This window comes from Sphingobium sufflavum, from assembly GCF_021403115.1.
GTDB classification, from domain to species: Bacteria; Pseudomonadota; Alphaproteobacteria; order Sphingomonadales; family Sphingomonadaceae; genus Sphingobium; species Sphingobium sufflavum.
Window position 1 is genome coordinate 169,486 of sequence record NZ_JAJSSH010000005.1, and the last position, 56,947, is coordinate 226,432.

Annotated in this window: 51 protein-coding genes and 1 riboswitch (1 of these 52 cut by a window edge); of the genes, 24 read left to right on the forward strand and 27 right to left on the reverse strand. The window is 66.8% G+C overall.

The genetic code is table 11. From position 1 onward, the window contains the following. The first annotated feature begins 25 nt into the window (after positions 1-25). The gene (locus LWE61_RS09895) at positions 26-1,405 is read left to right on the forward strand and encodes an amidohydrolase family protein (RefSeq protein ID WP_234149894.1); all 1,380 of its coding nucleotides are present in this window, start codon (positions 26-28) and stop codon (positions 1,403-1,405) included. On the opposite strand, the gene LWE61_RS09900 is transcribed toward LWE61_RS09895, so the two are convergent. After that, the gene (locus LWE61_RS09900) at positions 1,334-2,350 is read right to left on the reverse strand and encodes an enoyl-CoA hydratase/isomerase family protein (RefSeq protein WP_234149895.1); all 1,017 of its coding nucleotides are present in this window, start codon (positions 2,348-2,350) and stop codon (positions 1,334-1,336) included. The genes LWE61_RS09895 and LWE61_RS09900 overlap by 72 nt on opposite strands. Positions 2,351-2,496: 146 nt before the next feature. Between LWE61_RS09900 and LWE61_RS09905 the strand changes: the two genes are divergently transcribed. The 4 genes from LWE61_RS09905 (at position 2,497) to LWE61_RS09920 (ending at position 4,997) form a co-directional block, all read left to right on the forward strand. Next, a complete protein-coding gene (locus tag LWE61_RS09905) occupies positions 2,497-3,309 on the forward strand; it encodes a helix-turn-helix domain-containing protein (protein ID WP_234149896.1) in 813 nt (270 codons plus the stop codon). A gap of 166 nt (positions 3,310-3,475) precedes the next feature. Then, positions 3,476-4,288: an SDR family NAD(P)-dependent oxidoreductase gene (locus tag LWE61_RS09910; RefSeq protein ID WP_234149897.1), complete on the forward strand. Its 813-nt coding sequence runs from the start codon at positions 3,476-3,478 to the stop codon at positions 4,286-4,288. Positions 4,289-4,582: 294 nt separating this feature from the next. Beyond that, the gene (locus LWE61_RS09915) at positions 4,583-4,765 is read left to right on the forward strand and encodes a hypothetical protein (protein ID WP_234149898.1); all 183 of its coding nucleotides are present in this window, start codon (positions 4,583-4,585) and stop codon (positions 4,763-4,765) included. An 82-nt stretch (positions 4,766-4,847) separates the two neighbouring features. After that, the gene (locus LWE61_RS09920) at positions 4,848-4,997 is read left to right on the forward strand and encodes a hypothetical protein (RefSeq protein WP_234149899.1); all 150 of its coding nucleotides are present in this window, start codon (positions 4,848-4,850) and stop codon (positions 4,995-4,997) included. A gap of 82 nt (positions 4,998-5,079) precedes the next feature. On the opposite strand, the gene LWE61_RS09925 is transcribed toward LWE61_RS09920, so the two are convergent. The 3 genes from LWE61_RS09925 to LWE61_RS09935 form a co-directional block, all read right to left on the reverse strand. Beyond that, positions 5,080-5,553, reverse strand: coding sequence for a VOC family protein (locus LWE61_RS09925; RefSeq protein WP_234149900.1), 474 nt, complete (start codon positions 5,551-5,553; stop codon positions 5,080-5,082). Positions 5,554-5,567: 14 nt separating this feature from the next. Next, entirely contained in the window at positions 5,568-6,716 is a 1,149-nt protein-coding gene (locus LWE61_RS09930; RefSeq protein ID WP_234149901.1) for a sulfotransferase family protein, read from the reverse strand. A 183-nt stretch (positions 6,717-6,899) separates the two neighbouring features. Beyond that, a complete protein-coding gene (locus LWE61_RS09935; protein ID WP_234149902.1) occupies positions 6,900-7,781 on the reverse strand; it encodes a helix-turn-helix domain-containing protein in 882 nt (293 codons plus the stop codon). Between the two features lie 386 nt (positions 7,782-8,167). On the opposite strand from LWE61_RS09935, the gene LWE61_RS09940 reads away from it, so the two are divergent. From LWE61_RS09940 to LWE61_RS09965, 6 genes are read left to right on the forward strand one after another with little or no spacing between them, the layout of a single operon-like run. Then, the gene (locus tag LWE61_RS09940; RefSeq protein WP_234149903.1) at positions 8,168-8,956 is read left to right on the forward strand and encodes an SDR family NAD(P)-dependent oxidoreductase; all 789 of its coding nucleotides are present in this window, start codon (positions 8,168-8,170) and stop codon (positions 8,954-8,956) included. A 32-nt stretch (positions 8,957-8,988) separates the two neighbouring features. Then, positions 8,989-9,996, forward strand: coding sequence for a zinc-dependent alcohol dehydrogenase (locus tag LWE61_RS09945; protein ID WP_234149904.1), 1,008 nt, complete (start codon positions 8,989-8,991; stop codon positions 9,994-9,996). Then, positions 9,993-11,243, forward strand: a complete 1,251-nt coding sequence (locus tag LWE61_RS09950; protein WP_234149905.1) for an MBL fold metallo-hydrolase — start codon at positions 9,993-9,995, stop codon at positions 11,241-11,243. Before LWE61_RS09945 ends, LWE61_RS09950 begins: the two co-directional genes overlap by 4 nt. Before the next feature lie 33 nt (positions 11,244-11,276). Then, complete coding sequence (locus LWE61_RS09955; protein ID WP_234149906.1) at positions 11,277-12,281, forward strand: alpha/beta hydrolase; 1,005 nt, start codon at positions 11,277-11,279, stop codon at positions 12,279-12,281. A 29-nt stretch (positions 12,282-12,310) separates the two neighbouring features. Next, positions 12,311-13,075 (forward strand): SDR family NAD(P)-dependent oxidoreductase, encoded by a 765-nt coding sequence (locus tag LWE61_RS09960; RefSeq protein WP_234149907.1) that lies wholly within the window; start codon positions 12,311-12,313, stop codon positions 13,073-13,075. Position 13,076: 1 nt separating this feature from the next. Beyond that, on the forward strand, positions 13,077-13,844 hold the full coding sequence (locus LWE61_RS09965) for an SDR family NAD(P)-dependent oxidoreductase (RefSeq protein WP_234149908.1): 768 nt from the start codon (positions 13,077-13,079) through the stop codon (positions 13,842-13,844). Positions 13,845-13,986: 142 nt separating this feature from the next. Here LWE61_RS09965 and LWE61_RS09970 read toward each other — a convergent pair whose 3' ends face one another. From LWE61_RS09970 to LWE61_RS09985, 4 genes are all read right to left on the reverse strand, one after another. Beyond that, complete coding sequence (locus LWE61_RS09970; RefSeq protein ID WP_234149909.1) at positions 13,987-15,204, reverse strand: amidohydrolase family protein; 1,218 nt, start codon at positions 15,202-15,204, stop codon at positions 13,987-13,989. A gap of 241 nt (positions 15,205-15,445) precedes the next feature. Then, complete coding sequence (locus LWE61_RS09975; RefSeq protein WP_234149910.1) at positions 15,446-16,195, reverse strand: DUF2889 domain-containing protein; 750 nt, start codon at positions 16,193-16,195, stop codon at positions 15,446-15,448. Between the two features lie 4 nt (positions 16,196-16,199). Beyond that, a complete protein-coding gene (locus LWE61_RS09980) occupies positions 16,200-17,384 on the reverse strand; it encodes a thiolase family protein (protein WP_234149911.1) in 1,185 nt (394 codons plus the stop codon). 3 nt (positions 17,385-17,387) lie between these two features. Then, on the reverse strand, positions 17,388-17,792 hold the full coding sequence (locus LWE61_RS09985) for a Zn-ribbon domain-containing OB-fold protein (protein WP_234149912.1): 405 nt from the start codon (positions 17,790-17,792) through the stop codon (positions 17,388-17,390). 871 nt (positions 17,793-18,663) lie between these two features. Here LWE61_RS09985 and LWE61_RS09990 point away from each other — a divergent pair. The 5 genes from LWE61_RS09990 (at position 18,664) to LWE61_RS10010 (ending at position 25,019) form a co-directional block, all read left to right on the forward strand. Beyond that, entirely contained in the window at positions 18,664-19,494 is an 831-nt protein-coding gene (locus LWE61_RS09990; RefSeq protein WP_234149913.1) for a coniferyl-alcohol dehydrogenase, read from the forward strand. Positions 19,495-19,745: 251 nt separating this feature from the next. Then, positions 19,746-21,956 (forward strand): acyl-CoA dehydrogenase family protein, encoded by a 2,211-nt coding sequence (locus LWE61_RS09995; protein WP_234149914.1) that lies wholly within the window; start codon positions 19,746-19,748, stop codon positions 21,954-21,956. Between the two features lie 15 nt (positions 21,957-21,971). Beyond that, complete coding sequence (locus tag LWE61_RS10000; protein WP_234149915.1) at positions 21,972-22,796, forward strand: enoyl-CoA hydratase/isomerase family protein; 825 nt, start codon at positions 21,972-21,974, stop codon at positions 22,794-22,796. Positions 22,797-22,941: 145 nt separating this feature from the next. Further along, positions 22,942-23,116, forward strand: a riboswitch (yybP-ykoY riboswitch). 34 nt (positions 23,117-23,150) lie between these two features. Continuing rightward, on the forward strand, positions 23,151-23,720 hold the full coding sequence (locus LWE61_RS10005) for a TMEM165/GDT1 family protein (protein WP_234149916.1): 570 nt from the start codon (positions 23,151-23,153) through the stop codon (positions 23,718-23,720). 465 nt (positions 23,721-24,185) lie between these two features. Next, the gene (locus LWE61_RS10010) at positions 24,186-25,019 is read left to right on the forward strand and encodes an IclR family transcriptional regulator (RefSeq protein WP_234149917.1); all 834 of its coding nucleotides are present in this window, start codon (positions 24,186-24,188) and stop codon (positions 25,017-25,019) included. Between the two features lie 81 nt (positions 25,020-25,100). Here the strand turns inward: LWE61_RS10010 and LWE61_RS10015 are convergent, their stop codons facing one another. Then, positions 25,101-26,462, reverse strand: coding sequence for an aromatic ring-hydroxylating oxygenase subunit alpha (locus tag LWE61_RS10015; protein WP_234149918.1), 1,362 nt, complete (start codon positions 26,460-26,462; stop codon positions 25,101-25,103). A 307-nt stretch (positions 26,463-26,769) separates the two neighbouring features. Between LWE61_RS10015 and LWE61_RS10020 the strand changes: the two genes are divergently transcribed. Together LWE61_RS10020 and LWE61_RS10025 are read left to right on the forward strand one after the other, a co-directional pair. Beyond that, complete coding sequence (locus LWE61_RS10020; protein WP_234149919.1) at positions 26,770-27,693, forward strand: SDR family NAD(P)-dependent oxidoreductase; 924 nt, start codon at positions 26,770-26,772, stop codon at positions 27,691-27,693. A gap of 397 nt (positions 27,694-28,090) precedes the next feature. Continuing rightward, the gene (locus tag LWE61_RS10025; protein WP_234149920.1) at positions 28,091-29,956 is read left to right on the forward strand and encodes a PhoX family protein; all 1,866 of its coding nucleotides are present in this window, start codon (positions 28,091-28,093) and stop codon (positions 29,954-29,956) included. 361 nt (positions 29,957-30,317) lie between these two features. On the opposite strand, the gene LWE61_RS10030 is transcribed toward LWE61_RS10025, so the two are convergent. The 6 genes from LWE61_RS10030 to LWE61_RS10055 all read right to left on the reverse strand — a co-directional run bounded on the left by LWE61_RS10030 (position 30,318) and on the right by LWE61_RS10055 (position 36,696). Further along, positions 30,318-31,058: a TetR/AcrR family transcriptional regulator gene (locus LWE61_RS10030; protein WP_234149921.1), complete on the reverse strand. Its 741-nt coding sequence runs from the start codon at positions 31,056-31,058 to the stop codon at positions 30,318-30,320. Positions 31,059-31,141: 83 nt separating this feature from the next. Beyond that, entirely contained in the window at positions 31,142-32,614 is a 1,473-nt protein-coding gene (locus LWE61_RS10035) for an aldehyde dehydrogenase family protein (RefSeq protein WP_234149922.1), read from the reverse strand. Positions 32,615-32,677: 63 nt separating this feature from the next. Beyond that, a complete protein-coding gene (locus LWE61_RS10040; RefSeq protein ID WP_234149923.1) occupies positions 32,678-33,412 on the reverse strand; it encodes an SDR family oxidoreductase in 735 nt (244 codons plus the stop codon). Between the two features lie 138 nt (positions 33,413-33,550). Further along, on the reverse strand, positions 33,551-35,221 hold the full coding sequence (locus tag LWE61_RS10045; RefSeq protein ID WP_234149924.1) for a DHA2 family efflux MFS transporter permease subunit: 1,671 nt from the start codon (positions 35,219-35,221) through the stop codon (positions 33,551-33,553). After that, positions 35,196-36,254, reverse strand: coding sequence for an HlyD family secretion protein (locus LWE61_RS10050; protein WP_234149925.1), 1,059 nt, complete (start codon positions 36,252-36,254; stop codon positions 35,196-35,198). Before LWE61_RS10050 ends, LWE61_RS10045 begins: the two co-directional genes overlap by 26 nt. Further along, positions 36,247-36,696 carry a MarR family winged helix-turn-helix transcriptional regulator gene (locus LWE61_RS10055; protein WP_234149926.1) on the reverse strand — a complete coding sequence of 150 codons (450 nt, stop codon included), beginning with the start codon at positions 36,694-36,696 and terminating at the stop codon, positions 36,247-36,249. The genes LWE61_RS10050 and LWE61_RS10055 overlap by 8 nt, the downstream gene beginning before the upstream one ends. Before the next feature lie 114 nt (positions 36,697-36,810). Here LWE61_RS10055 and LWE61_RS10060 point away from each other — a divergent pair, with 114 nt between their 5' ends. Further along, entirely contained in the window at positions 36,811-37,338 is a 528-nt protein-coding gene (locus LWE61_RS10060; RefSeq protein WP_234149927.1) for a cupin domain-containing protein, read from the forward strand. Between the two features lie 287 nt (positions 37,339-37,625). Here LWE61_RS10060 and LWE61_RS10065 read toward each other — a convergent pair whose 3' ends face one another. From LWE61_RS10065 to LWE61_RS10085, 5 genes are all read right to left on the reverse strand, one after another. Further along, positions 37,626-38,480, reverse strand: coding sequence for an alpha/beta fold hydrolase (locus LWE61_RS10065; protein ID WP_234149928.1), 855 nt, complete (start codon positions 38,478-38,480; stop codon positions 37,626-37,628). Positions 38,481-38,629: 149 nt separating this feature from the next. After that, positions 38,630-40,339, reverse strand: coding sequence for a class I adenylate-forming enzyme family protein (locus LWE61_RS10070; protein WP_234149929.1), 1,710 nt, complete (start codon positions 40,337-40,339; stop codon positions 38,630-38,632). A 103-nt stretch (positions 40,340-40,442) separates the two neighbouring features. Continuing rightward, positions 40,443-41,432 (reverse strand): acrylyl-CoA reductase (NADPH), encoded by a 990-nt coding sequence (acuI, locus tag LWE61_RS10075; RefSeq protein ID WP_234149930.1) that lies wholly within the window; start codon positions 41,430-41,432, stop codon positions 40,443-40,445. 161 nt (positions 41,433-41,593) lie between these two features. Beyond that, positions 41,594-42,286: a TetR/AcrR family transcriptional regulator gene (locus LWE61_RS10080; RefSeq protein WP_234149931.1), complete on the reverse strand. Its 693-nt coding sequence runs from the start codon at positions 42,284-42,286 to the stop codon at positions 41,594-41,596. 85 nt (positions 42,287-42,371) lie between these two features. Then, the gene (locus LWE61_RS10085; RefSeq protein ID WP_234149932.1) at positions 42,372-43,409 is read right to left on the reverse strand and encodes a right-handed parallel beta-helix repeat-containing protein; all 1,038 of its coding nucleotides are present in this window, start codon (positions 43,407-43,409) and stop codon (positions 42,372-42,374) included. A gap of 610 nt (positions 43,410-44,019) precedes the next feature. On the opposite strand from LWE61_RS10085, the gene LWE61_RS10090 reads away from it, so the two are divergent. Further along, positions 44,020-45,006: a TerC family protein gene (locus LWE61_RS10090; RefSeq protein ID WP_234149933.1), complete on the forward strand. Its 987-nt coding sequence runs from the start codon at positions 44,020-44,022 to the stop codon at positions 45,004-45,006. Here LWE61_RS10090 and LWE61_RS10095 read toward each other — a convergent pair. Continuing rightward, positions 44,997-48,152 carry a DUF2339 domain-containing protein gene (locus LWE61_RS10095; RefSeq protein WP_234149934.1) on the reverse strand — a complete coding sequence of 1,052 codons (3,156 nt, stop codon included), beginning with the start codon at positions 48,150-48,152 and terminating at the stop codon, positions 44,997-44,999. The two genes, LWE61_RS10090 and LWE61_RS10095, sit on opposite strands and share 10 nt — an antisense overlap. A 98-nt stretch (positions 48,153-48,250) precedes the next feature. On the opposite strand from LWE61_RS10095, the gene LWE61_RS10100 reads away from it, so the two are divergent. After that, positions 48,251-48,853 (forward strand): TetR/AcrR family transcriptional regulator, encoded by a 603-nt coding sequence (locus LWE61_RS10100; RefSeq protein ID WP_234149935.1) that lies wholly within the window; start codon positions 48,251-48,253, stop codon positions 48,851-48,853. Positions 48,854-48,922: 69 nt separating this feature from the next. On the opposite strand, the gene LWE61_RS10105 is transcribed toward LWE61_RS10100, so the two are convergent. Further along, positions 48,923-50,398, reverse strand: a complete 1,476-nt coding sequence (locus LWE61_RS10105) for a helicase HerA domain-containing protein (protein ID WP_234149936.1) — start codon at positions 50,396-50,398, stop codon at positions 48,923-48,925. A gap of 267 nt (positions 50,399-50,665) precedes the next feature. On the opposite strand from LWE61_RS10105, the gene LWE61_RS10110 reads away from it, so the two are divergent. Next, positions 50,666-51,136, forward strand: coding sequence for a hypothetical protein (locus LWE61_RS10110; protein ID WP_234149937.1), 471 nt, complete (start codon positions 50,666-50,668; stop codon positions 51,134-51,136). A gap of 88 nt (positions 51,137-51,224) precedes the next feature. Here the strand turns inward: LWE61_RS10110 and LWE61_RS10115 are convergent, their stop codons facing one another. The 5 genes from LWE61_RS10115 to LWE61_RS10135 are packed head-to-tail and all read right to left on the reverse strand — an operon-like array spanning position 51,225 to position 55,880. Continuing rightward, positions 51,225-52,196, reverse strand: coding sequence for a DUF4198 domain-containing protein (locus LWE61_RS10115; RefSeq protein ID WP_234149938.1), 972 nt, complete (start codon positions 52,194-52,196; stop codon positions 51,225-51,227). A 57-nt stretch (positions 52,197-52,253) separates the two neighbouring features. Continuing rightward, complete coding sequence (locus tag LWE61_RS10120; RefSeq protein ID WP_234149939.1) at positions 52,254-53,588, reverse strand: NADPH cytochrome P450 oxidoreductase family protein; 1,335 nt, start codon at positions 53,586-53,588, stop codon at positions 52,254-52,256. Then, the gene (locus LWE61_RS10125) at positions 53,578-54,633 is read right to left on the reverse strand and encodes an FAD:protein FMN transferase (RefSeq protein ID WP_234149940.1); all 1,056 of its coding nucleotides are present in this window, start codon (positions 54,631-54,633) and stop codon (positions 53,578-53,580) included. The genes LWE61_RS10120 and LWE61_RS10125 overlap by 11 nt, the downstream gene beginning before the upstream one ends. 34 nt (positions 54,634-54,667) lie before the next feature. After that, entirely contained in the window at positions 54,668-55,204 is a 537-nt protein-coding gene (locus LWE61_RS10130) for a DUF2271 domain-containing protein (RefSeq protein WP_234149941.1), read from the reverse strand. A gap of 13 nt (positions 55,205-55,217) precedes the next feature. Next, entirely contained in the window at positions 55,218-55,880 is a 663-nt protein-coding gene (locus LWE61_RS10135; protein ID WP_234149942.1) for a PepSY-associated TM helix domain-containing protein, read from the reverse strand. Between the two features lie 500 nt (positions 55,881-56,380). Between LWE61_RS10135 and LWE61_RS10140 the strand changes: the two genes are divergently transcribed. Both LWE61_RS10140 and LWE61_RS10145 read left to right on the forward strand, forming a co-directional pair. Continuing rightward, complete coding sequence (locus LWE61_RS10140; RefSeq protein ID WP_234149943.1) at positions 56,381-56,605, forward strand: hypothetical protein; 225 nt, start codon at positions 56,381-56,383, stop codon at positions 56,603-56,605. A 209-nt stretch (positions 56,606-56,814) separates the two neighbouring features. Beyond that, on the forward strand, positions 56,815-56,947 hold the start of the coding sequence (locus LWE61_RS10145) for a hypothetical protein (protein WP_234149944.1). Its footprint extends 326 nt past the window's final position; 133 of the gene's 459 nt are visible here — the first part of the coding sequence; it begins with the start codon at positions 56,815-56,817; its stop codon lies beyond the right edge, outside the window.

The window sequence follows — 56,947 nt, forward strand, 5'->3', positions numbered from 1 at the left end:
CCATCGTCCCCGTCGATCGTGCGCCATGCTGATCCGCAACGCCGACATTCACGGGCGGGGCATCGCCGACCTGCGAATAGCGGGCGACCGCATCGCCGCCATCGGCACGCTGCCCGCCCGTGCCGATGAACCGGTGCTGGAGGCGCGCGGGGGCGCGCTGCTGCCCGGCCTGCACGACCATCATATCCATCTGGCCGCCTTGGCCGCCCGGCGCGACTCGATCCCCTGCGGTCCGCCCGACGTGACGGACGCGGCGATGCTGGCCGACCGTCTCGCTATTCCCGGCACCGGATGGATACGCGGCATCGGCTATCATGAGAGTGTCGCGGGTATGCTGGACCGCGCCCGGCTCGACCGGATGGTCCCCGGCCGCCCGGTGCGTATCCAGCATCGCTCCGGCCGTATGTGGTTCTTCAACTCCGCCGGACTGGAGATCATCCTGTCGGCGGCCGATGCGCCGCCGGGACTCGACCGGGCGACCGGCCGATTGTTCGACGAGGATCGCTGGCTGCGCGCAGCCTTGGGCGGCACCCCGCCGGATTTCGCGGGCGTCAGCGCGGCACTGGCGGCCTTTGGCATCACCGGCATCACCGACATGTCGCCCGCCAACGACCCCGCCATGGCGGCCCATTTCGCCGCGCAACAGGCATCCGGGCATCTGCGCCAGCGCGTCCACCTCGCGGGCACCCTCTCCCTTGTCGAGGCGGCCGCCACCGACCGGCTCACCATCGGCCCGGCCAAGCTGCACCTGCATGAGGCCGACCTGCCCGATTATGACGCGGCGGTCGCCTTCATCGTCGCCGCCCATGCGCAGGGGCGGGGGGTCGCCATCCATTGCGTCTCGGAGACCGAACTGGTGTTCGCGCTGGCCGCGCTGTCGGAGGCCGGTCCCCGCCCCGGCGACCGCATCGAACATGCCTCCATCGCCCCGGACACGGCGATGGCGGAGATGGCGCATATGGGCTTGGCGGTCGTGTCCCAGCCCCATTTCATCGCGGAACGCGGCGATCAGTATCGCGAGATGGTGGAGCCGCAGTCGGTCCCCCACCTCTACCGCCTGCGCGCCTTTCGCGATGCGGGTGTCACGCTGGCCGGGGGGAGCGACGCGCCCTTTGGCGAACCCGATCCATGGACCGCAATGCACGCCGCCGTCAGCCGCCGCACCCGCAACGGCCATGCCATCGGCCCGGACGAGGCGCTCTCCCCCGAACAGGCGCTGGCGCTCTTTCTGGCGGACCCGGCGGACCTGACCCGGCAGCGCGCGGTGGCGGTGGACGCCGCGGCGGACCTCTGCCTGCTCGACCGGCCCTGGGAAGAGGCGCGCACCCGCCTTTCAGCCCGCGATGTCCGCGCCACCATCCTCGGCGGGATCATCCTGAACGATCGCGTCGATCAGGCCCCATGACAGGGCGGTCGCCGCGTCGATCCGCCGGCCGGACAGGATCATCAGCCCGGCCCGCTGCCGCCCGATCCGCCGCGACACCGACACACAGCCGCCCGCGCCGGGCAGCAGGCCCATCGCCAGTTCGGGCAGGTGAAACCAGCTGTTCGCCGTCGCGGTGACGCGCCCGGCAAAGGCCGCCATCTCCAGCCCCGCCCCCACGCACGCCCCCTGCACATGCACGCTCAGCCGCTCGCCACAGGCCGCCAGCAGGGGCGCGGGCAGGGTCGCCATGCGGATGGCATGGGCCACCACCGGATCGCGAGTCGTGCCGAATTCGTCGAGGTCCGCGCCCACGCAGAACGCCTTACCCGCACCGCGCAGCGTCACCGCCCGCACATCGGGGTCGAGCGTCGCGACCAGCAGCGCCTCCCGCAAGGCGTCGCGCAGCGCCCGGTCGATGGCGTTGCGCGACGCCGGACGGTCGATCAGCAGGTCCAGCCGCCCGCCGACCCGCTCCAGCCGCAGCGCGCCCTCTGGCGAAGGCTTCGCCCCTGCCCCTGTCTTTACCCGCGCCCGCGCCGCCAGCCACGCGCCATGCTCCGCCCCGCCCTGAAGCAGGCCATAGGCGATGGATTCCTGCACCAGTGCAGCCTCCACCCCCTGCCCCTCTATCCCGCGCAGCAATTGCACGGTCACTGCCGCCGCGTGCGGATGGGCGGTGATGGACTCGACCAGCGACTCCAGCCGAACCGGCGATTCCAGCACCATGTCCAGCCGATGCGCCAGCGGATGACGCGCATCGCCCACGCCGATCAGGGGGCAAGGCGGCAGGGGAACAGGCGGGGGGGGAAAGGGCGGCAGGGACTCCACCGATCCTGAGAGGTCGAGCAGCCGCAAAGGCGGCGCGCCATCCCACAATCCGGCGGCCAGCGCGTGCCCATGGATGAAATATCGGTCGCTCGTCACCGCACCAGCCTTAACGCGCCGGGCCACCGCCGCAACCCGATGTCCGCAAAGCCCTGTCCCGGCGCAGGAAACGAGATGCCCTCATTTTCTGTTGACAAGGCCGGGCGCAATAGTGTCTTTTACACACAAAGATAGGGAGAGTCTGAATGGCTGGTACCGCAGCGATGAATAAGGCCAAGATCGCCAAGCGCGTGATCGAGGTACTCGAATTCTTTGACGAGGAACATCGTGAAGCGACGGTGATGGACATCGTGCGCCGTTATAAACGGCCGCAATCCAGCACTTCGGAACTGCTGACCAGTCTGGTCGACCTGGGCCTGTTGTACAAAGACCCGCTGTCCCGCTCCTATACGCTCACCCCGCGCGCCGCGATGCTGGGGTCGCACTTCCAGCCCGCGATCGTGCGCGACGGGCGACTCGCGACGTTGATCGACCGCCTCCACGCCCAGACCGGCCTCGGCCTTGCGCTGTTCGGCATGGTGGGCCTGAATTGCCAGATCTTCACCTGGCGTTCCGGCGCGCGCCGCATCGCCAGCAGCCGCCCCGAAGGCATCACCGGCGGGATGCAGGAACGGCTGACGGACAGCGCGGTCGGCTGGCTCCTCCTCTCCTCCGTGGCCCAGCCGCGCCGCGACGGCATGGTCCGCCGCCTCAACGCGGAAGGCAGCGAGGATCGCAAGTTCGCCTTTGCCGACATGTCCGCCCGCCTCCAATCCTGCGCGGAGCGCGGCTATGCGGTCGGCCCGCTCGGCTATGACAGCACGGCGGACATGTGCGCCGTGCTGTTGCCCGACCAGCCGGACAACCGGCCCATGGCGCTGGCCTTCACCTATGACGCCGCCGACCGGGTCGATACGTCGGCGCTGGTCCAGTGCCTGCAATATGGCGTGCAGCGGTGCGCGGAGACGTCCGGCATCAACAATGCGATGGTCCAGCCCTTTCCCAGCGCCGCCGCCTGATCCTGTCCGCCGCCGCCGGACCCTCCCCATGGGAGAGCGTCCGGGCGGGGCGAATATGGCCTGATCCGCACAATCCGGCGCGTCTTCGGCGCTGCCGTCCATCCCCCGCCGCCCGCTTTTGGCCTAGCCAGAACATAGGACAGGGCATGACCCGTGGGAGAGAGACATGGATACCGGACTGGCTGGCAAGACCGTCATCATCACCGGCGCGACCGCGAATATCGGCCGCGCCATCGCACTGGATTTCGCGGCGGAGGGCGCCCGGCTGCTGCTGGTCGGCCGTGATGCGGAGGCCGGCGCGCGGGTCGTCGCCCTCGCCACGGAACGCGGCGCACAGGCCGCCCTGTTCCTCGCGGCGGACATGACCGATCCCGCCGCCCCCGCCCGCATAGTGGAAGCGGCCGAAACGCTCGGCCCGGTGGAGGTGCTGGTCAACAATGTCGGCGGCAATGTGGGCATGGGCGTGTTCGCCGACTCCGACCCCGCGACCTGGGCCGGCGACATCGACATCAACCTGGGCACCGTGCTGCGCATGACCCATGCGGTCCTGCCCGGCATGATCGCCCGCAAATCCGGCTCCATCGTCAACATGGGGTCGACCGCCGGGATCGTCGGCGATTATATGCTGCCCGTCTATTCCGCCGCCAAGAGCGCGGTGCATGGCTTCACCGTCATCCTCGCCAAGGAACTGGGCCAGCATGGCATCCGCGTGAACTGCGTCGCGCCCTATGGCACCATGTCGGCCGATCCCGACGCCTATAGCAAGGGCAGCCGTTTCAACCGCGAGACCGGCTTCATGATGACCGCCTTTGCGGACGTGCCCGCCGAGGAGAAGAGCAAGCGCGCCCGCAAGCCCGTGCTCGCCCGGCAGGTCGCCATGGCGGAGGAAGTCTCGTCCGCCGTGGTCTATCTCGCCTCGACCGGCGCCAGCTACATGACCGGCCAGATCGTGCAGGTGGATGGCGGTTCGCTCCTCTAGGGCGTGAGGACTTTTCCTTGAATCGTCCTTGCCGGCGCAGCGAGCCGAAGGCGGGCATAGCCCCCATCCATGGGCGCCGCAGTGGATTGCGTCGCTGCGCTCGCACGGACGAGGCGGGTGGATTTAGCGTCATCCCGCTCTGACTGCGCGCCATCGCGGGCGGCGAATGTAGCCGACCGCGACAGGCGCACAATTTGCGACACTTTCGGACAGATGTGACGTGCCCCGGCATCGCCCCGCGACAGGCGGGGCCTAGACCGGCTTCATCGAAATTCAATCGAAGGGGTTATCGACATGACACGGATGCTGATCGCGCTGGCTGCTGCCGCCACCACCATGCTCTCCTTTGCGGCGGTCAACGCCATGACGCCGCGCGCACCGCACGCGCCCCAACCGCGCATCGTCTCCGCCACCGCCGAGGGTCAGCCCATCATTCTGGCCCGCATGGTCGTGCGCGACGGGCCGCAGACGAACTGAGCATCCTTCATGCCGGGGACGTAAAGGCCGTTAACCGCGCCACGCTAAGATCGGCCGCGGGGACCAATGGAAAGGCGCGGATATGAAGATCCTGATTCTGTTGGCGTCGACCGCCACGACCATGGCCTCCTTCGCCACGTTGGGCGCAGCACCGCCGCCCGCGCCCCGGATCATCTCGACCACGGCGGACGGCCAGCCGATCATTTTGGCGCGCATGGTCGTGCGCGACTGACGCGAAGGGCCGAATGGCGCACCGGATCGAATGACGCGGCGGGCCGAAAAAAGGGCGGACATCCCTGCCCGCCCTTTTGCGATTACTTCATGCCGCCGGTCATCCCGGCCCAGCGTTCCGGCGTGCACCAGACATATTCCAGATAATGGCCCAGCGTGTCGCGCGCATCGAGGTACAGGAATTTGAGCTGGTCGCCGCTCTTGCCCTCGATGGCGATCTTCCAGCCTTCCCGGTCCACCTTGGCGCGGAAGCTGTCCCAGTCGTCCACGCGCATGTTGATATGGTGGAACTTCATGCTGTCGTCGTCCGGCAGGTCGTCGGCATAGACGTCGACAAAGCCCTCCACCGGCTCGATCAGCTCATATTGCAGGTCGCCGACCCAGACGAAGGCCAGTTTCTGCTTTGCCTTGCCGGTGCCGCGCGGCGTCCAGATTTCCTGCTCGATCTCGAAGCTGCGGACATCCGCGCCCGCGCCCAGTTTCGTGCGGAACGTCTCCAGCGCCTTCTCGATGTTGCGCGTGATATAGGCGTTCTGGAAATGATAGCCTTCCAACATGATCGTCTCTCCCCTCAGCCTTCGCGGGCCACGTCGTAGCGTGACAGATAGCGGTCGAAGCCCTTCTCCAACTGCCCCAGCGTCAGGCCATATTGTTCCAGCTTATATTCGTGGCGGCCGAACTTGCCCTGCGGGTTCGCGGCCAGCCAGTCGCGCATCGCCTGCTCCGCTTCCGGCGTGAACGCGTCGCCCAGCGCCATGTACAGCGACCGCATCGTCCCGATGGGATCAGTCAGCAGTTCGGCATAATGCACGTCGGCAATGCTGTCCTCGCCATGCCTGTCGCGGAAATCCATGATGCGGTCGGCGTGCAGATAGGCCTGATACTGGCAATTCTCGCCCAGCCATTCATGGTCGATATGGCCCATGAACCCCATGTGGGAGAGGGAGATGATGGAGCAGAAGCTGCCCATGGCGGTAAACGGGTCGCGGTGCGTCCACACCAGCCGCGCATCGGGATAGGCTGCCTTCAGATACTCCAGATACAGCGCATGGCTCGGCATCTTGAGGTTCCAGACGCCGGGGGCGTCCGCCTGTAGCAACTGGAGGAACCGCTTGTGATAATCATAGGCGGAGGTCATGTCCGTGGAGAACAGCCAGTCGCGATAATTGCGCAGCTTGCCCCGCGATTCCAGTTGCAGAGCCTTGAAATCATGGCTCATGAAAAAGATGCACTCATTGGGATAGATCGCGGAATTGCGGTAATATTTGCCCATGTGCGGGTTCGCCGCCAGCATCGCCTTTTCCTGCTCCAGCCGGGCGATGGCGCGCGGGTCGGTCTTGAGCGTCGCGCTGGTCGCGGGCGGCACCGGATCGTCGATTTCCCACGTCAGCGCAGACCGGCGCGCAGGGTCGCAGGCGAGCAGGTTGCTGAGCAGCGTGGTGCCCGTGCGCGGGATGCCGAACACGAACACGGGACGCTCGACCGGGCGATCCAGCACGTCGGGGCGGCTGTCGATATAGGCGGTGGTCTTGAGCCGGCCTTCCAGATTCTGGAGCATCAGCCCCTTGAAACGCTCGACGAAATTATCGGCGGTGCCCAGGCTGTTATAGTCGGCGACGATGACCTCCAGCCCCTCCCGGAAGCTGTCGCTGTCGAACCTGTCCAGACCCGTATTCTTCTGCGCTTCCTCGATCAGCTGATCCACGACCAGTTCGGCCATCCGACATTCCTCCCAAGACGTTGACGGGGTTTACGCCGCGCGTCCCCGGTTTCCTACGGTCTTCTGGGTCCGCAGGCGGGGCGACCGCAATGGCCTTGCCCCTATGCGGACAGCCCAAATGTGGACGTCAGGCCATCAAGCGTGCCCGCATGACTGGCAGCCATGACGGGCCGGCAGGGCGCCTCAGTGCCGCATCCGTTGCAGCACGCGCTGGCGGAACTGACGCGGGGTCAGGCCGGTGGCGCGGCGAAAGGCGTAGGAGAAGCTGGAGGTGGAGGAAAAGCCGATGCTGTAGGCGATCGACTTTACGCTCTCGTCCCGGTCCAGCAGCCGCTTGGCGCTCTCGATCCGGCTTTGCACCACATATTCGCCGATGGAGCAGCCCCGGCTGGCGCGGAAGCCACGGGTCAGTTGCCGCACCGAGATATTGCACAGCGCCGCCAGTTCGGTCAGCGTCGGCGGCTCGCGCACTTCGCGCAACCGCTCGTCGATCAGGCGCAGCCGCCATGCGGCCAGCCCGCCGCTGCACGGCGCATCGACTACCGCCTCGCAATAACGACCCAGTTCGATGGCGAGCTGCCCCGCGATACATTCCACCAGCATGGCGCTGCCCAGCCCCGGATTGCGCGCTTCCTCCGCCAGGCGGCGCAACAGGTGGCGCACGGTGTTGCTGGAAATATCGAGGCTGGCCTCCAGCCGCCGGTCGTTCCAGTCGATGTCGCTGCCCAGCCACTGGTTGATCGCATCACCCCGCAATTCGCAGATGATGGAGCTTTGCACGCCCGCGCCATCCCCCTTCACATGAAAGGCCTCGCCCGGTGGCACCAGGAACATGTCCCCCACCCGTTCGAACCGATGCGGTCCCCAATGGTCGCGATAGCAGGCGCGGGTGTTGATCGGGCGGGGCGTCAGGCACAGATCCAGCCAATAGCCCGACCGCTTCTGCATGATGCAGTTGGACGGGTCGGCCATGGTGAACTGGACCACCTGCGCCGTTGCGATCGGCACGGTGAGTTCGGCCTGCACCGTCATCTCCACGGGCCTTAGAGTATCCATCACCGGCATCGCGTCTCTCCCGCTCCCGTCATCGCTTGCCGTGGGTAGGCTTGCCGTGGATGGGCCTGCCATGGGCCGGCGGGCCGTGGACGGACTGCGATGCACGCTTCATCCCATACAATAGCGCAATCCACCACCGCACCCAACACACTCTGTCCCGCAGTCTATTTTATGGCCTGCCATCTACATTCTGGCGCATTGCGATCCTGCCCGCCGATGACAGTATCGGGCGGCATCGGCGGCGGAACGGCGACCCGATTTCGGCACGGGATGGCCCCGCCCCGTTTTTAGGCCCGCTTTCGATATATGACGGCCCGACGGATATAGAGGATGCTGGCGCAAACCCGGCCGTTCGATAGGAGCCGTACCAAGCCACGAGTTTTTAGGAGGAATAGATGTCCCAGGGACTGTTCGACTGTACCGGTAAAGTCACGCTCGTCACTGGCGGCAATGGCGGGATCGGCCTCGGCTTTGCCAAGGGCGTCGCCAGAATGGGTGGCGACATCGCCATCTGGGCGCGCAACGCGGAGAAGAATGTGGCCGCCAAGGCGGAACTGCTGGAAGCGGGCGCGGGCCGCGTCGAAACCTATCAGGTGGACGTCGGGTCCGAGGATGCCATTCTGGCGGGCTATGACCGCTTCATGAAGGATTTCGGCCGCATCGACTGCGTCTTCGCCAATTCGGGCGGCGCGCCGGGCTATAACTCGGTCTTCGACATTCCCACGGCGGAATGGCACAAATTCCTCGACGTCGCGCTGCATGGTGCCTTCTTCACCCTGCGCGAGGCGGCGCGCCACATGGTCGCGCGCGCCGAAGCCGGGGAGCCGGGCGGCTCGCTGGTCGCCTGCGGCAGCCTGTCGCTGTTCCAGGGCATGGCGGGCAAGCAGAATTACGCCGGGTCGAAGGCCGCCGTCGCCGCCATCATCCGCGGCATGGCCGTGGAGTTCGGCGGGCATGGCATCCGCGCCAATGTCGTCGCCCCCGGCCTCATCATGACCCCGATGATGGGCGGCGAGAAGAATGAGCAGGCGATGGCCCAAATGTTTGGGCCGCAGGTTCCGCTCAAGCGCGTCGGCTATCCGTCCGACTTCGAAGGGATCGGCGCCTATCTGGCCAGCGATGCCTCCTCCTTCCTGACCGGCCAGACGATCATCATCGACGGCGGCGTCATGGTCCGTCCCTGACCGGACCCGACACTCTTCACAAGGAAATCGCCATGCGCATCCTCAACATCCATGACGTCAACGACGTCCGCCTCGACGAGCGCACCGCGCCGGTCGCGGGGGACAGGGACGTGGTCGTGCAGGTCAAGGCCTGCGGCGTCTGCGGCAGCGACCTGACCTACATCAAATATGGCGGCATCATGCGCAAGCCGGGCGGCGTCACGCCGATCGGGCATGAAGCCGCCGGAGAGGTGATCGCGGTCGGCAAGGATGTCGAGGGTATCACCATCGGCCAGCGCGTCGCGATCAACCCGATGAACACGCCCAGCAACATCGGCAGCGGCGGCCCGGAAGGCGCCTTTACCGAGCAGATGCTGGTGCAGGACGCGCGGCTGGGCGACAATCTCCTGCCGCTGCCCGACGATCTTCCCTATGAGATCGCCGCGCTGACCGAGCCGCTGTCCGTCGCCCTGCACGGCGTCAATCGTGGACAGGTGAAGGCGGGGGACAAGGTCGCGGTGTTCGGCTGCGGTCCCATCGGCCTGGGCATGGTCATCTGGCTGGTGGATCGCGGCGCGCATGTCGTCGCGCTCGACCTCGCGCCGGAGCGGCTGGAACGGGCGAAGGCGCTGGGCGCCAACGCAGTCATCAACCCCACGACCGAAAATGTGCGCGAGAAGCTGATCGACTATCATGGCGCGGGCCGCGTGCTGAACCGGGATGCCGTGGGCACCGACGTCTATATCGACGCGGCGGGCGCGCCCAACCTGTTGAGCGATGTGGTGGACATGGCCAAGTTCCAGTCGCGCCTCGTCATCACCGCCGCCCATATGAAGCCGGTGGAGATTAATCTTGGCCGGATGCTGACCACGGAAATGACGATCACCACCGCGGTCGGATACCCCGACGAAATGCCGGTCGTGGTCGCCGCCCTGCCCCGGCTGAAGGACAAGCTGGAGCAGCTCATCAGCCACCGCCTGCCGCTGGGTGATGTGCTGGAGGGCCTGAAGATCGCCGCCACGCCGCAATCCGCCAAGGTCATGATCGAGTGCGACGCATGAGCGCCGACGCCAAGGCTCCACCGCTCGCTTCTCTCGTCCAGGCGGGTGAGGGCCAGACGGACGCCACGCCGATCAACGACCATATCTTCATGGTCAAGGATATATCCAACGCCTATCTGATCACGACGAGCGACGGCGATGTGCTGGTCAACACGGGCATGAATCATAGCGCGGAGAAGAACAAGGCCGTACTGGACAAGGTCCGCACCGGTCCGCTGCGCTATATCTTCCTGACGCAGGCGCATCTGGACCATTTCGGCGGCGTCGCCACGTTGAAGGAAGCGGGCACGCAGACCGTCGCGCAGGCGCGCTTCCCGGAGACATGGCAGTTCTTCGATGACCTGCACGCCTATCTGACCAAGCGGTCGGGCAAGCTGTGGGCGTTCAACCGCAAGGGACCGAACCCGCCACCCTCGCCCGCCGTCGATCTGGACAGAGTGGTGGAGGACCATGAGGCCTTCACCGTCGGCAACCGCAGCTTCGAACTCATCTCGACGCCGGGCGGCGAGTCGCTGTGCGCCTCCGTCGTGTGGATGCCGGGGGAGAAGACGGTGTTCACCGGCAATCTGTTCGGCCCGGTCTGGCTGGCCATGCCCAACCTGACCACGACGCGCGGCGACAAGCCCCGCCTCGTCGTCAACTATCTCGCCTCGCTGGAGCGGGTCCGCGCGCTGGAGCCGGAACTGCTCATCACCGGCCATGGCGAGCCGGTGCGCGGCAAGGAGCAGATCCGAAAGGATCTCGACACGCTCCATGGCGCGGTCAGCTATATCCGCGACCGCACCATCGAGGGGATGAACGCCGGCAAGTCCGTGCATGAGCTGATGCGCGAGATCATCCTGCCCGATCATCTCAAGATCGGTGAGTTCCATGGCACCGTCCGCTGGGCCGTGCGCGCGATCTGGGACGAGCATAGCGGCTGGTTCCACTATGCGGACGGCACCACCGGCCTGTATGGGGTGCCCCGGTCCAGCGTCCACGCCGACATCGTCGCACTGGCCGGAGCGTCCGCCCTTGCGGCAAAAGCCCGCGATCATCTGGTCGCGGGCCGTCCGCTGGAGGCGCTGCACCTCCTCGACATCGCGCTGGACGGGGAACCGGGCAACCGGGACGCGCTGACCGTCAAGAAGGGCGCGCTGGAGAAGTTGCTGGCGGATTCCGGTTCCAGCAACCTGAGCGAGACGATGTGGCTGCGCGCCGAAATCAGTCTGGCGGAAACGGCGCTGAACGGCGATACAGCGGCCTGACATCAGAACAACAGACCGGGAGTGGAGACGAACATGGCCGATTCAGTGGATAAGGACGTACCCCCCTCCCGGTCCCGTCACCTCGTCGCCCCGGAACTGGTCACCGCCATCGACGCCTTCCCCGCGTTCGACCTCAGCGATGCGTTCATCGCGGCGCTGCGGCAGGGGGGACCGATGACGAGCGGCTTCGTGCTGCCGCCCCTGCCCCCCGAACTGGAGCGGGTCGAGCGGCGCGACATCCTGATTCCCGGCTGGGAGGGCGCACCCGATGTGCGCCTGCTGCTGTTCGTACCCCCTGCCGCAACGGCCGCACCGCGCCCGGCCTTCCTCCACATCCATGGCGGCGGCTTCGTGCTGGGCAGCGCGGAGATGAGCGACCAGTCGGGCCGCGCCACCGCGCTGGAGCAGGATTGCATCGTCGCGTCGGTCGACTATCGCCTCGCCCCCGAAACCCGCTGGCCCGGCCCCGTGGACGATTGCTATGCGGCGCTGCGCTGGCTGCACGAGCAGGCGGAAGCGCTGGGCATCGACCCGTCCCGCATCGCCGTGGGCGGCGAGAGCGCGGGCGGTGGCCATGCCGCCGCGCTGGCCATCCTGGCCCGCGACCGGGGCGACTATCCCATCTGCCTCCAGCTTCTCGACCAGCCGATGCTGGACGACCGGACCGGCAGCGGCAGCGATCCCCATCCCTATACCGGCGAGTTCATCTGGACGGCGGAGCGCAACCGCTATGGCTGGGGCGCGCTGCTGGGCATGGAGCCGGGCGGCGACGATGTGCCCGCCGCCGCCGTGCCCGCGCGCACCGCCGACCTCAGCGGTCTGCCGCCCGCCTGCATCACCGTCGGCGCGCTCGACCTCTTCGTCGAGGAAGACATCGACTATGCGCGCCGCCTCCTCCGCGCGGGCGTGCCCACCGAACTGCACATCATGCCCGGCGGCTATCATGGCTTTGGCGCGGCAGGACCGGACGCGCCGCAGGTGGCGGAGGTGATGCGGCAACGCAGCGCCGCCCTCGCCCGCGCCTTTGCCCGACCCTAATTTCAGAATTTATATTTGGAGCAGGATCAATGACCGCACGTTTCGCAGGCAAAATCGCCGTCGTCACCGGGGGCGCCGCCGGGCTGGGCCGCGCCATCGCCCTCGCCTTTGCCCGTGAAGGCGCCGACCTGATCCTGGTGGACATCAACGAGCAGGGCCTGTCCGACACCGCCGCCGAGATCCGGGCGCTGGGCGTCAACGCCGAGACATATCGCGTCGACCTGAGCGTCGAGGCGGAGATCAAGGCGCTGGGCGCGGACATCCTCTCGAAGCATGACAGCGTGGACGTCCTCGTCAACAATGCGGGCCTCGCCTATAACGACATCGCGCGCGGCTTTGCCGACCTCAGCATGGAACGCTGGCTTTATTTCTTCGCGATCAACAGCGTCTCGCCGGTGATCCTCGCCCTCGCCCTGCGCCCCGCGCTGGCCAAGGCGAAGGGCGTCATCATCAACCAGTCGTCCATGGCCGCCAACCAGCCCGCCACCGCCTATGGCATCACCAAGGCGACGCTGAACAGCATGACCTATGCGCTGGCCAACCAGCTGGGCGGCGACGGCATCCGCGCCAATTCGGTGGAGCCGGGCATCATGGAAACCACGGCCAGCCATGACGCGCTGGGCGAGGACAAGATGGTGGCGCTGCGCTCCACACAGCTCATGGCCAATGAAGGCGGCACCGCGGACGACATCGCCAACCTGCATGTCTTCCTCGCCTCGCCGGAGGGGCGCTTCATCAACAATGAGGTCATCAGCTGCGATGGCGGCAACAGGATGCGCGGGTGGCGCTACTGACATGGCGTTCGCAGTAGACCTGACCGGCCGGGTCGCCGTCGTCACCGGCGGCAGCCGGGGCATCGGCCGCGCCATCGTGCGCGGACTGGCGCAGGCGGGCGCAACGGTCGCCATCGCCAGCCGCAAGCTCCCCTCGTGCGAGGAACTGGCGGCGGAGGTCGTGGCGGCGGGCGGACAGGCGTCCGCCCATGCGTTCGACGCGGGCAGCTGGGACGATTGCGATCGCCTGTTCGCGCAGGTGACGGAGCGGTGGGGCGGCGCGAGCATCCTCGTCAACAATGCGGGCAAGTCGCCCGTCTCGCCCTCCTCCGTCGAGACGGATCAGGCCGCCTTTGACCAGATCATCGCGGTCAACCTGCGTTCCGCCTTTCGCCTGTCCGCCCTGTTCGGCGCGCAGATGGTGGAGCAGGACGGCGGCGCGATCATCAACATCAGCTCGACCGGATCGCTGCGCCCCGAACCCTATTTCGCCCCCTATGCGGCGGCCAAGGCGGGCCTCAACATATTGACGCAGAGCTTTGCCAAGGAGTTCGGGCCGAAGGTGCGGGTCAACACCGTCATGCCTGGCCCCTTCCACACCGACGGCACCAAAAGCTGGTCGCGCTCCGACGGTTTCGCGGACCATGCGAAAAAGGCCCAGCCGCTGGGCCGCGGCGGCGAGCCGGAGGAGATTGTCGGCGCGATCCTCTATCTGGTCAGCGACCTGTCCTCCTATGTCACCGGCGCGCAACTGGCCGTCGATGGAGGCCATGCGATTTCGCGGGGGTGATGGTTCTTGCGGGAGGGGAGGGAGCCTAAGGTTCCTCCCTCCCCCTCAACAGTCGCCATTGCGAGCGCAGCGGAGCCATGACGAGGGGGCGATTCTGTAACGCGGGAGGCCGCATCGTATCGGTCTCCCCTGACAACAGCCCTCACCCCAGTCCAAAGAATTTCTCCGCGCATCCCGCGATGATCCAGTCGCGTTCGGCCCTCGGCACGCCCCGGAAATTCTCCTCGATCACCCTGTGGCTGTGCGGGAATGTCGTCTCCGAATGGGGATAGTCGGATGACCACATGATATTCCTGCCCCCCGGATGCCCGCGCAGTTCGACGCCGATGGGGTCGCTGATGAACGACGCATAGACATTCTGGTCGAAGTAGAAGCTGGGCGGGTTGAGGATCTTGCACTCGGTCCAGTACCGCTGCATCTCCCACGTCCGGTCCATGTAATGGGCTGCCCAGGGTATCCAGCCCACCCCGGATTCGATCAGGCCGATCCGCAGCTTGGGGAAACGGTCGAAGACGCCGCCATAGAGCATGATCCCCACCATTTCGAGCATCGCGGGCTTGCCCATCGCGATGTCGGGCAGGAAATTCACCTTGTCCTGAAAGCGGGACACCCGCGCGCCGAGGTGAAAGGTGATCGCCATGTCGAGGTCCACCGCCGCCGCCCAAAAGGGATCGAACTCCGCATCGCGATACTGGCGATTACCCTCCGCATCGCCGGTCAGCGCCTGAAACTGCGAGTCCTTTTTCGTGAACTTGTTGGGCGATTGCGGAAAGGCCGGGATATTGACCGCGACCGCGCCCCGTTCCTTGGCCGCCTTCAGCATCGTCACCGCCTGCGGCACCTCCACCATCGGGATGAAGGCGGCGGCATAGAGCCGCTTCGGGTCCGCCGAGCAGAAATCGGCGCACCAGCGATTATAGGCGTCATAGCTGTCGAGATAGAGTTCGTAATGGGACGTGGCGAGCGGCCCACCGCCAAAGATGATCGCCTTGTCCATCCCGTCCCGGTCCATGTCGAGCAGTCGCTGCGGCGCCATCCATCCGCCCTGCCGCTGGTCGGACAGGCGGCCCTGATTCTTATACTCCTTGCCGGATCGCCCGGCCTGCGACGCCATCAGGTTGATCTTGCGGCGGTTACCCTCGAACACGACATAGTCGAACTCGCCGTCGCTCTCCACGGTCGGCGCGAACGGGCGGAATTCGGGCGAGAGATAGTCCGCCCACATCGTCGGCGGCGGGGTGACATGCACATCCGCATCCACGACATAATCGGCGACGCGCGGCGCCGCCACAATCTCCCGGTTCACGTCCACATCGGCCATCCGGCATCCCTCCATCAGGTGCGCCTTGGGACAGCGCACGGCTTATCTCAGCAGCCTATGGAGCAAGACCCCGGCCAGCAACGCAATGCGTATCAGGGCAGACGGGCGGGCTGTCGGATCGGACGCAAGAGCGCCGACGGGGCGCGAAACGCGGGGCAATGGGGGAGGACAAGGCCGAAGTCGCCCTCTTGCCGTCATGGCGCAGGGCATGGGTGAACCGCGAACCCTGGCCATCAGGACGCGGGGCAGGCGACCGCGCGCGCCGCCCCGCCCCCCCCTGTCAGGGTGCGACGAACTGCCGCCCGTCGAAATGGTCGAGCGGTTCGCGCCCCTCGTCCAGGCTGAAGTCGATGATGAGGCCGACGCGCTTGGCCACCGCCGCCTTCTCCGGCTGGAACGTGTAGCAGCTCGGCGGCATCTTGCTGGCGTCGGACTGCTGGTCGATGGGTCGCGTGCGGCCATGGGCGACGATGCTGCCCCATTGCAGCAGCTTCGCGGCTTCCTTCTCGGCGGGTGCCAGAGTCTCGATCCAGCCGCGCAGCTTCATGATATTCTGGCCCGCCACCGCATCCGGCACGCGCATGGTGAAGCCGCCATCCATCTCCCAACGGTGGACAAGCTGGCCATTGCGCCGAATCTCGGAGGCGTTGCGGCCGTCATGATGATCGCTGACCAGAATGTCGTACCGGGTCGGTCCGGCATCACCCGCGTGCGCCGCCGCCAGCGTGGCGAGGTCGTGGAGGTGGGTGCAGTTCACCGACTTCTCCCCCCGCGCCGCCACATCGGCCAGCGCCACGCCGGTGAAGGTCTCCACCAGCGTGAGCGGCGCGCCGGGACAGGTGGTCCAGGGCGCGCGCTCCATGACCGGCTCCACGGCGGTAACGGTCGTGCCGTCATGCACCAGCGTCACCGCCATGCTGTGATAGTCATCCTCCAGCGCCGCCGTCACCCAGCCCGCGCCGGGCGTGACGAGGAAACGCCGACGATAGCCCGACAGGTCATCCAGCCGTTCGCCCGCGCCTCCCGTCATGGCCTCAGTCCCGCGCCAGCAGCAGCGCAGCGGCCAGCGGACCGCCGCCCGACGTCGCCACCGCGACCTTCGGATCGCCCGGTATCTGCCGCTCGCCCGCTTCCTTGCGCAACTGCGCCACCGCTTCATAGGCAAAGCCGAAGCCATGGAGGCGGCCCGCCCCCAACTGCCCGCCCGCCGTGTTCAACGGCAATTCGCCATCGCGCGCGATCCGGGTGCCGCCCTCGATGAACTCATGCCCCTCGCCCACCTTGCAAAAGCCAAGGCCCTCCAGCCAGGTGATCGGGAAAAAGGCGAACCCGTCGTAGAATTGCACGGTGTCGACGTCCTTGGGCGTATAGTCGGTCTTGGCCCACAGGTCCGGCCCGGTGGCATAGGCCGCGACCCATTCGGCCTGATCCCAGCTATAGCGATCCACCTTGCCCGCCGTCGCCGCGATGCGGATCGGCGTCGCCTTGACCTCGTCCAGCGTGTCGCCCGCCGACACGATCACCGCCGTCGCAGCGTCGGAGAAACGATCGCAGTCATAGAGGCAGAAGGGCGTCGAGATCAGCCGCGCCTCCATATACTCGTCCAGCGTCAGCGGCTTTTTCGTGATGTTGCGCGCATTGGGATTGAGCAGCGCATTGCGGTTGGCGTTCAGCGCGATCTGGGCAAGCTGCTCGCGCGTCATGCCGTACCGCTTCATGTGCCGCGACGCATATTGCGCCACCCATGTCGCCGCCGAAATGGCGTAGAAGGGCGCCGTCCATTGCGAGGCGCCATCCACCGTCTCGCGGCGCAGGGCGGGAAATTCGTCGGGGCGCGACAGGGCCGCCGCCTCATACACGGTGCGGAACACGATGACATGGCGCGCCTGCCCGGTCTTTACGGCCATGGCCGCTTCCGCGATGGCGGAAAGCTGGGCCGGCAGTTCGCCGCCGCCCATGTGCCAGCGCGCCTTGATCCCGCACACCTCGATCACCTCGTCCGCGCCGATGGGCGAGAAGCCGAGGAAACCCGCCATGCGACCCGGATAGGTGGCGACGCCGTCGATCTGGTCGAAGGTCAGGCCCGCATCGGCCACCGCCTGCTTGATCGCGTCCATGGTCAGGCCGAGGGCGGACCGCTCGACGCGCACGCCGACCTCCGATTGGCCGATACCGGTGATATAGGCTTCGGACGCCGAACCCTTGCTATTATGGGCCATGGTTCAGGCGACCTTTTCGAACAGGGGAAACCAGATGCCGTCCTGTTCCTCGAACACGACCTTGACCTTGTCGTCGATCTCGACCGCCTCGACCGGCGAGCCGACGATGTTGGTGGTGAGATAGACGCCCGGTGCATCGTCCAGCTTTACGCGGGCGATGACGAAGGGCACTTCCAGGCCCGGCAGCCAGGGCTGGTGATTGACCGTCATCGTGTCGATGACGCCGGTGCCCGCGACAGCAAAGGGCGCGGCATTTTCCGACTGGCAATGGCGGCAGAATTGGCGCGGCGGGTGGGTAAACTGGCCGCAGTCGTCACATTTGACGATGTTCAGCCGACCCTCCGATCCCCCCGTCCAGAACGGGCGGTTCGCGGCGTCGAGGCGGGGTCTGGGTCGTTTGGCACTCATCGGGCGGGGCTCCACATCAAGATTGGGGCATCAGTTGAACGACAGAAGTCGGGCGATTGGGATCTGGCGACTGGGGTGGTGGACAGGCCGGTCCGGCGGCTCGTCCCCTGTCGGAATCGGGCGGGGCATATGGCGAGCGGGAGCTGGACAGGCCGCGAGGCGAAACGCGCGCCATTGGCCTTGAAGACATTTTCCTCTCTCCCCTCCGCCATGTCGCCGCACGACCCTGTCCGCCCGCCGGTCGCTCCGTCAGGCGGGATATTCTACCCACCCGGTCCCGCAGCGCCAGCCCGACTTTGCGCCGGGCCGCTTTCCTGTCCCCCTCACCCGCTGCAAATGCAACGCGGGCCGGGGATGCGCCGGTTCGAAATCGCTCCTGCGATCACGCCTCTCCCCCGAAAGGCAATGCATCGCCATGGCGATCAGGCGCGGACAGGAAACCATGCAGGTGCAAGGACCGACAAGTTTCCTTTATGGACCATTATCGCGACACATGGGACAAGAGAGGCCCGCTCGCCCGGACGATGCCGGCAGGTCTATAAGGCCCGCCACCATGGACGGGTCGGCCATGGCCATGGAGAGAGAAGCCGTAAGGACGACATGCACGGGAGGATCGCAGGAACGGGCAGGCCGGAGCCATTGGCGCGACAGTCCTGACGGCGGTATCCCGGCAGACCAATGACACCATGCCCGATGGCGGGGAGAGGGATGGCAGGGATAGGATCGCGCCGTGCGGCAACCGTTTCCACCCCACCGGACCCTCCGCGCCGGGCATGACGACAACCGATTGCACGGGCCGCCCCCAAAGCGGCCCGACCACCGAAACCCCGGCTGCCCCGGCAGCCTGTCAAACCCTGTCAGGGAGTATGAAATGAGCGATTATCTGGGCTACAAGGGCAAGCGCGTCGTCGTCACCGGCGTCTTTTCCGGCATGGGCGAGGCCACCGCACGGATATTGACGGAGCTTGGCGCGGAAGTGCATGGCTTCGACTATAAGGACAGCAACCTGTCGCTCGCCTCCTTCACCAAGGTCGACCTGCGCGATCCCGCGTCGATCGAGGCCGGCGTCGCCGGTCTGGGCAATGGCCGCATCGACGGCCTGTTCAACTGCGCCGGCCTGCCCCAGTCCTTTCCCGCGCTGGACGTGATGAAGGTCAACTTCCTCGGCACCCGCCACCTGACCGAGACGATCCTGCCCCTGATGGGCGAGGGCAGCGCCATCGCCAGCATCGCCTCCACCGGCGGCCTGGGCTGGAGCCGCCGCATCCCCACCAACATGGAATTCATCACCACCAAGGGTTTTCAGGCCGGTCTGGACTGGTGCGAGGCCAACCCGGAGACGATCGACAGCGGCTATGCCTTCTCCAAGGAGAATGTGATCGTCTGGACGCAGTTCCTGGGCGCGCACCTCATCAAGAAGGGCATCCGCATCAACTGCACCCTGCCGTCGCCCACCCAGACGCCGATGATGGCCGAATTCCACGCCGCGTCGGGCAAGGATGTGGTGGACGCCGCCGCCGAGCCGATGGGCCGCTACTCCACCCCGGAAGAGCAGGCGGGCGGCCTCGTCCTCCTCAACAGCGCGCTGGCCAGCATCATCAACGGCGTCGTCCTGCCCGTGGACGGCGGCTTCATGGGCGGCGTTGCGACCGGCCAGGTCGACCTCAGCAAGATGATGAAGCGCGCCGCGCCGACCGCATGATGTCCCCGGCGGGGCCGACACCCCGCCCGCACGGCGCGCCGACGATCGTCGGTGCGCCGGACAACGCTGACCTTATATAGGATCGGGGCGGTCACCAGGGTGCGGCCGCCCCTTTTCCATGGCCGAAACGGGCCTGCAACCGCTTTCAAAATATCGCGCCAGCGGTTGACGCCGACGCAGAATCATGGTGCGGCAGATCACCCAAGGGATATATCCCACGCCAAACCGACCACCCGACCGAGGATGCCAGGATGAACTTCGACCTCACCGACGATCAGGAAATGATGCGCGATATGTTCGCGCGCTTTCTGGACGAGCATAGCAGCACCATCCGCGTTCGCGCCGCCGAACCTTCGGGTTTCGACGCGGAACTGTGGAAGGGTCTGGGCGAACTGGGCGCCTTCTCGATCCGCGTGCCGGAGGCGTCCGGTGGTCTCGGCATGGGCCTGTTCGACGCCGTGCTGCTGATGGAAGAGGCGGGCCGCACGCTGGCCTCCGGTCCGCTCGCCGAAACGCTCGTCACCGCGCGCCTGCTCGCCATCCTTGGCGGCGCGGAGGCGGAGGCGCTGCTGGAACGGGTCGGCACCGGTGAAGCCGTGGCGACCATCGCCCTGCACGACAGCGCCGCACAGCCGCGCCAGTGGGTCGGCGGCGGTTCCGTTGCGGAGGCCATCGTGGCGCGCGACGGCGACAGCATCGTCCTCGTTTCCATCCCGGAGAGTGCCCGCAGCAGCGAGCCGAATCTCGCATCCACCCCCATCGCGGAGATCGACCTGTCCGCCCATCCCCGCATCGTGCTGGGGTCCGGCGCGGACGCGGTCAAAGCGTTCGAGCAGGCGGTCGAGGAATGGAAGCTGCTCATCTCCGCCGCGCTTGCCGGTCTGGGGCGCCAGGCCCTGCAACTCGCCGCCGCCTATTCCGGCGAACGCAAGCAGTTCGGCCAGTTCATCGGCCAGTTCCAGGGCGTGTCCCACCCGCTTGCGGACCAGCTTTGCCACGTCGACGGCGGCAGGCTGATGGTGTGGAAGGCCATCCGCTCCATCGCCGATGGTGACGAGGATGCAGGCACGATCATCTCCCTCGCCGCATGGTGGAGTGCGGAGGCCGCGGGCACCAGCGTGGCGCGCGCGCTCCACACCTTCGGCGGCTATGGCCTCAGCACCGAATATGACATTCACCTGTTCAACCTGCGCGCCAAGGCATGGCCGCTGGTCTATGGCGATCCCAAGCGCCATCTGGAGGATGCGGGCAGCCGCCGCTATGCGGGCGCCGCCGTATCCCTGCCCGATGTGGGCGAGACGCCGATCGAATTCGACCTGGGCGACGAAGCGCGGATGATCCAGAAGGAGATCGCCGACTTCTTCGAAACGCAGGTGACGGACGAGGAAAAGGCCAAGTTCCACTTCAGCTGGGAAGGCTATAACCCGCGCATCAACAAGGCCTTGGCCGACGCGGGCCTGCTCTTCCTCGGCTGGCCCAAGGAGATGGGCGGCCGCGGCATCACCCCCTATGCCAAGCTGGCCGCCATGGAGGCGTTCGAGCATACCGGCTACAACAACCCCGCGCATAATGTGACCGCGATGGTCGGCGCGATCCTCTATCGCTTCGGCAGCGACGAGGTGAAGGAAAATATCCTCGCCAAGATGCTGAGCGGCGAGGTCATCACCAGCCTGGGTTATTCGGAGCCGGGTTCGGGGTCCGACGTGTTCGCCGCCCAGTGCCGCTCCTCGCAGGAGCCGGACGGATCGTGGCGCATCAATGGCACCAAGATGTGGACGTCGGGCGCGAACATCACCGATTATGTCTTCATGCTGACCCGCTCCGACCCGGAAGCGACGAAGCACAAGGGCCTGACCATGTTCATCGTGCCGCTGAAGACGGAGGGGGTGACGGTGCAGGCCGTTCACACCTTCATGGACGAGCGGACCAACATCACCTTTTACGACAATGTGCCGATCCCCGACAGCTATCGTCTGGGCGGCATCCATGACGGCGCGCGCACCATGACGGCGGGCCTTGAGCTGGAGCATGGCGGCGGTTTCGGCAAGGTGCAGCGCGCCATGCAGAAGGCCGCGGAGGAACTGGCGCGCGAGATCCGCGTGGGCGACCATAGCCTGATCGAGGAACCGCAGGCGCAGCAGCGTCTGGCCAAGACCTATGCCAGCCTCGTCGTTGCCGACCTGCTCACCTTCCGCTCCATCTGGGGCAGCGTGAACAAGAAGAATCTGCAAGGCGTCGGTCCGATGGCCAAGATGTTCTCGTCAGAATGTTTCCAGGCGGATTCGCGCGACCTGCTCGACCTCACCGCCCCCTATTCGCTGTCGAAGCGGGAGGGGCCTGCGGGCTTCCTCAACCAATGCTATCGCCATGCGCAGGGCACGACCATCTATGGTGGCAGCAGCGAAGTGCACCGCTCCATGGTCGCCGAAAAGGCGCTCGGCATGCCGCGCACGCGCGGCTGAGAGGGGAAGCAGCAGATGACGACGGACACCACGACCGAAGCCCCGCACCTCCTGACCGAGGAGCGGGACGGCATCCTGATCGTAACCCTCAACCGCCCGGAAAAGCTCAACGCCCTGTCATGGCAGTTGATGGAGCTGTTCGACGAGGCGGTCTATCATTTCCGCGACACGCCGGAACTGAAGGTCATGCTGATCCGCGCGACGGGCCGCTATTTCAGCGCGGGCGCGGACCTCAAGAGCGGCACAGGGCGCAAATATATCGAGCAGGGCCGCAGCGCGCGCGGCATCCGGGAAAATCACCGCATCAACCTGAACGGCATGCACCGCATCTATGACGAGATGGAGCATATCGAGAAGCCGATCGTGGTGGCGCATCAGGCGAAATGCGTGGGCGGCGGCCTCGAAATGTCGCTGTCCTGCGACTTCCGCCTTGCCGCCAAGAGCGCATCCTACGCCTTCCCGGAGGGTCTTTTCGGCACCCTGCCCGCTTCCAACGGTGTCAGCCGCCTGACGCGGCTGTGCGGCGCGCACTGGGCGCGCTGGCTCATCATGGCGAACAAGCCCGCGGACGCGGACATGGCCCTCACCATGGGCCTCGTGCATCAGGTGATTGCCGACGAGACGTTCGAGGACGAAGTGATGGATTTCTGCCGTCACCTCGCCAAGCAGAATGGCGAACAGATGGGCGCGGCGAAGGTCGCGATCGAGCTGGCCGCCGAACTCGGCCCCGAAATGGGCCGCCATGTCGAGCGGATGGCGAACAGCGCGCTGATGCTGAACCCGGAATATCTGGAACGCATGGAAGCCTATGTGAAGAATGTGGGCGGCAAGAAGGGCTGATCCACCACGCGATGCCGCAGTTCCCGACACAGGGGCTGCGGGATCGCGGGTCGGCGGCGTCCCGTCGATGCCGGGCCAATGCAGGGCCGGTGACGATGCCGGCCTTTGACGGCCCCTTGCACGTCCGGCCATCATGCCGTATCGCGATCCGGTCATCTGGGGAGTAGCCAGCCTTCTTTCGGGAAGGGCTTCCGCGTCAACATACTCGGTCGAGAGGCCGTGGTGCGGGAGGAACGACGGCGGGACATGTCCCGCCTGTTCGGGCGAGACCAATGGCGTCGCATCTCCGTCCATGCCGGGCGGGGAGGTGCGATGTCGTTGGAATCATCGAATTGCCCGGCCCGGAGACCTGCCTTGGAAGCCCTGTTAACCTCCACCGCCGTCGTCGCGCTCGCCGAAATCGGTGACAAGACGCAATTGCTCGCCATCCTGCTGGCCACCCGGTTCCGGCGGCCCTGGCCGATCATCGGCGGCATTTTGGTCGCGACCCTCGCCAATCATTTCCTCGCCGCGCTGGTCGGGCAACAGGTGGCGTCGATCCTCGACGGCCTATGGTTCCGCTACCTGATTGCGCTGTCCTTCATTGCCATGGCGATCTGGACGCTGGTGCCGGACAAGATCGACGATCTGGAGGACAAGCCCGCACGGTTCGGGGCGTTCGTGACCACGACCATCGCCTTTTTCCTCGTGGAGATGGGCGACAAGACGCAGATCGCCACCATCGCGCTGGGCGCGCGCTTCAACGAGGTGGTGCCGGTGATGATCGGCACGACGCTGGGCATGATGATCGCCAATGTGCCCGCCGTCTTTCTGGGCCATGAACTTATCAAGCGGGTGCCGCTCAACGTCGTGCGGATGGTGGCGGCGTCGCTGTTCCTGCTGATCGGCCTGTGGTTGCTGGTGCAGACGGCGGGGTGGATCTGATTTTTCCGTACGGGTGGAGGATTTCCCTCCACCCGCCGTTAGAGCGCGATGACTTTTCCGTGAGTCGTTCTTGCGAGCGCAGCGAACCGCAGGTGGACGCAGCCCAACCCATCCCCTGCGGCGTGCTTCGCTGCGCTCGCAAGGGCGAGGGTGGGGCAATCCGACGTCATTACGCGCTGGAGGCGGGGTGACGGGAAAAGCGATGGATCAAAAGGCCAGGGCGTCGGGCCGATGCTATCGGGTCAAAACTTGCTCCAGCTTGCCGCCGATCGACTCCGCCACCCACCCAGCCGTGCGCCGCCTGCGCGCCTCGCCATCCGCCTCTCGCCTTCCTTCCCGCATCGCTCGCCTGGGCACGCCCCCTATTTGCGCAGCGGGCATCCACACTCCCTCCCCAGCCCACCGCCACGCCCCTTGGTTGACAGCCTGCACCCCCACGGGCATCGGATGGAGTTGCGATAATGCATGCCATTCCCCGGCCCAGTGGAGCCTGTCCGCGCGATGACCGCCGATGACCGCCGTTTGAATTCCCCCCAGTCCGTCACCCGCGTCATCCGCATATTGGAGGCGCTGTGCGCCGCCGACGGCCCTGTCGGCCTCGCCGACCTGTCCCGCCTGCTGGACACGCCCAAGAGCAGCCTCGCCGCCCTGCTGCGCGGCCTGACCGACAGCGACGTGCTGCTGTTCGCGGATGGGAGCTATCGGCTCGGCCCCGGCGCCTTCGGCCTCGGCAGCGCGTTGATGGAGGCGCGGCGGCGCATCCAGTCGTCGGATCTGGTGCGGGAGGGGATGCGCCGTCTGGCCGACCGTTCCGGCGAGACTGTGCTGTTCGGCGTCCGGGACGAGGATGGCCAGACCATGACCTATGTCGATGCGGTCGAAAGCCGCAACGTGATCCGCTTTGCCGTGTCGGCGGGCGACCGCCGCCCACTCTATTGCACGGCGGGGGGCCGCCTGCTGCTCGCCGTCGCCGGCGCGGCGGACGCTGCCCGCTATATCGACCATTACCAGCCCCGGCAGGTCAGTTCCCGCCCGGCCGTCACGCCGCGCCGTCTGGCCGCCATCGTGGAGGAGGTGCGCGCCGCCGACCTCGCCCAGACCGTGGATGAGATGGAGGATGGCGTCACCGGCACCGCCGCCCCGATCCGCGACGCAGGCGGCGCGGTGATCGGCGCGCTCATCATCGCCGCGCCCAGTTCCCGCTCGCAGGACCGGCTGATGGAACTGGCGACGCTGGCCCGGGAGGAGGCGCGCGCCATCTCCCGGACACTCGGCCATCGGGCAGCGCAGGGCGGCTGACGATCCGGGCGGCTCCGCCCCGCACGCCCCATAACCCTTGGCCGTCATCCCCGGACAGCCAGCCGTCCCCGGCCGTCCCGCTCAGTCGAGCTTGCGCGGCGTGCCGGTGCCCATGAACTGCGCCAGATTATAGTGCAGGCTGGCGATCGCCCGCTCCCGATAGGGGTTAGGCTGGGTGCCGCGAAAACCGCCATTCTTCATGCCCTGCTGCACCGCCGCCATATTGGCGAAATCCTGTTGCAGCACCGGCGGCCAGTCGGCGGGTTCGGTATATTCCCACTCCGTCTCCGGCGCCTCGTCCTCCGGGTAGAGTTCGTACACCGCCCCTTCGAAGATACACTTGTCCGGGTCCGCCTTGTATGGCCGCATCTGGTAGGTCAGCATGTTGTTGACCGCATGGCCGATCTGGAAATTGGGGAAGACCTGCCAGCTCGTGCCCGCCTTCGCATTATGGGCGGGGTCGACGTCGGGCCAGATCACGCCGCGCTTCTCGTCATCCGCGCGCGCGGACTTGAGCCAGTGCATAAGCACTTCGTTATTGGGCGTGCCCTCCGGCAGTTCGTCCTTCAGGCGCATCGCGGCGTTGTAGAGCGTCATGGTGGTGTTGGTGTTGGCCGCTTCCCAGGTATATTTCTGAAGCTCCGCGGTGGAGATGCGCGCGTCGCCATGGCCGATGCGCAGCTTCGCCTGCTGGTTGGCGTCCATCGCCTTAGGCGCGTCATAGCCGATATTGCTGTGCAGCCCCTGATTGCGCGCCCAGCCGTTGAACTCGGCAAAGGCCATGAATTCCGGGTGGGTGCCGGAGACATGGTAGATTTCGTTGAACGCCTCGACCGCGACCTTCCAGTTGCAGTCGAACACCACCCATTTGCGCCAGCGGCAGCGCATGTTCTGGAGCTGGAACGGGTCCAGATGGCTCGCCGCCGGTTCCAGATAGTCGCGCAGCGGCGCGGCATCCGGGTTCATGGTGATCCAGATCCAGCCGCCCCATGTGTCGACCCGCACCTCGCCCAGCCGGGTGCGCTCGTCGGTCAGCTTGCCCTGCCACAATTCCTTGTCCGCGATATGCGTGCACTTGCCCGCATGGTCGAAGGTCCAGCTATGGAAGCCGCACACGAAGCGCATCTTCTTGCCCACCGCATTGCGCTTGCCCGGCGGTGTGTCGACCAGACGGCGGCCGCGATGGGTGCAGACATTATAATAGGCCTTGATCGCATCGGGCGCGGTCCGCACGATCAGGATCGAATCCTCCAATATGTCATAGGTGATATAATTGCCGACTTCGGGAATATCCTCCACCCGTCCGGCCTGAAGCCATGCCTTGCGCCACAGCCGGTCCTGCTCGGCCCGCGCATAGTCGGGGGAGACATAGGCCTCGACACCGATGGTGACGGGCTGCTCCAGTTCCTCTGCACCTTCCACGATCTTGCCGATGTCCGCCATATCATCCTCTTTTATATCGCATCTTTGGCCCCGCCGTCCGGGGTCGGCGGGTCATCCCGGCGCCGCAATCCCTGACGACCTGCCTGTGCGGGACGGACCGGATGACGCTGTCGCACCGGCCTGTGCCCAAGGGTGATAAATGCCACAGCCATGACCCGTCCGACTTGACAGTTCCTGACAATTGGCCGCCGCGCAGCCATCGCTCCCACGCGCCGGCCCCATCTGGCCGAACGCCGACAACCCGCCTATAACCCGACCGCATATTGGATGAATGGGCCAATATCGACACAAGTGCAGGAGAGCGGCCATGGCCGAAATGAGATTCGACAATCGCGTCGCCGTCATCACCGGCGCCGGACGCGGGCTTGGCCGCGCCTATGCCGAACTGCTCGCATCGCTGGGCGCCAGAGTGGTCGTCAACGATCCGGGCGGCAGCATGAAGGGCGACGCCATCGTCGACGATCCCGCCGCCGAAGTGGTCGCGGCGATCCGCGCCGCAGGGGGTCAGGCCATCGCCAACCATGACAGCGTGGCCACGCCGGAGGGCGGCAAGGCCATCGTCGACGCCGCCATCGCCGAATGGGGCCGCATCGACATCCTCATCCACAATGCGGGCAATGTCCGCTACGGCTCGCTCAAGGAACTGAGCTATGAGGATTTCGAGGCGGTGCTCGACGTTCATCTGCGCGGCGCCTTCCATGTCGTGCGTCCCGCCTTCCCGCTGATGTGCGCGGCGGGCTATGGCCGCATCGTCCTCACTTCCTCCATCGGCGGCCTCTATGGCAACAAGCGCGTCACAAACTATGGCGTGGCGAAGGCCGGGCTGATCGGCCTGTCCAACGTCGTCGCGCTGGAGGGCGAGGAGGAAGGCGTGAAGTGCAACCTGATCGTTCCGTCCGCCGTCACCCGCATGGCGGAGGGGATCGACACCTCCCAATATCCGCCGCTGGGACCGGAACTGGTCGCGCCCACGGTCGGCTGGCTGGCGCATGAGGATTGCTCGATCAATGGCGAGATGCTGGTGTCCATCGGCGGCCGCATCGCCCGCGCCTACATCGGGGAGACGCAAGGCGTGTACCAGCCCGGCTGGACGATAGACGCGGTGGACGCCCGCATCGACGCGATCCGCGACACCACCGACGCCTGGCTGCTGCCCGTCGTGCCCGACGCCCACAAGGAGCATATCGTCCGCAGCTTCGCCATGGCGGCGGCGGGCAGCAAGCAGGACTGAAGCCGGCGGGCACCCGGATCGCCCCTGCCCCGCGCCGGACGATCGGTTCATCCGGTCCGGCGCGGCCTATGCCCGTCCCGCCCGTGTCGCGCCGCCCCATGCAGGCCCGACCCATGCAGAACAGGCGATGCGCGTGGCCTTCCCCATCTCTGGAACCTGATCCGATCATTCTGCATCGGATCAGGCTCTATGGGCCTTTTGCGTCCCGCATTTTCCGTGCCAGCGGAGGATGCCATCGGCTTCGAAAATGCTCTGGTCGCAAAATCGCAACATTCAGGTCATGATCCCGACATGATACCGCAATGGAGCCGTCACGCCGCTCTGCGATTGGCCCCCAGCCAACAGCGGTGTTCTGCCGCACGCCAAGCTTACTGGCGATAACAACTGGGGAAAGACCATGTCTCATCTGACTGACGAGGCGCGCGCGCCATTCCGCGACGCCCAGCCGACCATAGCGTGCGAAGACAGCCTGGAAGCGATTGTCTCCGCCAATCCGTCGCGCCGCACGATCCTGCGCAACAGCCTGTTCGGCCTGTCCATGCTACCCGTCTTCGGCGCGCTCGCCGCGTGTGAGAATGAGGACGTGGCGACGCCCGCCCCGACGCCCACCCCCACGCCCACCCCGGCCCCCAGCTATGCGATCAACTTCGCATCGGTCGCCGTCGGCACCGCCGACACGGTCGCCGTGCCGGCTGGCTACACCGTCGACGTGATCTTCAAGGCTGGCGACAGCGTCGCGCCCGGCACCGCCTATGCCGGCAGCTTCCCCTCCACCCCCGCGCAGGCCGAAACCTGGGCTGGCGGCAACCATGACGGCATGGAATTTTTCGCGATCAGCGGCGTCGACGCCAACACCGGCGGCCTGCTGGCCATCAACCACGAACTGCCCGACTATAACATCCTGTTCGCGGGCAGCAGCTACAACGCCGCCACCGCCACCGCCGACCAGAAGGCGATCGCCCTCTCCGCCGTCGGCGTGTCGGTCATCGAAGTCGCCAAGGGCACGGACGGCAAGTTCGCGGTTAAGGCCGGCTCCAAATATAACAAGCGGTACACCGGCAACACCAATTACCGCGTCGGTGGCCCCGCCGCCGGTTCGCTGCCCTCGACGATCAAGGGCACGCTCAACAACTGCTCCAGCGGCCGCACGCCCTGGGACACGTACCTGACGTGCGAGGAAACCTCGAACAACTATCTCGACCCGACGCAGCCCAACACCAGCTATGGCTGGGTGGTCGAGATCGATCCGCTGGGCGAACTGGCCCCCGCGACGAAGCGCACCGCACTCGGCCGCTTCAGCCATGAGAATGTCGCCTATCTGAACGACGCCAACAACCGCGTCGCCTTCTACATGGGTGACGACTCCACACCGGGCTGCATCTACAAGTTCATCCCCGACCGTGCGTACAGCAGCACCAACCGCGCCGCGAACACCGACCTGCTCGACTATGGCACCCTCTATGTCGCGCGCTTCAACGCGAACGGCACGGGCGAATGGCGCGCGCTGGTGCAGGGCCAGAACGGCCTTGTCGCCGGTGCCAGCGATCCGGGCAACACCAGCCAGAGCACGACGCCGGCGGCACCCACCACGGTCAATTTCAACACCCAGGCCGACGTGCTGCTCAACACCCAGTCGGCGGCGCGCGTCGCCGGCGGCACCGTGATGGACCGCCCGGAATGGCTGACCGTCGCCCCCGACAAAAAGTCGATCTTCGTGACGCTGACCAACAATGGCGGCCGCCGCGTGACGGACAATCCCAACCCGCGCGTCAGCAACCTGCACGGTCACATCATCAAGTTCAGCGAGACGGGCGACTCCCCGCTGGCCACCAGCTTCAACTGGAGCATCTTCCTGCTGGCGGGCAATCCGAACCTTGCCGAGGACAACCTGAAGGGCAACATCAACGGCGACATCTTCTCCAGCCCGGACGGCCTGCGCATCGACCCGCAGGGCCGCCTGTGGGTGCAGACCGACCATAACCTGACCGGCAATGCGGGCACGCTGGCCGGTGCGGCGGTCAACATGACGCAGGCGTTCGGCAACAACAGCATGTATCATGTCGACCAGACGTCGAAGCTGTCGAAGCGGTTCCTCGTCGGCCCCGAAGGCTGCGAGATCACCGGCATCGCCTACACGCCGGACCTCAAGAGCTTCTTCATCAACATCCAGCACCCGACCAAGGCGTGGCCGGTGAGCGGCGAACAGCCCCGCTCCTCGACCATCGTGGTGCGCCGCACGGACGGCCAGCCCGTCGGCAACTGATCTTTTCCAGACAGGATCGAGGAAGGACCGGGAGCGATCCCGGTCCTTTTCCGTTGGGAGAGGTTGGGTTTTTCGCCAGAAGCGCCTCCCACTCCGTTTGTCCTGAGCTTGTCGAAGGACTGTATTTTCCTTCTTCGCTGTGGCTTACGAAGAAGGGCGGTCCTTCGACAAACTCAGGACGAACGGGGATGGGATGTCCGCTCCCCTCAAGGGCATATATGCCCGTCACCCCGGACCTGATCCGGGATGACAGAAGGGGACAGGAGGAAACCACCCGAATATCGCTGTCATCCAGCCACAGTGTTGGCGATCACAACATGAGTGAACCCACCACCGCCCGCACATCCGTCAGGCCACGCGCTCACCGCACCGGGCGATGATCCCTTATCCCCAGTTCCAGCAACCGGGCCGCCGCCCGCAACCGGTCCCTGGCGTTTTCCGCGCCACGCCCGCCGCTGATGAGGTTCTGCACGTCCATGTTGGTGGCCATGGTCACGACGCGCTCGATGCCGCTCATCAACACCGTCGCCATGTCATAGGGTGCCGATCCGGCATCGTCCGGGCTGGCGTCCATCTGCTCCACGACCAGCCCGATCAGCGTCGTGGCGCTCGCGACGCGATGCGCCAGCATCCGCACGTCATGCTGGTCCGCCATCGCGTTGCGCAGATGCAGGACGCGCGTGTGGCGCAGCCAGAAGGCGTGGTAGGACAGCAGGAAAACCTGGCAATGCTCGCCCAGCGTCTCGTCGGGCCAGCGGTCGCGGATCGCCTGGAGATAGGCCTCCTCCGCCGTCGCCATCACCGGCTCCAGCACGGCCAGCAGCAATTCGGTCAGGTCGGTGAAATAGAGGTAGAGGGTCGTCATGCCCAGCGACGCCTCGCGCGCCACCGCGCTCAGCGTCATCGGGGTCGGCTCCGGCCGGGCCAGCAGCGCATTCGCCGCGGCGATGATGCGGTCGCGGGTATCGCGCCCCTTCCGCCCCAGTCGCTGGCCGTAGAGATTGTGGCTGATATTGTCGTCGGACGCAGGGGCTTTTCCGGATGACGGGCCGCGCTTCACAGGCTTGACCGCTGCCGTCTGCGTCTCACTCTCCGATATCATCACCATGCCTTATAGAGGAACGGTACCTTACAAAGGAACCGGCGGGCATGATAGCCAAGCCCGCCGGCACATTAAAGCCCCTTTTAGGCGGTGACGCGGATCGCGATCACCTTGCTCTCCAGGAACTCCTCGATGCCCTCGACACCCCATTCGCGGCCGATGCCACTGGCCTTGTAGCCACCGAAGGGCAGGTCGCCCGCGATGCACATGCCGCCGTTGACGCTGATCGAGCCGGAGCGGACCTTCTTCGCGACGTTCAGGGCGCGTTCCTCGCTGGCCGAAACCACGCCGCCGGACAGACCATAGTCGCTGTCGTTGGCGATGCGGATGGCGTCCGCATCATCCTCGAACGGGATCACGACCAACACGGGGCCAAAGATTTCCTCGCGCGCGATCCGCATGTCGTTGGTCACGTCGCCGAACGCGGTCGGCTCGATGAAGAAGCCTCCGCCCTTGTCCGGGCGCAGCTTGCCACCGGCGAGCAGGGTCGCGCCCTCCTCGATGCCGAGGTCGATATAGGACTTCACCCTGTCCTGCTGGCGCTTGGAGATGACCGGACCCATCATGTGGCCGGGGTTGTCGAACTCGCCCCAATTGTCGCCGAAACCGGCATAGGCGGCGGACAGGATGGCCTTAGCCTCCTCATAGCGGCTGCGTGGCACCAGCAGGCGCGACTGCACGGCGCAGCCCTGACCAGCGTGGAACACCAGCATCGACTGGGCGATTTCCTGCTGGAAGTTGGGCGCATCGTCGAGGACGATCTTGGCCGACTTGCCGCCCAGTTCCAGGAAGACGCGCTTCAGCGTCTTGGCGCCCTGCTCCATGATGCGGCGGCCGACGGCGCTGGAGCCGGTGAAGCTGATGAGGTCGACGCGCGGGTCATTGACCATCGTCTCGCCCGCCATCGCCGGGTCTTCGCCGGTGATGACGTTCAGCACACCCTTGGGGAAACCGGCCTTCTCGGCCCATTCGCCAAAGATCGACCCCATGCCGGGCGTGTTCGGCGCGGGCTTCAGGATGACGGTGCAACCGGCGAGCAGCGCGGAGACGACCTTGCCGACATTGACGTACAGCGGCACGTTCCAGGGCGTGATCGCCGCGACGACGCCGATCGCCTCATAGACGACCTTGCGGTCGCTCTTGTAGCCTTCCGGCCCCTTGATGCCATAATCCTTCTCCCACTTCACCTGCGGGAAAAGGTCGAGCAGATCCTTGTAGCAGGCGACGGCCATGTCGACATGCGCACGGCTGACGGCGCCGATGGCGGCGCCCGCCTCGACACGCGCGAGGGTCGAGATCCGCTCGCGGTCCGCGACCAGCAGTTCGAACATCTTCGACACCAGCTCGAACCGCTTCTGGTGGTTGTCAGCCCAGTCGGTGGTGTCGAAGGCGGTGCGCGCCGCGACGATGGCGGCGTCCACGTCGGCGGGCGACGCATCGGCGGCCTTGCCCACCACGTCGCCGGTCCAGGGACCGATGATGTCGAATGTCTTGCCGCCTTCCGCATCGCGGATGGCGCCGTCGATATACAGCTTGGCGTCGGGGAGAATGGACATGGTGGGATTCCTCAAAATGGCGTTGTGCGCGAAAGCGGTCGAAGGTGGGCGGGGATCACCGCCTCAGCGGTGGCGCGCTTCCATCTGGATGATCGGCAGGGACACATCGGCGGGCAGGTTAATGAGCGTCGGGAAAAATTCCGCGACGGAACCAAAGCTGCTGATCGGCCGTGCGCGCAAGTCCAGACCGGCGCGCAGATTGCCCTCGTGAAAGCGGCGGCCGATTTCCGGCGGCCAGTTGTTGCTGCTGTCCTCGTCCATCATCTGCCCGGCGCGGAACATGGTGACGGCGATGCCTTCGGGCTTCAGTTCCTGACACAGCGTCTCGGTGAAGCGTTCCAGCCCGGCCTTGCTGCTCTGGTAGAGGGAGAACATCACGAACGGCAGGTTGATGGATTCGCTGCTGATGTTGATGATGTGGCTGCCCTTGCGCATCAGCGGGATCGCCTCGCGCGAGCAATAGATCGGCCCGGCATAGTTGGTCTGCACCGCCGCCTCGATCTGCGCGTCGGTCGCCTCGGCCACCGTGAACGGTTCATAGACGCCGGCATTGTTGATGAGGACGTCGATGACCGGGGTCTTCTCCGCAACCGTCGCAAAGGCGGCGCGGACGGACGCGGGCGAGCCGACATCACATTCCACCGCATAGGAACCATGGCCCAGTTCGCTGGCGACGGCCTCCACCTTGGACAGGGTGCGGCCCAGCAGGATCAGGGTATTGCCCTCCGCAGCGAGCCTGCGGGCGATGGCCTTGCCCAGTCCCTTGCCGGCTCCGGTAACGACGATGCTCTTGCCCACTCAGACCTCCTGATATTTTGTGCGTGACGATTTAGCGACTGCGCCCCACTTCGGCCATGCCCGATTTGCACGGCCCACATCGCGGCGGCGATCCTTGGGACCGATGTTCTCAAATAAGTTTCATGGGCCCTGCGCCCCTCACTCCATCGCCATGTGCGGCGCATCGGGCGCATCGCCCAGTCGGGGCGGGCGCTTGGCGATCAGCGGCAACGGCGCGAGCGCGAGGAGCAACCAGAACATCAGGGTGAAATTGTCGAGATAAGCGATCATCATCGCCTGCCGGTTCACCAGCCCGTCGACCATGCCCAGGATCGCGCCGCCGGTCGTGCCCAGCCGCTCCGCCATCGCGCTGATGTCCACGCCGGGCAGGCTGAACGGGGTGATGCCCCCGACCAGATCGGCATGGCTGACCTGGATGTTGCGCGCCAGCATGGTGACGATGACGGAAATGCCGAAGGACGCGCCCAGATTGCGGGCCAGCGCCATGATCGCCGATCCCTCCATGCGGTTCTCCACCGACAGGCGCGAAAAGCCAATCATGTTCATCGGCACGAACACAAAGCCCAGCCCCAGCCCCTGAATGAAGCCGGACACGATAATCTCCCGCGAGGACTGGTCCAGCGACCATCGGGTCATCGTCCACATGGAGAAGGCGGTGACGCAAAAGCCGAACACGGCGATATAGCGATAGTCCAGCCGCTTCATCAGATGGTTGGTCAGGATCATGGTGACGACCACGCCGACCCCGCGCGGCGCCATCAACATGCCGGTGTCCATCACGCCATAGCCATAAACCGTCTGGTACATGGTCGGCAGCATGGCGGAGAGGCCGACGTTGGACAGGCCCAGCGCCGCCATCAGCACCAGCGAGGCGATGAAATTGCTGTCGTGGAACAGCGATCCCTTGAACAAAGGCTTGGCCGTCTGGCGGCTGTGGATCAGGAATATCCAGAAGCAGGAGATGGCGACGCACATCTCCACCATGATCTCCCGGCTCTCCAGCCAATCCCGCCCATGACCCCGGTCGAGCAGCAGTTGCAGCGCGCCCAGCGCCACCGCCAGCATACCGAACCCGAACAGGTCCAGCCGCCGCCGCTCTATGGGGCGGGACGGCAGCAGCCACCAGATCAGGGCCAGCGCGGGGATGCCGATCGGCAGGTTGACGAAGAACACCCAGCGCCAGTTGAGCTGGTCGGTCAGCAGCCCGCCCAGGAACGGCCCGCTGATCGGCGCGATCATCACCACCACGCCCCAGATGGCGACCGCGCGTGGCTGTCGGCTCGGCCGGTTGATGTCATACATGATCGTCTGCGACATCGGGCCCATGAAGGCCGCGCAAACCCCCTGAAAGATGCGGAACACCACCATCGCGGGCAGGCTGGTCGCCAGACCGCACAGGCCGGACGTCAGCAGGAAACCGCCGCACGACAGCAGGAACAGGATGCGCGACCCGATCCGGTCGGACAGCCAGCCGGTGATCGGCGTCGCGATGGCGCTGGCGATGATGAAGCTGGTCAGCACCCAGCTGACATTCTCGATCGAGGCGTCGAGGCTGGTCTGCATATGCGGCAGGGCGACATTCGCGATGGTCGCGTCGATGAACTGGCAGATGGAAATCGCCATCACCGCCCATGTCAGCAATTCGGGGTGGCGCGACGGCAGGACGGCACGGTCGCCCGCCTCGCTGCCCATCGCCGGCGTCAGGCTGTCGGACGCATCCCGCCCACCGCCCGCACCCCCGCTGCGGGATTCGCCGTCGCCCCGCCCGGCGCGGGCGGCGGCGCTATCGGCTGGTGTCGATGCGGACATGGGTGGACAGGCCCGCGATAAGGGAGCGGTCGGGCCGCCCGTCGATGGCGATGCGCACCGGCACGCGCTGCGTCACCTTGACCCAGTTGCCGTTGGCGTTCTGCGCGGGCAGCACCGCAAATTCCGATCCGGTCCCTGCCCCGATGCTGGCGACATGACCGGTCAGAGGCATACCGGGATAGGCATCCACCTTGATCTCCACCGGCTGGCCGACATGCATCGCCTTCAGGTCGGTTTCCTTGAAATTCGCCTCGATCCAGCTTCGGCCATCCATCACGATGCTCAGCGCGGGCAGGCTCTGCGGCAGCATCTGGCCGATCTGGAGCCGGTCCGCCTGGCTGACGATGCCGCCAACCGGCGCGCGCACCTCCGTCCGGCGTAGGTTCAGCAGGGCCTGATGCCGCTGCGCCTCGCCCGCCAGCACGGCGGGGTTGACGCCCGGCGCGGCGGCTCCGGTGGCGAGGTCGGCGCGCCGCTTCGCCTGCGTCGCCAGCCCGTCCGCCAACCGCCCGCGCGCCTGCGCCAGGTCATTCTGCGCCTTCTCCAGCGCCGCGCGGGTGGTAAAGCCCGTCGCCATCAGGTCCGACTGGCGACGACTAGCCAGCTCGTAAAAACGCACCGCATCGCGCGCCGCGTCGATCTCCGCCTGCGCGCCATTCAGATCGGCCTGCATCGCACCCACCTCCACCTGTGCGGCGGCGATGGCGGCGGTCGCCTGCTCCTCGGCGATGCGGAACGGTTCCGGGTCGATGCGGAACAGCAGGTCTCCCGCCTTCACAGGCTGGTTCTCGCGCGCCCGCACCTCGACGATGCGCCCGCCCACCTCCGCACTGACCGACACCTTGTCCTGATGGACATAGGCGTTGTCGGTGGAGACATAATGATCGTTGGCGACATACCAATAGGCCGCACCGCCGATGACCAGCACCGGCACCGACAGCATCAGCGCCAGTCCCCGCGCCCGGCTCTTGCGGGGCGCCGGGTCGGCGGCCATCAGGCTTTCGGCCGACAGATGCGGATCGCTCTCAGCCATGGGAGGCCACCGCGGGCGCTTCCCACGCCAGGATATTGCTGCGAATCCGGTGCAGCGCATTGTCCAGCGCCGCCCGCTCCTCGTCCGTCACGCCGTCCATCGCCATGGCCAACAGTTCCTCCGACAGGGGCCGCAGATCCTCCAGACGGTCGCGCCCCTTGTCCGACAGATACAGGTTCCACGCCCGCCGGTCAGCTGGGTCGCGCCGCCGTTCGATCAGCTCCGCATCCTGCAACCGGTCGACCATGCGGCACAGGGTGATCGGCTCGACCTCCAGCAGGTCCGCCAGTCCGCCCTGATTGATTCCTTCGTTCAGGCTCAGGATCGACAACACGCCCCATTGCGGCCGCGTGACGCCGATGCTCCGCGCCCGCGCGTCGAACGACCGCCGCATCAGCCGCGCCACGTCCGCGACCATCATCCCGATATTACGCCTGTCCATGGCGCAATAATTGCTGACCTAGCTTATTATCGTCAAGTCAATTATTGCTCTGGGCTGGTTTCCACCCCATATTCCGCCTGTACCACCCGGTCCGTCATCGCCAAAGGACGCCCCATGCCCAAGCATCCCGCCCCCCGCTTTGCCCTCTTCCGCGCCGCCGACGCCCCCAGTCTGGAGGAAAGCGGCGTGATGGAAAGCGTGCCGCCGTCGGAGGCGGTGCTGGCGGGGATGCAGCTGATGGCGGGAACGGGCGTGGGCAACGGCCATTTCACCCGCGTCCTCTATGCACAGGGCGGCATGAGCCTGGCCTATGCCTGGTTCAAGAGCGGCTTTCCCCTCCCCCGCCACAGCCATGACAGCGACTGCCTCTATTATATCGTCGGCGGTTCGCTGCGCATCGGGACGGAGGAGTTGAAGACCGGCGACGGCTTCTTTGTCGGAGCGGAGGTGCCCTATACCTATACGCCGGGCGAGAATGGCGTGGAGGTGCTGGAGTTCCGCACCGCCGACCAGTTCGACATCAAGAATCTGGCCGCCAACCCCGCCTTCTGGGCCAAGGCCGCGCAGACCGCACTGGCCAAGCAGGAAGCATGGCAGGGCGAAAGCGTGTCGCCGTCGGGACTGACGAAGACGGAGGTTTGAGATCCACCTCGTCCTTGCGAGCACAGCGAGCCACAGGCGGACGAAGCCCAACCCATTCCCTGCGGCGCTCATGGATGGCTTCGCTGCGCTCGTAAGGGCGATTCAATACCACTAAGGGGCGATCTGACCCCTGCCGCGTCAATCCGTCCGTCTCCAATCCCTTGGTCTTAAACCTGTCGAAGCTTGTTCTTCCGCTCCGACCAGTACACGGGCGGCCGTTCCCCATTCGAGTGGACGAATCCCCCCGCCCTAACGGAACGAACGGGCAGGATAGTCCTTCCCACGCCCTAACCGGCAAACGCCAGAATCTGCGGCGCCAGCATCGGCCAGTGCCCGAACAGCGCGCCTTCGCCCTTCATGCTGCGGGTCAGTTGCGTCAGCCATTCCGTATCGCCCCATGGCGGTTCGGCCAGATGCGCGCCGGGGATCAGCCGCGCCATCGCCTCGCTGGTGGCGCGGCTATGATGGGGGTCGGACTCGCCGCTGCGCAGGATCGCCACCGGCACCCGGATCGCCGCCAGTTGCGCCGCCGTCATGCAGGACACCGGCACGCCGGGATGCGGCATGAACGCCTCCGACCACAGCCGCATCCGGGCGATGAAACCGTCCACGTCCATCGCCAGAAGCCGTGCGCGATTGGCGGGGTTGCGGGTCAGCGGTTCCTGCCATCCGGGCAGCGCCGCGACCGCCGCCATGCCGCCGTCGAACGCCGCCATGATCGCATCGGCGCAATAGAATATCGGCAGCGTCGCGATGCCGATGGCCCCGCCGCTGAGCCACAGCACGAACACACGCTCGACCACATCGGGATGGCGCACCGCCGTCAGCAGCATCTCGCGCCCGCCGCCCGATCCGCCGATCAGCATCGTCGGCCCGAAATCCAGCGCGCGCAGCAGGCCGCCCAGCGTATCGGCGTTCTGGAAGCTCTCACCCTCGCCGGTGAAGGCGATGTCGGACTCGCCCGTATTGGGCCGGTCCCAGATCAGCACGCGAAAACCGCCCTGCGCCACCGCCTCGGCCAGTTCGCGGATACCGCCCGCATCCTTGGAAAAACGGCCGCCCGGCGTGATCGCGGCGGTGCGCGGCCCATCCCCTATGATCTCATAGACGATGCCGATCCCGTTGACGTCGATGCGTGCCATCCATCCTCTCCCCTTGGGGCCATCTCCCGTTAGGCGGGGATGATACCAACCCACGCATCACCCGGCCGGGATGATCCCTGTCAAATCCGGCATGGCCAGGACGTCACGGCCCCGGCTCTTGCTCTGACGGTCCCCCGACGCTCCGGCCTTCAGGCGGTTTCCGCCTCCAGCCGCTCCGTCGCCAGCTTGCGCAGGTCCGCCGTCTTGATCTTCGCCGTGCCGGTCAGCGCCACGTCGCCCTCATTGAAGAACAGCACCCGGCGCGGCAGCTTGTAGCTGGCCAGCTTCTCCTTGGCGAAGGCGCGGATCGCCTCCTCGGTCAACGCCGCGCCCTCGTGCGGGACGATGCAGGTGACGACCAGTTCGCCCAGCAGTTCGTCGGGCACGCCGACCGTCTGGCTGACCTTCACGCCGGAACAGCCCCGGATGACCTCGTCGATCTCCAGCGGGGAGACATTCGCGCCGCCCGTCTTGATGATGTCGTTCAGACGCCCTTCCCAGAACAGCCGCCCTTCCGCATCGACATAGCCGCCGTCGTTGGTCCGCAGGAAACCCTCGTCATCCATCGACTCATCGACCGGGATGCCGACATAGCCCATCATGACCGTCGGCCCCTTGACCGCGATCTCGCCCCGCTCGCCCACCGGCACGATATGGCCGGTCAGCGGATCGACGATCTTGATGCTCGCGCCCGCCGTCGGCTCGCCATGGCTCTTGAGCGACACTTCCGGCGGCGTGCCCGACCCGAAGACGCTGATGAGCGTGAACGTCTCGGTATTGCCATAGGCCTGCGCCGGTTCGCGCCATGCGCTGGTGACGGTCGGATGCTGCGCCAGCGGCGTCAGCGCATCGACATAGATGAGGGACGACAGGTCGGTGGTCGCAAAGCTTGGCTCGGCGGTGAGCTGCGCCCACTGGTGCGGCCAGGCGATCGGCATGGTCGCCCGCTCCTTCTCCATCAGCCACAGCGCCTCCTTCGCATCGAACCAGCGTTGCAGGACCAGCGTGCCGCCGGCGGACAGGGTCGCGCCCATGGCGGACGCGAAATTGCCCGACCAGAAGAAACCATTGGCCGACCATGTGCGCGGCGGATGGGCCGGGTCGGTGTTATACCATTGCGCCCAGCGCCACATCTGGAGGCACACGCCGCGATTGGCAGACAGAATCCCCTTGGACTTGCCCGTGGAGCCGGAGGAGAAGAGCAGCACGCCCGGATCGCTGGGCGCGACGGACGCGGCGGTCGCATCGACCAGCGCGCGCGGGATGGCCGCGCCTCGCGCGCGCCATGCGCTCCATCCCTCGACCGCGCCGACCGTCTCTTCGCTGTTGATCGTCGCGACATGGCGCAGGAAGGGGAATTTGAGGGAGATGATCTCGCCCGGCTTCGCGGTCGCCACGGCAGGCTCGATCTCCGCCAGCATGACGGCAAAGTCCTTCTTGAGGACGCCGCGCTCCAGCAGGATCACGGTCGGCGCCGCCATCTTGAGCACCGTCTCCAGTTCGGTGGCGGTGTTGAAGGTGCTGATCGGGCTGGCCACGCCACCCGCAAGGCCGGTGCCGAACACGCAGGACAGAAATTCGAGGCGGTTCGTCGCGACGATGCCGACCCGCGCGCCCTTGCCGACGCCCGACGCGATCAGCGCCTGCGCGACCTCGACCGACCGTTCGTACAGTTCGTCATAGGTCCAGCTCTCGACCGTATCGCCGATGCGGAACACCGCCGCCTGACGCGGGCCATAGCGTTCCTTGATCTCGCGGACATAGCCGCCGAGCGTCAGCGCGCCGACGCCCTGTTCATCGGCCAGCGGAATGCCCCGCACCAGCGAAAGCCCGTCCACCACCTGCACCTTGCTCGTCATGCCGACTTCCTCATCCTGTCCGCGTCCGGCCTTTCGGCCTGTCCGAAGGCCGACGATCCTGCGTCGGCCTCCGGTCCCTGTTCTCAGATCAAGCCGATATGGCTCAGCGGTTGACGTCCACCACGATGCGACCGCGCACGGTGCCCGCGAGAATGTCCGCACCCGCCTGGATGGCGTCGCTCAGGCCGATTTCGGTCGCCGCGATCAGTTCCAGCGCGCTGGCGTCCAGATCCTTGGCAAGGCGATCCCATGCGGCAAGGCGCGGCGCCTTGGGCGCGTTCACGCTGTCGATGCCGAGCAGGCTGACGCCGCGCAGGATGAAGGGCATGACGGTCGCCGGGAAATCGGCGCCCTGTGCCAGACCGCAGGCCGCAACCGCACCGCGATACTTGGTCTGCGCGACCGCGTTGGCGAGCGTGAAGCTGCCGACGCTGTCGACCACACCGGCCCAACGCTCCTTCTGGAGCGGCTTGCCCTTCTCGGACAGTTCGGCGCGGTCGATGATCGTGGTCGCGCCCAGCTTGGTCAGATACTCATGCTCCGACGCCTTGCCCGACGAAGCGGCGACGGTGAAGCCGGCCTTCTTGAGCAGCGCGATCGCCACCGAACCAACGCCGCCGGTCGCGCCGGTGACGAGGATCTCGCCCTGATCCGGCGTCACGCCGAAGTTGACCAGCGCGTCGACGCACAGCGCCGCCGTGTAACCTGCGGTGCCGATGGAGACGGCCTGCTTGGGCGAGAAAGCGGCGGGCAGCGGGATCAGCCATTCGCCCTTCAGGCGCGCGACCTGCGACAGGCCACCCCAATGGCCTTCACCGACGCCCCAGCCGTTCAGCACGACCTTGTCGCCAGCCTTATACTCGCCATTGCTGCTCTCGCGCACGGTGCCGACCAGGTCGATGCCGGGAACCATCGGGAACTTGCGCACGACGGGCGAACTGCCGGTGATGGCGAGGCCGTCCTTATAGTTCAGCGTCGAATATTCGACGTCGATGGTGACATCGCCTTCGGGAAGCTGCGCTTCATCGACCTGCTGGATAGCGACGGTCTGGCCTGCATCGCCCTTGTCGATCACGATTGCGGAAAACGACATGCTGTTTGCCTCTCTTCAATGGGTTGAACGGCCGAAAGCCTATGCAGCCGAACGCGCTCCGGTCTGTGCAGAAGGACAATTTGAGGCGCAAGACAAATTCGCCCATCGGGTCGATTGACCGCGTGGGCGAAGCGCGCCGGGACGGTCGGCTGGCGGCTGGCTCAGCCTTCGCCGGATTCGGCGTTCAACCGGGCGATATGCACCCGCGTCCTGTCCACCCGCTCCGCCACCGCCGGAAACTTCTCCGCCCGCAACGTGCCATGCAGCGACAGGCGCAAGGTTTCGTAGGCATAGCGTTTGGCCAGCGTCTCGCGCTCGCCCTCGTCGCGTGAATGGGCGCGCGCCCAGATCGGCCACAGGAAAGCGCCGGCCAATATGGTGACGGACAGCACTTCCGAATCGATGCCCGGCTCGGCCAGGTCGGTCTTGGTGAAGCGTTGCAGCGACCCATGATATTCGCGCCAGAACGGGTCGTTCTCCGGCTCCGGCGAGGACAGGAGCTGGAGCAGCCAGATGCGGCACAATTCCGGGTTCTGCCGTCCGAATTCCGCCATGCGGTCGGTCAGGTCGGCGTTGTCGACCTCCTCGATCCGCCGTTCCTCCAGCGTTTCCGGGTCACCGAACACCGCGCGGAACAGCTTGTCCGCGACCCAGTCCGCCGTCGCCTGGATCAGCTTCTCACGCGTTTCGAAATGCTGGTAGGCGGTGCCGCGGTTGACCCCGGCCAGATGGGCGACCTCCGACAGGCTCAGCGCCTCCGGGCCATGTTTGGCCAGCAGCGTGCGCGCCGCCTCCAATATGATCGCGCGCGTCGCTTCGGGGTCGCGCGCCCGTCTTTTCCGTGGTTCCGCCATTGTCAGCCACCCTTGGGGCAAAATGTCGCACGCCGCAACGCACGAATGGTCCCGCCGAACGTCGAAACGCGCCCCCCGCCGGGGTTCAGCGTTGCACCCGCACCGCTATGCCAGGCGACAGGTCGTTGCCGCCGACGACGATCCGCTCATGCGTCCAGTCGGCCAGCAGGTTGCTGCTGCGCTCCAGCCCCGGCACGAAATGCGCGCCATTGCCGGTGATGGAAAGGCCCGTGGACGGCTGCTTCGCCCCCTCCGCCGCCAGCGCGATGAAGGTGCTGTAATTATCCTTGTTCCGGCCCTGCACCATCTCGTTGGCGCTGATCTCTCCCGTCGCGCCATTGGGCAGGTCGATCATATAATTGGTTTCATGGCCCCGGCTGTCGTCGAAACTGTTGTCGACGATCCGCACCCGGCGCGCGCGGCTCTTCACATAATGGCCGCCACGCCCCGAATCGAACCGGCTGCGCGTGATCGTCAGGCTGCCATAGGCACCGATATAGACGCTGTGCGCGCAGTCCAGATCCTGGTCGCACCGGCCCAGCCCGCTGAAGGTCGACCGGTTGATGACGACCGATCCGGCGGGGAATGTCGCGGTGAGCACGCCCTGCTGGCTGTCGCGAAAGATGCTGTTGTCGATCACCAGATCGCCCGTCTGGAGGCGGATGCCCGCGCCATTGCCGTCCGGCACCGCCATCCGTTCGAAGATCAGCCCCTCGACCCGCGCCGACCGCCCGTTCAGCACCAGCGCCGCCTTGCCCTCGCAAATGCCGCCGCTGAACACCGCCGTGCCCGGCGTGACCGCGACATAGCGGATGGCCCCGCCCTGCTGCACGGCGCAATCGCCATAGGTGCCGGGCGCGACCTCCACCGTGCCCGTGCCCCCGCCGATGGCGTCCACCGCCTCCTGCAACCGGCCATAGCCCGCGCCCGTCTCCGCGACGGTGAAGGGCGCGGCGCGGCCCTGTGCATGGGCGCCCCCCTGAGCGAGGGTGGAGGAGGCGATAAGGAGGGTCGCGAGCGACAGGATGGGAAAGCGCATACCCCGCCATAGCAGCAAGCGCCCCGTCACCCGATGCCGTTCACCATCAATTGCGCCGCGATCATCTCCCCAATCATCCGGCAAGCCCCCATCCCCTAGACAGCACCCCCTCGACAGCCCCCCTCGACAGTCCCCTGCGGCCCGGCTTGCCATTTTTATTTGCCGCCCCTTGAAACCCGGCGGCCGGTGTATAGTTTCTCTCTTGCGGGCCGGGCCCCTCTGGCGAGACTGTCTCAATATGGACAACTCGTGATGTCGGACCGCATCGGGAAACCGGTGCATGGGTCTGGCGTGTTTTTCTCTCGGCTCATCGTTCACCGGCACCCGATTAGGTATCTCATGCCTGTTGGAGTGGCTCATGTACGACCGTATTTTCCGCCTTCTCAGCCGTCGCCAGTGGCTCGACACGGAAGTCCGCACGGAATTATCCCGTAGAAATCCGAATGTTATCCGGCTATTGCGACTCAAACGCATGGCGTTGGTGACACGAAACAGGCTGAACGCCCTGTTCCACGTCGACCCGATCCCACAGCTCGCGACATAAGATTGGCGGCATGGCCGTGCCCCCCCGCGCCGGCCGTCAGAGGCCGGCGGACAGACCCCCACCCCTGTCCGTCGGCCGACCCTCTTCGCCTCCAGCGCCCCGCCATGGGGCCGGGGCGTCCTCGCGAACCGTTTATGAAAGGATCGGGCCATGGACTGGCTCATGATGGACTGGCTGGGCACGCCCGCCTGGTTCTGGCTGGCGTTTCTCGCCCTCGTCGGCGTGCTCACCGCCTTCGACCTCGGCGTCCTCAACCGCCGCGACCATGAAATCAGCATCAAGGAGAGCCTGCTGCTCTCCCTCTTTTACATTTCCATCGCCCTGGCCTTTGGCGCATGGGTGTGGGCGGAGAAGGGCGCCGACCTCGGCCTCAAATATTACACCGGCTTCGTGATCGAAAAGGCGCTGTCGATCGACAATGTCTTCGTGATCTCCCTGATCTTCAGCTATTTCGCCATCCCCCGCCTGTACCAGTATCGCGCGCTGGTGTGGGGCATCGTCGCGGTCATCGTGCTGCGCGGGATCATGATCGGCGTCGGCGCGGCCATCGTGGAGCAGTTCCACTGGGTTCTCTACATCTTCGGCGCCTTCCTGATCCTGACCGGCATCAAGATGCTGCTGGGCGGCGCGGACGAGAAGGCGGACATCGGCGCGAATCCGGTGGTCCGCTGGCTGTCCGGGCACCTGCGCGTGACGAAGGAGCTGCACGGCCATCACTTTCTGGTAAAAACCCCGGACACGAAAACCGGCAGGATGGCGTGGGCGATGACCCCGCTTCTCCTCGCCCTGATCGTCATCAACCTCGCCGACCTCGTCTTCGCGGTGGACAGCGTGCCCGCCATCTTTGCGATCACGACCGATACCTTCATCGTCTATACGTCCAACATCATGGCGATCCTCGGCCTGCGCGCCCTCTATTTCGCGCTGTCCGCGATGATCCATCGCTTTCACCTGCTCAGCTATGCGCTGGCGGCGGTGCTGGTGTTCATCGGCGCGAAGATCTTCGTCGCCGACTTCCTGATGGGCGGCGCGAAGTTCCCGCCGACACTCAGCCTCGGCATCACCCTCGCCCTCATCATCGGGGGCGTGGTGGCCTCGCTCTGGACGACGCGCAAGCCGGTGCCGGATCAGCCCTGATCGCTGCGCAGGAATCGGCTGTACAACCAGCCGATTCCGATCAGGCTGAATCCCAGCGCCAGGAAGGATGCGATACGCAGCAATCCCTCCAGCCCCGCCGCGTCCATCAGGAACACCTTGGCCACGGCGGCCAGCATCAGGATCAGCGACCCGATCCGCCAGTCATGCCGCCCGCTACGGATACCCCAGAGCAGGAACCCGACCGCGATCCCAATGGCCAGCACCGACACGCCGATGCTCTCCACCCCGCCGACCGGCGTCCCGACCAGCAGGCTGCCACAGAAAAGCTGGCGCAGGCTGGCATAGGCGAACAGCGGGATCAGGATCATCCGCGCCACGCCGTTGATCCGCGCGCCGGCCGCCTGCCACTGGGGCAGCGTGCGCTCGATCACCCACAGCCCGGCAAACAGCACTGCAAAGGCGGGCAGCAGCAGGTTCGCGACCGGCCACGGTCCCACCGCCACGTCCCGCGTCAACGGGTTGAACAGGATCAGGCCGTACCAGACGCCGTGCGCCACCGCCGCGCCCGCGCCGGCCAGCGCGACCAGAGGCAATCCGCGCCAACGCCACACCGCCACGCCGATCCCCAGCAGAACCGCCTCCCACACTATCCGCTCCGCCAGTCCCAGCCGCACGACATCCGCCATGTCGCCCAGCGCGAAGAGATGCTTGTAGAGGCCGTGCGCCGCCGCGACGCCGACCAGCCCGACAGCGACCACCCCGACCCGGCCCATGCGCCGGTCCGCGCGCCGGTCCACACGGGCAAATCCGCGCCACAGCAGGAACAGCACCACGCCCGCCGGAACCCCCAGCCGCGTGACCACGCCCACCACCGACGGCAACCCCGTCACCAGCATCGGCTCGCCGACCAGCGACACCAGCGCAAACCCGGCCCATTGGGCAAAGGGCCATATCGCCCACAGCAGCGCAATCCCGCCAAAGCCTCCCAGCGCGAACCGCCACGGCGCGTCGGCCAGCCGCCGACCGGCCAGCGCCACGCCCAGCGCACCAAGGCTCGCGACCAGCGGCAGGCTCCAGACAGGCACGACCTGCGCCACCGTGCCATAGGCCATCACCGCCGCGACCAGCGCCACCGCCCCGCGGCTGCGCACCGTCAGGCGCAGCGCCGCCAGCCCCGCCGCCAGCGCCACCACGCCCCAGCGCAGCACCGCGCGAAGGACCGGCGCGTTCCCGGCCTCTCCGCCCAGCCTGCCCCATTCGTCGGGACTGGGCGCGGTTATCAGCAGCGCCAGCACGGCGGCGGCCAGAAAGGCCGCCACCCCCTGCTCGACCCGCCGATCTCCCGCCGCACGGGCGAGCAGCACCAGCCCTCCGGCCAGCACCGCCAGACCCACCGGCACCAGCCAGTGCGGCAGGCCGATCAACGCCGCGACCGCCAGCAGCAACGCCGACGCCAGCACCAGCCCGGCAAAGCGCGCATCGCTCCCCCGCTCCCGCGTCCAGCCCAACCCTGCCCCCAACGCAGGCAGGGCGGCGGCGGCGATCGCCAGCAGCGCCAGCGCTCCGTCGCGCGCGCCACCCGGCGCATGATAATGGAACAGCGTGATGGCATGGCCCGCCAGCGCGAACCCCATCACCTGCCCCGCCTCGATCATCGACCCGCCCGCGCGCCACAGCCGCCACAGCGCCGGTCCCGCATGGATCGCGCCCAGCGCCAGCAGCACGGCGGCAAACTGCCCCATCGGCGGCTGCGGCCATAGGGCGGCCAGCAGCAGGCCGATGGTCAACCCGACCGGCGGCAACGGGCGAAACCGCTCCTCCCGCCACGCCAGCCACACCATCGCGCCCGCCAGCAACAGGTAAAAGGCCCAGACCAGCGGCTCGAACCCGCCCTTGGCGACCAGCGCCGCGATCTGCGCCGCCGCGACCACCGCCGCGCCCATGCGCAGCACCGTCGCCCGCGCCCCGCTGAACGCCACGGCGGGCAATCCGACGCCCAGCAACAGCAGCAACAGGCCCAGCGACAGGCTGGTCGCGAAATCCAGCGCGCCGGTCAGCAGCAATATCCCGCCCCAGCCCGCGCCGCCGACCAGCGCGCCCACGCCCAGCCACGCCCATTTCTGCCGCCGCGACAGGGTGGTCAGCCCACCGATGGCCAGCGCCAGATAGGCGGACAGCAGCGGCACATTAGGCGGCCCTTCCCCCACCAGCGCGGGCGCGGCCATGCCGCCGACAAGGCCAAGGATCGCACTGGGCGCACCAAAACGAACCGACAATGCCATGGCCAGCGCGGTGACGAGCGCCAGCCCCACGAACGCCGTCGCCGGTCCGATCAGGGCATAGAGGTTCGCCGCCGCCACGATCGCCGCATAGAGGGTCGCGATGCCCGCGCCGGACAGCGCCTGCCGCACGCGCGGATCGCCCACCCGCGCATCCTGCCGCAACGCCACTTCCGCGCCCGCGATCAGCCCGGCCCCGAACAACAGGCCAAAGACGACCCGCACGACCGGCGACAACAGCCCCGCGTCGATGGAATATTTGACCAGCAGAACCCCCGCCACCGCCAGCGTGATGCCGCCCGCCCAGATCGGCAGCTTGCGACCGAACAGATCCTCGAACTTCGCGCCCGCGCCCAGCGGCGTCGGCGCACGCGCATCGACGGCACCGGCAAAGGCGGCTGCACCCTGCCTCTCCTGCGCCATCGCCCGCGCGCCTGCCGCCACAGCATCGGCGGGACTCGCCGCGCCGTCTGAAATTCCTTCGGCCGGAGGAACCCCGTTCTCCATCGACGCCGGTTCCGCCTCCTGAACAGGACTGACGATCCCCGGCCCAACAGGCACCGGCCCGGCCGGAGCAGCCTCGTCAACGATGGTCGCGGGTTTCCGCCGCAGGGGATCGACATCCTCCGGCACCGGCGGTGAAGCCACGACCCCCGCAACCGTCGCCGTCAGAGGCTCCACCCCGCCCTGATCCGGCGCAGGAACCGCCTCCGCCCGGATACGCGCAGGGCCGCCGGACGCGGACGCGGACGCGCGGCTGTCCCATGGCGACGCGCCCATCCGCGCGCCCCTATCCTCCGCCAGCCTGTCCTCCGCCAGCCGCTCCTCCACCCGTTTCAGGCGGGAGCGCGCGTCGAACAGCAACACGCCCAGCACGATAATGGCGATAAACAGCATGGCTTCCATGACCGGACCCCTTGATGACCCACCCGTCCTACACAGAAATTAGACGATGTTCAATTTATAAAATGGACGGTGTATAATTGATCTGGTAGCGCAGGGTCATGGGCAGACGATCCGACCATAGCCGCGCCGAGCAGGAGGCGATGATCCTCGACGCAGGCGGCCAGTTGATGGCCCAGGGCGGCTATGCCCGTTTCTCCGCCCGCGAAGTGGCCAAGCGGATCGGCTATTCCGTCGGCACCGTCGTCAACCTGTTCAACGGCGTCGATGGCCTGGTCGTGGCGATCAACAGCGCGACCTTCCGCCAATGGACCGGCTTTCTGGAATCCCACCTGCATGGTGCGGACGGGCCGGATCGCATTGTGCGACTGGTCGATGGCTATTTCGGCTTTGCGCGCGACAATCTCAATCGCTGGGCCGCCATCTATGAACATCGCCTGCCGCCCGACGTGCCGATGCCGTCCCTGCTGGCCGACGCCCGGTCCGCCCTCACCACCGTCGTCGCGCGCGAAGTCGCCGCTGTCCTGCCCGGCACCCCGGCGCCGGCGGTCGCCTCGCTCACCCGCTCCCTGATCGCGACGGTCCATGGCCATTGCGTCTTCGCGCTGAACGGCAGTTTCGCGGTGCTGGGGGAGAATGACCCGCTCGCCCTCGCCGTCGGGCGCGTAACGGAAAGCCTGCGCGCGAACGGGGCCGTACTCTAGTTTGTCGATGCCGCATTGTCCGAGCGTCGACCGTCACCGGCCCACCTGACAATGCCCTGACCCCGCCCCTTACGCCTCCGACGCGGCGGTCGACAGGCCCAGTTCCGGTATACCCACCGACCGGCGGCCACCGAAATCGGTCCGCACCACGATCAGCCCCGTCTTTTCCAGATAGTCGAGCAGGCGGCGGATGCGCCCCACCGACCGCGTGCCATAGGCGCGGGCGAGTTGGGCGTCATCCGGGCACACTTCCCCGCCGATCGCCGCGCGGGCCAGCAGCAGGAAGCAGGAGATCAGGTCGTCCGGCACCCGCGTGGACAGGCGCAGCGCCTCGCGCCATTGCGCATTGTCCGCGTCCATCGGCCCGGCCACCGCAATGGCGAAGCGGCGGCGAAAGGCGGGCAGGTCCAACCCCGGTCGCGCGATGCGGTGCATGCGGCACCGGACGGAGAAATCCTGGAACAGCACGGCGGCGGGCTGATAGGTGCAATCCTCCTCCGCCGCCATGTCGGCCAGCACGGCGGCCACGGCGCTCTCCACATCCGGTTCCGGCTCGGCCACGGCGGGGCGATCCTCGAACGCGGGTTCGGGCAGGGCGGGGCTGAAATCCTCCTGCCGGTCGAGCAGCACGGTGCTGTCCATCGACGGCGGCGTGCCCTGCGGCAGCAGGAACATCGGCTGCACCTCCACCTCCTCCGCTTCGGTCAGGAAATCCTGGAAATCGTCGCCCGGCGCGTCCGGCAGCGGGATCAGGCTGTGGCTGGAGGTCCGCGCGCTGGTCTTCACCGCGCCGATGCGGACGGAGACGGGACGGCGGCTGATCGCGGGGCCAAGGGCGAGGAAACGTCCCCGCTCCAGATCGCGGATCTGCTCCGCCTGCCGCCGCTCCATGCCCAGCAGGTCGGCCGCGCGCTGCATGTCGATGTCGAGGAAGGTGCGGCCCATCAGGAAGTTGCTGGCCTCCGCCGCCACATTCTTGGCCAGCTTGGCAAGGCGCTGCGTCGCGATGACGCCCGCGAGGCCGCGCTTGCGCCCCCGGCACATCAGGTTGGTCATCGCGGCCAGCGACAGGCGGCGAATCTCGTCCGACACATCCCCGGCGGAGGCCGGGGCGAACATCTGCGCCTCGTCCACCACCACCAGAGCGGGATACCAATGCTCGCGCGGGGCATCGAACAGGGTGGACAGGAACTGCGCGGCGCACCGCATCTGCGCCTCCAGGTCCAGCCCGTCGAGCGCCAGGACGACGGATGCCCGGCGCTGCCGCACCTTGGCCGCCAGCCGCTCGATCCCGCGCCCGTCATGCGCCGCACCGTCGATGACGACATGGCCGAACGGATCGGCCAGCGTCACGAAATCGCCCTCCGGGTCGATGATGATCTGCTGCACCATGCGCGCGCTCTCTTCCAGCATGCGGCGCAACAGATGCGACTTGCCGGACCCGCTGTTGCCCTGAACGAGCAGCCGGGTCGCCAGCAATTCTTCCATGTCCATGGATAGCGGCCCGCCATTGGCGTCCGTCCCGATAACGATAGAGGCAGTCACGCGCCCTTCATAGGGATGCTGGCGGGGCGAGCAAGGGCTTGCGCGATGGACAGGGGTTTTGCGCCGGACCTGATCTGGCGCAGGGCGAATTCTACCACGACAAGGGAGAAGATGATCGTGACCAATGGTTCACAATCGCACTGGTCGGCCAATTGCAGACAACTGTTGATTGAAGTATCCATCCGAACAGAAGAGATGAACCACTGACTATAGAGAATACATGAGCCAGGCGATCGCGAACAGACCTGTCGGACGGGTGCAATGGGGATGAGCAGCGGAATGTTTAATCGGTCAAAGGGATCAGAACAATATCACTCTCGCGCGATCGAGGATTTCTCCCAATTTTCTCAATCCTTGAGGATGTGCGGACAAATTATCTTCGCAGCGAATGGCGCCGCTTCCTTATCCATGCTGGCCGCCCTCACAAACCTGATTGTAGCCAACGCCGCCCACCCCATCACCGATCTTGAGATCATACAGAAATACTGCGCCGTATCCGCAGCATTTTATCTGTTTGGCGTCACTCTCGCGATTATGGCTCTTCTTTTCACCTCCCTTGCCAAGCTTTATTGGGGCAGCGTCTGGGAGATGCGGGCCATGACGCCCGATGTGCAACGGGAACGCCGGACAGGCAAACGGGCCAGACGGCTCGAACGCGCGGCGCTACTCCTGATCTGCTGCGCCATCTTCGACTTTTTCATCGGATCGACGGTGGCCATCGCTGGCCTGATATGGTGATCCGGCGCCGGACGGCAGGCGACTCCGGCATGGAATGACGACAGGATGCAATGCGCCGGGCGAGCCATCCCGCCCGGCGCAAACCCTGTCAGAAGGGCGAGACTTCGTAAGTCGCGGTGTAGCTCAGGCGACGCGGTGCGGCCGGGCCACGACCGCCACCACCCGGACCACCTGCGCCCGGACCACCTGCACCGGGAGCGCCCGCACCCGGACCACCCGCACCCGGACCACCCGCACCGGGAGCGCCCGCACCGGGACCGCCGGGACCGCCGCGACCAGCGCCACCGCCCTGGCCACCGGGACCACCCGGCACGCCCGCCGGACGCGGCGGCCAGCTTGCGCCCAGCCAGACATTGCCCGCCGTCGCCCATTTGATCGTCAGTTCGCCCTTGGCGTCGCTCTTGACCGAGCTGTCACCGAGATTGCCGCGAAAGCGGCCGCCACCCGGCACGACCGTCACGTCGATATCAGGGGTAGGCTTGCCGTCCACCAGCACGCGGAACTTCGCCGCCGTGCCGACGACATTCTCCGCCGGGCTGGTCAGCGGCAGGATCTCCAGACCCTTGCCCACCGGGGTCACCGCCACGGAGTCGCCCACGGTCACGAAGCTCTCGACCCGGCCCTCGGTCCGGCTCACCACCACGTCGGTCGCCTCCGCAGGGATGGCCGTCTTGAACTCGGCCTCGGTGCCGCGGAACCGCTTGGTTTCCTCACCCAGCTTGTAGGAGGCGTTGACGGCGGCGGTCACGATGGCCGCGCGGTACAGGCCCGCCTTGGGCAACTTGACGTCGAACGTGCCGCGCAGCTTGCCGTTGGAGACATTCTCCGGCTGCACCGGCTGCCCGTCGGGACCGGTGATGACCAGCGTGTCCAACTTGATCGGGAAGCTGTCATAATCGAACAGCGTTTCGGAGACGGCCGCGTCGAAGGTCACATATTTGCCCTCTTCGTCGACCACCGCCTGCGACGGCAGGATCCACTGGCGATGGGCCGACACGGAACCGAGCGGCACCGCCATCAGGACGAGCGCCATCAGGGGCATATGCAGTCTGGTGTTCATCGTCAGTCTCCCTTTCAATGCGGCCGGTGGAGCCAAGCCCCCTGTCCGGCCGGTCTTTCAGTATAAATCCGAATGATAACGCCCGGCGGCCCGCGCCGCGTCCAGCCAGCCGTCGCCCAGCGCACCGTCCAGCGCCGCCTCGACCGACTTGCCCATGGCCAGCCCGCCGCACAGCATGATCGCGCCGTCCGCGCCCAGCCACGCGGCCAGCGCCGCCCCGTCCGCCGCGATGGCATGTTGAACGTAGCGCCCCCGCCCGTCGGGCAGGCGCGAGAAGGCGAGGTCGAGCCGGGCGATCCGCCCCGCATCCGCCCATCCCTGCGCCTCTTCGATCGTGCGCGCGTCAATGTCCGGGCGGCGCTCGCCCAGGATCAACCACACCGGCCGCCCCGCGCGCATCGCCTCGATGGCGTGCGGCCGAACGCCCGCGAAACCGGACCCCGCCGCGATCAGCAGCAAGGGGCCATCCCCCGCCGCGCGGTGGAAGGGCGCATGGTCGCGCAGCCGCGCCGACAGCAGGCCCTCGACCGGCACCGCCTCGATCAGCAGGCCGGACCCTTCGCCCCGCCGCCCCTGCTCGTCGCGCACTTCGCGGACATAGAGGGTCACGCCGCCCTCGTCCGGCAGGCTCCCCACCGAATAGTCGCGGCGATGGCCGGTCGGCGTGCTGATCTCGAACAGGTCGCCCGCCTGCCAGTCGGGCAGCGCGCCATCCTCCGGTTGCAGGGCGATGCGGTACAGGCCCGGCACATCCTTCTCGTCACCGGCGGGATTGAGATGCTCGCGCGCCACGATCCGCCATGGGTGATAAAGGGTCGCGGGCGGCGCGGACGCCTCCACCGCGCCCAGCGCGTCCAGCAGCCGCACCCACAGCGCCAGGCTTTCGGGCGCGAGGTCGTCCACCTCGATCCGCTCGTGCAGCGCCTTCGCCCCCGCCGCGCCCAGCCAGTCGTCGATGGCCCGGCCGAAGGAGCAATAATCCGCATATTTCCGGTCGCCCAGCGCCAGCACGGCATAGCGCACGCCGGACAGGTCGGGCGTCTCGCCGTCCTTCCCCGACAGGTGCCGCGCCACGAACGCCCGCGCCTCGTCCGGCGCCTCGCCCACGCCGGTGGTGGAGGCGATGACCAGCACCTGCTCGCTGGCCCGCAGATGTTCTGGCCCGGCCTGCCCCAGCGACATCATCACCGCATGTTGTCCGCCTTCCAGCAGTCGCCGCAGCGTCATCTGCGCCAGTTCCAGCGCCTGCCCGGTCTGGGAGGCGTGCAGGATCAGCGTCGCATCGCCGGGCACCGCCGCCCCCCGCCGGGGACGCAGCCACCATGTGCTGGTCAGCAGCCACAGCAGCAGGATCGCACCCGCCGCTATCCAGTGAACGGGATCAGTCGTCATCGTCCAGCCAGTCCCGCATGGCCGCGCTCATATGGCTTGCCACGCCGCCGCCGTCCGTCCGCACGCCCAGCAGGCAGGGGATCGCCTGCGCGTCGGCAAACGCCTGCGCCCGCTCCGCCCCCATCACCATCAGCGCGGTGGCCAGCGCATCGGCCCGCCAGCACGCCCGGTCGAACACCGTCGCGCTCGCCACGCCCGACCGCACCGGGGCCAATGTACGCGGGTCGATGGCGTGGCAATAATCCACGCCATCATGATGAAATGTGCGGAGATAATCGCCCGACGTCGCCACCGCCCAATCGCACAGCGCCGCCACGACCGGCTCCGCGTCATCGCCCGGCTGCTCGATGCCGACCCACCAGGGCATGCCGTCGGGGCGGACGCCCCAGCCCTTAAGTTCCCCGCCGATCTCCACCAGTGCGGAGCGCGCGTCCGGGTCGGCGCGGATGACGGCCATCGCCGCATCCACGGCAAAGCCCTTGGCAATGGCGCACAGGTCCAGCGTCAGGCCCTCGCGCGCGATAATCGCCGTCCCGTCGAAGCCCAGGTCGCGCCAGTCCCGCCGGGTTGCGGCGATGGCGGACAGCCGTTCGGCATCGGGCAGGCCCTGCGCCACCGCCGTCGCGCTGAACCCCCATAGGGACACGGCGTCATGCAGCGTGGGGTCGAACGCCCCGCCGCTCTGGTCCGCGACGGTGATGGCATGGGCCACCACCGTCCGCATCGGTTCCGGCAGGGGGAAGCGTTCGCCATCCCCCGCCCGGTTAAAGCGCATCAGGTCGGAGGCATCGCGCCACGGGCTCATCTGCGCGTCGATGGTTTCCAACGTATCCGCGATGCGTCCCCGCAGCGCCTCCAGCCAGCGGGCGTCATCGCCCGCCTGCTGTGCGGCGGCATCCCGCACCACATCCACCTGCCAGCCCGTCCCGAATATAGCGCCGGACAGGCGCAGCCATTCGCCATCCGGGATTTCCAGATCCTCCGGCATGACCGGCGGCAGGAAAACCCGGCGCTCCTGTTCGTCTGGGGTGGGTGCGGACGCCATGGTCGCGAATGTCAGGTCAGGTGTCAGGCTGGCGTCAGCGCGACGACAGCTTGATCTCGCCCAGTTCGCCCGTGCCCTTGGCCACGGCCGACACGGTGCCGCCCGGCTTCCAGGCGAAAGGCGCCTTGACGACCTCACGGCCACCACCCTCGCGCGACGCCTCGACGACGAACGCATAGTGGCCGGCGGGCAGCTTGGCCAGCGGCGAGGATGCCGCCGGGGTCGCGATGGTCGCACGGCCCGGCGCACGGGTCGCGCCGCTCACGCCGTCGGCGGGCACGGCCAGGCTGCGGCCGCCCTTGCGCCACCAGGTCTTCATGTCGGGCAGCCACTTCTTGCCGCCATTCTCGCGCTTCTTCTGGTCGTACCAGACGAGCAGATGGCTGACCGCCTTGCCCTCGGCATCTTCGACCCAGCCCGCGACATAGGGCTTGTGATATTCGGCGACGCCGATCTTGGGCACCTCGATCTCGATCACATATTCCTTGGGCGCGGCCAGCGCGGGGGCGGACGTGCCGATCAGCAGGGCGGCGATGGCGAGTTTCAGGCGCGATGAAACGGGACGAAACATGGGAGACGGCTCCTTAGCTGTGAACGAAGATGAGGAAGAGGATGATCGGAATGACGAAGCCGACCGTGGTCAGCGGCCAGGTCCACGCCCGGCCGCGCGCATGGACCCACAACAGGCCCAGCCCGGTCAGCGAGAAGAGGATGCAGCCGATGGCGATGATGTCGATGAACCAGCCCCACACCGGCCCCGCGTCGCGGCCCTTGTGCAGGTCGTTGAGCACCGCGATGGTGCCGCGATGGATGCGTTCATAGGTCGCATCGCCGCTCGCAAGGTCCACGGTCAGGTAGCTGTCGACGCCCGGCCCGGCGAGGTCGACGGTCAGTTCGCCGTCCGCCGCCTCCACGTCGCGGCCCGCCACACTGACCTGCGTTTCCTTCCGCACCCCGGCGGCGGCATCGTCGGACAGAGGCTCGCCGTCCTTTGCCTTCTCCAACAGCGCGACCAGCGCGGGCGACAGGGTGATGTCGCGGGTGATCGTCTGCGGCGCGGCCTCGATGGACGCGGCGTGGTTGAGCGTGAAGCCGGTGATGGCGAACAGCGACAGCCCGGCCATACAGATGGCGGAACTGATCCAGTGCCAGGTGCGCAACTGCCCCTTCCAGAAGGCGGAGCGCGACAATGTGATGGCGGGCGCGGCGGCGGGTGCAGCGGGGGGCGTCTGGCGGGCGTCACTCATGCGGCGTCTCCCGACCCGGTCGCGCACAGGCGCGTGGCAAGATAGAGCGTATGCGAGGGTGCACCCGCACGGCCCGCGCGCGAAGGATGCACGCCTGCTTCCGCACGGCGTACAGGGCCACCTTCCCATGGCGGCGCGAAATATGCACGATTCCCCAGTTTTCCACCCTCTTGCAGCGTCACGCCAGCTATTGCGAATAACTGTCATTTTCAACGCGAAAATTGTATCAAACTTATGCCTGCCTGCGACAAATGCGCGCCGGACGGACATGCATAAGGCCGCATCGCCTGTCGAAGCAATGCGGCAAAGCTCTCCATCCCTGCCGGTCGATGCATCCGCTTCCCGTCCGAAAAAGACCGGGGCCACAGCTTCTGGACTATGACCCCGGCTAGGAGAGGAGAGACCTTGGAAAGGTCCGCGGAACCGGGTTGACGACTCGGCAACCCGGTGCGAGAACCCTGTTATTGAGAATCACTCTCACTCGCAAGAAGGAAATTCAAATGGGAGAGATTGTGGAGTTTCCACGCCAGCGGGAAGGATGCGCCCGCTGGCGTCGCGCACCGGGGGCCATCACCCTGACGGCCCGGCCCGCCTGCGCGGCGCTTGCCATGGCGCTGGCGGCGACCACCCCGTCAAAGGCCAGCGTGGACGGCGGCGGCGCCCAGCCCGCCGCGCGCCTGACCGCCACGGTGCTGCACATCGGCGTCGCGCGGCTTACCCACTGAATGGCGCGACCGCATGGTGCCCGCCCCGTCCGCCTTCGCCCGGCCCATCCGCGTGCCGGTCCGCCGCGGCCCATTTCCCCGCGCCCTGTTCTTCCGCGCCCCGTCCCTCCGCGCCATGACCGCCGGACACCCTGCCCCTTCCCCTCTGGACATCCCGCGCCGACCGCCCGTTCGCGGCCCGGCGCTTCGCCCCTCAAGGAGCCAGACCCATGTATGACTATGTCGACCGCCCCGTCACCGCCCTCGACCATGGCGGCCGCTTTCTGGTCTGGACCCTGCGCAACTGGGTCCGCGCGCTGGCGGACGGCTATTGCCCGGCGGCCGCCGTCGGTCCGGCCTTTG

Excerpts from the sequence above, each read along its gene's own strand:
- LWE61_RS09895 (WP_234149894.1), top strand. The coding sequence starts at position 26 with ATGCTGATCCGCAACGCCGACATTCACGGGCGGGGCATCGCCGACCTG.
- LWE61_RS09905 (WP_234149896.1), top strand. The coding sequence starts at position 2,497 with ATGGCTGGTACCGCAGCGATGAATAAGGCCAAGATCGCCAAGCGCGTG.
- LWE61_RS09910 (WP_234149897.1), top strand. The coding sequence starts at position 3,476 with ATGGATACCGGACTGGCTGGCAAGACCGTCATCATCACCGGCGCGACC.
- LWE61_RS09915 (WP_234149898.1), top strand. The coding sequence starts at position 4,583 with ATGACACGGATGCTGATCGCGCTGGCTGCTGCCGCCACCACCATGCTC.
- LWE61_RS09920 (WP_234149899.1), top strand. The coding sequence starts at position 4,848 with ATGAAGATCCTGATTCTGTTGGCGTCGACCGCCACGACCATGGCCTCC.
- LWE61_RS09925 (WP_234149900.1), bottom strand. The coding sequence starts at position 5,553 with ATGTTGGAAGGCTATCATTTCCAGAACGCCTATATCACGCGCAACATC.
- LWE61_RS09930 (WP_234149901.1), bottom strand. The coding sequence starts at position 6,716 with ATGGCCGAACTGGTCGTGGATCAGCTGATCGAGGAAGCGCAGAAGAAT.
- LWE61_RS09935 (WP_234149902.1), bottom strand. The coding sequence starts at position 7,781 with ATGCCGGTGATGGATACTCTAAGGCCCGTGGAGATGACGGTGCAGGCC.
- LWE61_RS09940 (WP_234149903.1), top strand. The coding sequence starts at position 8,168 with ATGTCCCAGGGACTGTTCGACTGTACCGGTAAAGTCACGCTCGTCACT.
- LWE61_RS09945 (WP_234149904.1), top strand. The coding sequence starts at position 8,989 with ATGCGCATCCTCAACATCCATGACGTCAACGACGTCCGCCTCGACGAG.
- LWE61_RS09950 (WP_234149905.1), top strand. The coding sequence starts at position 9,993 with ATGAGCGCCGACGCCAAGGCTCCACCGCTCGCTTCTCTCGTCCAGGCG.
- LWE61_RS09955 (WP_234149906.1), top strand. The coding sequence starts at position 11,277 with ATGGCCGATTCAGTGGATAAGGACGTACCCCCCTCCCGGTCCCGTCAC.
- LWE61_RS09960 (WP_234149907.1), top strand. The coding sequence starts at position 12,311 with ATGACCGCACGTTTCGCAGGCAAAATCGCCGTCGTCACCGGGGGCGCC.
- LWE61_RS09965 (WP_234149908.1), top strand. The coding sequence starts at position 13,077 with ATGGCGTTCGCAGTAGACCTGACCGGCCGGGTCGCCGTCGTCACCGGC.
- LWE61_RS09975 (WP_234149910.1), bottom strand. The coding sequence starts at position 16,195 with ATGACGGGAGGCGCGGGCGAACGGCTGGATGACCTGTCGGGCTATCGT.
- LWE61_RS09980 (WP_234149911.1), bottom strand. The coding sequence starts at position 17,384 with ATGGCCCATAATAGCAAGGGTTCGGCGTCCGAAGCCTATATCACCGGT.
- LWE61_RS09985 (WP_234149912.1), bottom strand. The coding sequence starts at position 17,792 with ATGAGTGCCAAACGACCCAGACCCCGCCTCGACGCCGCGAACCGCCCG.
- LWE61_RS09990 (WP_234149913.1), top strand. The coding sequence starts at position 18,664 with ATGAGCGATTATCTGGGCTACAAGGGCAAGCGCGTCGTCGTCACCGGC.
- LWE61_RS09995 (WP_234149914.1), top strand. The coding sequence starts at position 19,746 with ATGAACTTCGACCTCACCGACGATCAGGAAATGATGCGCGATATGTTC.
- LWE61_RS10000 (WP_234149915.1), top strand. The coding sequence starts at position 21,972 with ATGACGACGGACACCACGACCGAAGCCCCGCACCTCCTGACCGAGGAG.
- LWE61_RS10010 (WP_234149917.1), top strand. The coding sequence starts at position 24,186 with ATGCCATTCCCCGGCCCAGTGGAGCCTGTCCGCGCGATGACCGCCGAT.
- LWE61_RS10015 (WP_234149918.1), bottom strand. The coding sequence starts at position 26,462 with ATGGCGGACATCGGCAAGATCGTGGAAGGTGCAGAGGAACTGGAGCAG.
- LWE61_RS10020 (WP_234149919.1), top strand. The coding sequence starts at position 26,770 with ATGGCCGAAATGAGATTCGACAATCGCGTCGCCGTCATCACCGGCGCC.
- LWE61_RS10025 (WP_234149920.1), top strand. The coding sequence starts at position 28,091 with ATGTCTCATCTGACTGACGAGGCGCGCGCGCCATTCCGCGACGCCCAG.
- LWE61_RS10030 (WP_234149921.1), bottom strand. The coding sequence starts at position 31,058 with ATGATATCGGAGAGTGAGACGCAGACGGCAGCGGTCAAGCCTGTGAAG.
- LWE61_RS10035 (WP_234149922.1), bottom strand. The coding sequence starts at position 32,614 with ATGTCCATTCTCCCCGACGCCAAGCTGTATATCGACGGCGCCATCCGC.
- LWE61_RS10045 (WP_234149924.1), bottom strand. The coding sequence starts at position 35,221 with ATGTCCGCATCGACACCAGCCGATAGCGCCGCCGCCCGCGCCGGGCGG.
- LWE61_RS10050 (WP_234149925.1), bottom strand. The coding sequence starts at position 36,254 with ATGGCTGAGAGCGATCCGCATCTGTCGGCCGAAAGCCTGATGGCCGCC.
- LWE61_RS10055 (WP_234149926.1), bottom strand. The coding sequence starts at position 36,696 with ATGGACAGGCGTAATATCGGGATGATGGTCGCGGACGTGGCGCGGCTG.
- LWE61_RS10060 (WP_234149927.1), top strand. The coding sequence starts at position 36,811 with ATGCCCAAGCATCCCGCCCCCCGCTTTGCCCTCTTCCGCGCCGCCGAC.
- LWE61_RS10065 (WP_234149928.1), bottom strand. The coding sequence starts at position 38,480 with ATGGCACGCATCGACGTCAACGGGATCGGCATCGTCTATGAGATCATA.
- LWE61_RS10070 (WP_234149929.1), bottom strand. The coding sequence starts at position 40,339 with ATGACGAGCAAGGTGCAGGTGGTGGACGGGCTTTCGCTGGTGCGGGGC.
- acuI (WP_234149930.1), bottom strand. The coding sequence starts at position 41,432 with ATGTCGTTTTCCGCAATCGTGATCGACAAGGGCGATGCAGGCCAGACC.
- LWE61_RS10080 (WP_234149931.1), bottom strand. The coding sequence starts at position 42,286 with ATGGCGGAACCACGGAAAAGACGGGCGCGCGACCCCGAAGCGACGCGC.
- LWE61_RS10090 (WP_234149933.1), top strand. The coding sequence starts at position 44,020 with ATGGACTGGCTCATGATGGACTGGCTGGGCACGCCCGCCTGGTTCTGG.
- LWE61_RS10095 (WP_234149934.1), bottom strand. The coding sequence starts at position 48,152 with ATGGAAGCCATGCTGTTTATCGCCATTATCGTGCTGGGCGTGTTGCTG.
- LWE61_RS10100 (WP_234149935.1), top strand. The coding sequence starts at position 48,251 with ATGGGCAGACGATCCGACCATAGCCGCGCCGAGCAGGAGGCGATGATC.
- LWE61_RS10110 (WP_234149937.1), top strand. The coding sequence starts at position 50,666 with ATGAGCAGCGGAATGTTTAATCGGTCAAAGGGATCAGAACAATATCAC.
- LWE61_RS10115 (WP_234149938.1), bottom strand. The coding sequence starts at position 52,196 with ATGAACACCAGACTGCATATGCCCCTGATGGCGCTCGTCCTGATGGCG.
- LWE61_RS10120 (WP_234149939.1), bottom strand. The coding sequence starts at position 53,588 with ATGACGACTGATCCCGTTCACTGGATAGCGGCGGGTGCGATCCTGCTG.
- LWE61_RS10125 (WP_234149940.1), bottom strand. The coding sequence starts at position 54,633 with ATGGCGTCCGCACCCACCCCAGACGAACAGGAGCGCCGGGTTTTCCTG.
- LWE61_RS10130 (WP_234149941.1), bottom strand. The coding sequence starts at position 55,204 with ATGTTTCGTCCCGTTTCATCGCGCCTGAAACTCGCCATCGCCGCCCTG.
- LWE61_RS10135 (WP_234149942.1), bottom strand. The coding sequence starts at position 55,880 with ATGAGTGACGCCCGCCAGACGCCCCCCGCTGCACCCGCCGCCGCGCCC.
- LWE61_RS10140 (WP_234149943.1), top strand. The coding sequence starts at position 56,381 with ATGGGAGAGATTGTGGAGTTTCCACGCCAGCGGGAAGGATGCGCCCGC.